This window comes from Butyricicoccus intestinisimiae (genome assembly GCF_018918345.1).
In the GTDB taxonomy this organism is placed as follows: domain Bacteria; phylum Bacillota; class Clostridia; order Oscillospirales; family Butyricicoccaceae; genus Butyricicoccus_A; species Butyricicoccus_A intestinisimiae.
In genome coordinates, this window is the sequence record NZ_JAHLQI010000009.1 from 1 (window position 1) to 57,671 (window position 57,671).

Genomic DNA, 57,671 nt, shown 5'->3' on the forward strand with positions numbered 1-57,671 from the left:
AGTATAAACTTCAAAAGAATTTCAGGTTTGTAATTCGTTCAAGTTACGTTGTTTAATTTACAAGGTACAATGTTTTGCTCATTTATGTGAGCTTTTTTATTATACATCAGACATTCAAGTTTGTCAAGAACTTTTTTCATTTCTTATCAAAACTTTTCGTTTGATGTCGTCGCCGTTTTGAAGCAGTGACTTTATTAGTATAACACAAGCATTTCATTTTGTCAAGAAGTTTTTTCAATCTCTTTTCAAACATCCTTGTGTTTTGCGCTGATTCCTCAGCGGTAACTCAATTAGAATACCATAAACGCGTCATCCTGTCAAGCACTTTTTTCTTCCGATCAGTACTTTTTTCATTCCTCTGACTGTTTTGTGATGCCCTCTCGTTGAGTGCCTGAATAGAATACACCTTTTTCGACACAAAGTCAACACATATTTCCCGTATTTTTCGCGTTTTGTCGATTTGAATAGTGAATTGACGGTATTATCGCCGTAATATGTGTAACATTGTGATATATCGGATTTTTACGCGTATTTTTTCAAATTTCTAGTGGAATCCGGTGTCTTTTTCCATCTTATACCAACACAAAAAGAAAAGAGCCTTGCGGCTCTTTTCTCTCTCACTCATAATTTGTCCTGCTGATACTTTGCGCGCACGCCGCCAATAAACTTCAGCCGCGTTCTCGCGCTCAGAATATTGGCATCGCCGATGGTCTTTTGCTCGATGCGCACCGGCACAGCAACTTCTCGCAGATGCATACCGATCAGTGTGCCGCCAATATCCAATCCCGCATGAGCACGAATGTGCTCGACAGCAACCGGTTCATCAAAATTCTCCCAACAGGTCGTGGCAAACGAGCCGCCTGCTTTCGGCTGCGGCAATACATTGACCATTTCATAGCCATATGCTTCTGCCGCCTGCCGCTCCATAATAATCGCGCGGTTCAGGTGCTCACAGCACTGGGCAGCCAAATAAATGCCATGCGGTTCCAGTGCAGCATATGCACCACGATAAATCGCACCGGCAATATCCATGGACGAGGCAGAGCCGATCTTCTGACCGCCTACTTCACTCGTCGAACATCCAATAACAAACAGGTCACCCATCTTGAGTTTCGCCTGTGCCAATACTTCATTGACAGCTTTTTGTGTCTCCTGTTCAATTTGTTTCAGTTCCATGATGAATGTCCTCCTTTTGACGACTTTGGCTTATTCCCGTATCATCTGGCAATATGTCAGCGGTTCAAAGCCCATTCTTTTATACAACGCAGCTGCGCGGCTGTTTTCCGGTGTGACCTCCAGTCGAAACCGTGCTGCATCCGGATATGCCGAAAACAGCCAATCAAAAAAGGCGTGTCCCAGCCCCTGACCGCGCAGTTCCGGTTCAATGAACAATTCTTCAATCATGACGCAGGAGCCTGCCTCTGTCGCATACATATGGGTCAGATACGCATATCCGGCGTGTTTGTCACCCTGATACAGCATACAGCCCTCTATCAGCGGATTGTTGGATACTGCCTGCTCAAAACTGCGCTGCAAAATTTTTTCCGGCACAGCATGCGTCACGGCATCCGATTGATAAAAGCTTTTGACGCGCGGCATGACATAGGCGCGGTCGGCTTGTTTCATACGTTTTACGGTTAACATGTCTATTCATTCCTATCTAAATCATTGTAAAGATTGCTGCGCAATGCTGCGGCGGCACTGCGCCAAATGCAGCAGCATCGCGTCATACGCCGCCATCTCGTCGTGTGCACCGATTGCTGTGAGAATTTCTCTATTGGTGCGCGCCAGCTCCTCCAGCGCCTTCTGTGACGGCGTACCGGCCAGCATGGACGGTGGTCCGCACAAAATAACCGCCAAATTCGGTACCACAACATTGCCCGATGTGCGGGCAATGGCGGCATGATAAGCAGTATTTTCTTTGGAGAAATCATCTCCCGCCAGCATTTTCTTTTCGCAAGCATCGCACAGATGCATCAAATCGTCCAATTCTTCCGGTGTGCATCTGCTTGCTGCCAGAGATGCCAGTCGCGGCTCCACCAAAAAGCGCAGCTCGAGCAAATCGGTTGCCACCTGTACTTTGTCCGTCAAAAATTCCAGACCGAGCGGATCTTCGCTGACACCGCTGCGTGCAGATACAAAGGTACCAGAGCCACGGCGGATTTCTACCACACTGCGGCTGACCAATGTTTTGATTGCTTCACGCAGGGTACTGCGTCCAACGCCGAGCGTTTTTGCCAATTCAAATTCATTCGGCAGCTTATCGCCCGGCTTGAGCTTCTGTCCGATAATGCTACGGACGATCTCATCCGCCACGCGATCTGTCAGCAGTTTTCCGGTTTCCATGATTCTGATTCCTTTCCGTGTTTCTTTATCTGTTTATCCCGCCGCTGTGTTGCAAACGGCGTTGTCACTCGCCTGAATGGCTTTTGCTTGGATGCCGCAGTACTTCATATACGGCAGCAGCTGCCGGAATACGGTATCTGTTGCCACGCTGCCATCAAAGCGTACAGCGACCGTTCCTGTCGTGTCAATTGCTTTCGAAACCGCTTGATAGCTGGCATCCGCCGCCTGACTCGACTCATTTGCGCTGGTGTTCCAATCCCAGACGCGATAGCCTGCGTTGAGAAGCGCATGGAGCGCGTCACGATTGAGCTTTCCGGAGCTTCCGCCGGAAATGCGCACCAAACGGGTCGGCATGCCGGTAATCACGGACAACTGCTCATTCGCCCGATCCAGCAGAGCGACTGCATTTCCGCTGTTTGCCTGTTCCGGTGTCAGCAGCAAACCAACGCTGTTGCCGTCTCCCATCAAATGGCGGAGGGTATCATCCGCGCCATACAGATTATCTATCGACACAAAGAATGTCGCCTGCATTGCGTTTGCGGACAGCGTATCCGCAATCGAGCTTGTCACGTCATCCAGCTTGCTGTCTATGGTAAGATAGACGGCGTCCGGAACATTCTTCGGCATCGTGTATGCGAACTCTGATATCGTCACCGTGCTGCCCGGCATATACAAAAACGTGCTGCCGGTATTTTGTCTCGGCACAAACAGATAAGTGCTGCCGGTGCCGGTTATCGGTCTTTTCGTTCCAGTAATATTGTTATTCGGCTTATTGTTGGTTGGTTTGTTGTTATCCGGCTGTTTCTTGCTTCCCGTAACGGTTACCTGACACGCCGCCTTTACACCCAGCGCTTCCGCGGTAATCTCAGCGGAGCCCGCTTTGTTCGCGCGCACCTTACCGGCTGCGTCGACGGATGCAACCGCGGGGTTGGACGAACGCCATGTGATTTTCTGACCTTTCAAGTCTCCTGTAGCGTTTGCTGTCAGTTGCTTGCTATTTCCCGTTTCCAAAGAAACCCGATTAGGAGTAATCGTTATGCCGCCATCTATGACAACGCGCACATCGCACGTCGCAGATACCGAACCAACCGATGCCGTAATTTTTGCAGTTCCCGCACCGGCTGCATAAATTGTACCGTCCTTGTAATATGCGACGCTTTCATCCGAACTGTTCCAAGTCAAACCTTCTAAATCTGCATCTGCCGGAACCGGATCCGCTTCAATGCCGGCACTTTCTCCCACGTGCAGCTCCATTTTCTGAGGCTTCAATAAGATGCCTGTCAGTCCCGGCTGTACCGAAATCGTCAGCTTGCCCTGCATAGAGTCCGCCGTTGCCGTGATCGTCGCAGAGCCGGACTGATGCGCCGTCACCTTGCCTGTTTCATCAACAGACAAAATCTCCGGCCTATCCGATTTCCATGTAACTTTCGCACCATCCTGCGCTTCTGTCGGCGTGATAGACAGCTTTAGATTCTGCGTCTCTCCGATGCGCATTTCCTGTGTGCCCTCAATGGTTATCTGCTTGACTGCATAGCCGGAAACCGTAATCGTACAGGAGACTTTTCTGCCGTCACCCAGAATTTTTCCGACCGTCGCCGTGCCCGTTTTCTCAGCTGTAACCACGCCGGACTCTTTCTCAACGGTTACGGCATCACTGTCACCATCCCAGATGCCCCAGTTGGTGTCTTTGTCGGCACTTTCACCGGAGCCTGCCGCCTGATTTTCCGATTTTTTTCCGATATTGGCAGAGCCAACAGACAGCTTGATTTGCTCACCAATCTTCAATGTTACTGTTTTCGGATTCTCCGGTTCCAGCACAATCTGCGTTCGCACCGGAGCGGCAATCGCCGCATTATCATCCTTCGGCACGGCCGCCGCGACTGCGCCGCAGACCAGCACGCCGCACAGCAGAGCGCAAAGCAGTTTCGTCATTTTTTTCACGTCGTTATCATCTCCCTGCGTTCCCCGCATCAGATATTTATTCAGCTTTATTATACCGCACAACCCTGTATTTGTCACAGAATTTTTGCCGGAATCCCGAATAAATTTACAATCTGTTCCCACCTACGGCTCAATCGACAAATCCTCATCTTGTGTTCTATATCCCGCTTTCTGTTGCGCACTGCATCGAGCAATGTTATAATAAATATATCTTTCATTGTATCATAACAGGGAGGGCAACCATGAACATCGAACAGCAGATTCGGGAGTTTTTAACCGGACAGAGCGCCAAGGCATATCAGGTTTTCGGCTCACACCCTGTCCACAAATACGGTCAGGACGGCATCGAGTTCCGTGTCTATGCGCCGAACGCCGTCAACATGCAGCTGGTCGGCGATTTTAACGACTGGAACGGTTGGAACATGGAGCACCAGACCCATGGAATCTGGACCATTTTCTGCAAAGACATTCCGCAGGGAGCACTGTATAAATACCGCACAACCACGCAGGAAGGCCGCGTGATTGACCGCGCCGACCCATTCGCTTTTCATTCCGAACTGCGGCCTGGCAATGCATCCGCTGTTTTTGACGTCGACCACTATCACTGGAACGACGAGAATTGGATGGCACAGCGCAACAAGAACTATACGCGTCCCATGAGCATTTATGAGCTGCACGCCGGTTCTTGGCGGCGGGATACCGAGCACATCCCCGCGAATGCTACGCCGGAGGAACAGGAAAACGGCAGAATGCTCACCTATCGGGAGCTTGCCGACCAGCTCATCCCCTATGTCAAGGAGCAGGGCTTCTCTCACATTGAGCTGATGCCGCTGACCGAATACCCTTTTGACGGCTCTTGGGGCTATCAGGCAACCGGTTATTTTTCCGCAACTTCGCGCTACGGCGATCCCTACGGTCTGATGGAGCTGATTGACCGCTGCCATCAGGCGCACATTGGCGTCATTCTCGATGTCGTGCCGCTGCATTTTGTGACGGATTTCTTTGGTCTGCATCAGTTTGACGGCGGATTCGTCTATGAATCACAGTATGAAAATCTGCGCTATACCGAGTGGGGCACCGTTCTGTTTGACTACACCAAACCGCACGTCCTGTCCTTCATGAAGTCCTCTCTGGATTTTTGGATTAACTATTATCACATTGACGGTCTGCGCTTTGACGCCGTCTCTCAGCTCATTTTCAAAAACGGAGACCCCAATGCACCGCTCAACGACCCTGGTATCTGGTTCCTCAAAAATACGAACTTTTATTTGCAGCAAACCTATCCAAACGTCATGCTCATGGCGGAGGATTCCTCCAATTACATCAAGGTCACGGCGCCGCCGCAATACGGCGGTCTCGGCTTTGACTACAAATGGGATCTCGGCTGGATGAACGACACCCTACAGTATCTGTCCATGCATCCCAACGACCGCAATTATTCGCGCCACACCCTCATGTTCTCTATGGCGTATTTTTACAACGATATTTTTATTTTGCCGCTGTCTCACGATGAAGTGGTTCACGGCAAACACACCATCATCGACAAGATGTGGGGCAATTACGAGCAAAAGTTCAGCCAGGCCCGCCTGTTATACCTGTATATGTGTGCGCATCCGGGAAAAGTGCTCAATTTCATGGGAAATGAAATCGCAGAGTTCCGCGAGTGGGATGAAAACAAACAACTGGGCTGGAATTTGATGGAGTACCCTATGCACGATTCCTTCAATCGGTACTGCCGGCATCTGCACAAAATCGGCTTGGAATACCGCGCGCTGTACGATACGGAATATGATCCGCGCGCCTTCCGCTGGCTGGATACGCCGAGCGCACCGGCTACCGTATTCGCCTTTGTCCGCCGCTCGGCAGACGAGCAGCAGGCGATTGCATGCGTGATGAACTTTGGTCTGCAGCCTGTCACGGTCTCTATTCCGGGTCTGTCCGGCGAGTGGCGGGAGCTTGTCAATACGGATAACACCTCGTATTCCGGCTCCGGCGTCATCAATTCGGACAACATCCACGGACAGGTACGCCTTGCCCCGCTGTCCGGCTGCCTGCTGTGCAGAGGCTGACTGTGCAAATATCTGTGTAAAACCAAATAGACAAAAAGAATCTGTGCGCCTATTATACAAGATAGGCAGTTCACAGATTCTTTTTTTATTTTGAAAGGAGGGATTGTATGCCAGATGCAACGATTGCAGCTTGCCATATCGCATCTCTCGAGCATCCCATCACTGCGCTTGCGGATCGGCCGCCGCTTTCCGCGGAAGATCTCAAAGCGTATTTCGATGCCAATCCGATTCAGCTCATGCACGCACACAATGCGCTGGTACAGACGCTTTCCGGTACGAGCGGCGCAGAAAATATCGGTTTTGCCAACACCGCCGGTGTCTCCGCTTCCAATGTCCAAAGTGCCATCGAACAGGTACAGCAGCAGCTGTCCGCGCTCGCCTTGGGTTCGATTCCGGACGGCTCCATCACGGCTGTCAAGCTCGCTGCTTCGCTCCAACAGCAGCTGGACACCATTGCACAGCTGCAAACAACCGTAGAGCAAATGCAGACCGCCGAGCACGCTTCCGGAACCCAGTTCCCGTTTATGATTCTCGCGCTGTCCGCAGACACCGCTGAGACATTGAAAGATGAGCTGGCATCCGCTGCGCTCGGTCTGCACTACACGGACGGTGTGCACGGCCTCGGCAGACAGTTCGGCTGGCTGTGCAGCAGAAGAAGCGCCAAGACGCCATCTGAAGCCTTTCTTGCCAAGCAAACGTATGCAGATATTTTATCCGATGCAGCGACGCGGCAGGAAATTGCCGATCTCGCTCCGGTTCTCGCGCTGATTAAACTGTCCGCCGAGGGTTTGCAGGCGTACCGCACAGCGCTGCAAGGAAAGCTGTAAATCTGCGCCAATATTCGCGCTGCGCACCAGCTTCTCGGCTCTCCCTTTGGGAGAGCTGGCATTTGCGCCAGCAAATGACTGAGAGGGCTAATTCTAACAGGTTCGTATCAGGCAAATCTGATACGTGTCTTGCCGCAAAGCGGCAATCCAGCTCCCTCAACGAGGGAGCCAGCCCTCTCTGTCGCTGCGCGACATCTCTCCCAAAGGGAGAGACAAGTGGGATTGCGCGTAAAACAAAAGCACCAGTTTCGGAATTTTCTGTTTATTCCGGTTCTGGTGCTTTTCTCTTGTTTTTTTATCGAATTTCATCCAAGGTTTTAGAAACTTCATGCTTGATCGGCTTCCACTCTACCTTGCGGAACAGCGCCGCAACGGCAATGGGCAGATACGTCAGCTGAAACAGTGGGAAGGTAAATGTATACAGCACCCGTTTCCATGTCGGACAGTTGCGAATTTTCTTTCGCTCCGTGATCATGGTCACGAGACCCATCAGGAACAGGGAGCCATAGTATCCGAGCAGCCAAAAGCCCAGCGAGCTGAGCATGGTCTGAATCATGTGCGGCATGTACAGCGAACCGAAAACACCCATCAGCAGCATGGCAATGTCCAGTGCGAGAATGCCCATGGTAATCAGCATACCCGGCATAACCGTCATCGTCAGGTCATAGCTGGCGAGTTTTTTGATGTGGTGCTTGGTGACAATGCCGCGGCTCAGCTTGCCGCCGTAATTGGCAACAATCTGATAAAAGCCCTTTGCCCAGCGCATACGCTGGGTCCAAGACTGGCTAAATGTCGTCGGCTGCTCATCATACAGCATCGCATCGCCGCAATAGCCGATCATTTCGCCGTGAATGACGGTATCTACGGTAAATTCAATGTCCTCCGTCAGCAGGTGATACGGCCAGCCGCCGCGCTCGCGAATGACCGCACTTGCCACGACAAAGCCGGTACCCGACACCGCACAGCTGGTACCCAGCATCATGCGGGCATTGTTCAAAAATTTTGCCTCTCGCATGAACCACAGCGAATATCCCGCAGAGATCCAGTTGGTTGCAAAGTTCTTGGAATTTCGGTAGGTTGTCATGATGCGGTAACCCTGACAGAATGTCTTGTTGACCGCCTCAAAAAAGTGTTCATCCAGCAGATTATCCGCATCAATGATGACATATGCATCATAGTAGTCATCACCGACGCCCTTTTTCAGCTTATCAAACAGATAATCCAGCGCATAGCCCTTGCCGACCAGCTCTTTGTTAAAGCGTTCATAGACAATGGCGCCATGGTCGCGCGCCACCTGCGCGGTATCGTCCGTGCAGTTATCCGCAATAACAATCGCATCCAAAAATTCCGCCGGATACGTCTGCGCCCGAATGGTATCCAGCAGCTGACCAATCACACCGGACTCATTTCGCGCGGAAATAATCGCCGCATACCGATTGGTTTTGACAAGCGGCTCCGCGTGGTTCTTTTTGCGGCGCTTGTGGATGTACTCTCCGATAAACACCACGCCGATATATCCCATCTGATATATATACAGAATGGAAATGATCGTGATGACCAATGTGTTCATATGGATAATGAGATTCACAGCAATCCCCTTTCTCATTTATCACGGGTTCTTTTTCAAAAAGATAACACTTTCTTGTGACGATTGCAAGGAATCCCCGTGTTTTTCACAAAATCTTTGCAAATTTCTACACTGTACACAAAAAGGAGCACCCCGAACGGGTGCTCCCTCAAGCATTTTCGGTTATGCCATGCTATGATTAGCCGGCGGAACCAACAGCGGAGCCGGCAGAACCGGAGCCGTTGGATACGAATGCATCGGCATTGAACGGGAGATAGGTATTGACGTTGTACGCAGTAATCTTATCGTACTCGTCAGTGGTCTCTACCTTCATATCCTCGATGATGCCGTCCAGCTTGTCCTGAACCATCTGCTGACCAATTGCAGACTTGATGGTGCTCTCATCGCCATTGCCGGAGTTTTTCAGATACGCAGAGGTATCGGTCAGTGCGGAATCCTCCAGCTTCAGCTTTTCAATGATGAACCAGCCATAGCCCTTGTAATATACCAGCTGATCGTTGATGGCGCCTTCTTCCATCTTAGCAACTGCCTGATAGTACTCGTCTACCATGTCGCCCTCGGTGAAGTAGTAGCCGTTCTTGGACTGTGCCGTGTCCGCATTGTTTTCCTTCCACAGATCGTCAAACTTGCTCGGATCTGCCTTGACCTGATCCAGAATAGACTGTGCCTTGTTCTGGGCTGCGGTCAGTGCATCGCCGGTCAGCTCGTTGCCGTTGTCATCTACATCCTTAATCAGAATGGATTTTGCGTGCAGATAGGTGTTCTGGAACTGCTTGGTGATATCGCCCTGATCGTAATACTTATCAATGATGTCATACATCAGCTGCATGGTCTCGTTGTTGCTCTCGTACAGCTTTTCGGTGTAGCCATAGCTGTTGAGATAGGTCACAAACGGATCTTCATCGCCCTTGACCTTGTACTTGAGCCAACGGGTAAACGTACCGGTCTGCGAGCCGAGCTGCTGTCTGTTGTTGTCCAGATTTTCCTTGAGCTCTTTCTTGGAATCCTTGCTCAGGCTCACACCCTCGTTTTCTGCCAGCTTTTTGATGGCACGATACTGCTTTGCCTGATTCAGGCAGCCTTCCTTGATGCTGCCAAAGATTTCATCGCTTGCCATGGACTGAACATCCATGCCAAAGGAGTTTTCATAGTACATCAGATTATAGACAATGTACGCTGCCAGCTCGCTGGAATGTACATCCTCTCCGTCAATGGTTGCCACAACCGGTGTATTATCCTTCGTGCCGCAGCCGGTCATTGTCGCCAGCATACCGACACAGAGGATACCAGCCATGAGCATGGAAAGTAATCGCTTCATGTTTGATTCTCCTGTTCTTCATTTTTCATCCCGCCGCCACAGGAAAGCAGCGGCTTCCCCCACTTGGCGCGATAGTTTCACTTAACCATTATACCACCGATACCAAGGACAAACAATTGCAAAACAGTAAATTTTGTGTGTACATCGTGTGATGAATCAAAAAATGCCGTTTGTCCGCCGATATTCGCGCGGCGAACAGCCGACCTTTTTAATAAATAAGTTGCTCAGGCTGCCGCCGCTTTCATATCCGACTTCATACGCAATATCTATCACGGACATGGTTGTTTGCAGCAGCAGCATTTTTGCCTTTTCCAGTCGCGTATTGATGACGTATTCCATCGGAGAAAAGCCGGTCTGCCGCTTGAATTCATGCGAATAATGGCAGGCACTTAAATGAGCCATATCCGCCAGCTCACGCAGTGTGATGGCGTCACCCACATGCTCGCGGATATATTCCACCGTCTGGTTGATGGGATTGTCACGCCGCGACAGCTTTCGCGGCGGAAGGGCAAGCCATGTGAGCAGCTGATAAATGCGCATGGAGTCCTCCGCCTCGCTGCCAAGACCCACTTTTTGATAGTCCTGCACCATATCATATAGTCTCTGTCCAATCAGCATATTTTCTTCCCGCTGCACAACCGGACTTTCCGCCGCAATGGCGCGCACCAAATCATGGGCATTGCTGCCGTCAAAATGCAGATATAAAAATTCTGCGCCGCTCTCTGTGCGATAGGTGTGCGGCCGGTCGCAGTCGAGCAGCAAAATATCTCCCTTCTCTGCATGATAGGTTTCCCCGTCATATTCCAGCGCCATGCTGCCGCTGCGCACAAACAGCAGCAGCGGATTCTCATAACATGGTCTGCTGACCTGATACTGGCTGTCGCAGTAATAATGTCCGCACAGCACAGGATAAAAATACAGTGCCTGCGCACGTGCCGTTGCCGTCAGCGGCACACAGATCGAGTTGGGCAGAATGCCCGCTCCCAGTTCATACATACGCGTTCCTCTTTTCCGCAAAATTGATGATGTTTTCCATTATATCCAATATTTACGTTTTGTCAATCCTGCCGTATAATACAGACAACGAAAACGAAAACAACAAAAAACAAATAAAATTTTCGTCTTTCGTAATCACAAAGACAAATGGTATGGAATAAGAAATTCACAAGTCGAATGATGTTTTGAAAACACGAGAAAGGAAGTATTGGTTATGTATTTAGGTGAAAAGCTGATTAAGAGAGAGCCGTTCCGTTGGGGTATCGTAGGCGGAGGCAAGACCTCTCAGGTAGGTTACAAGCATCGTCTGGGCGCAATGCGCGACAACACCTCGTTCCTGCTCACTGCTGCTGCATTTGATGTAGACGCAGAGCGCTGCAGAGAATTTGGCGTAAGCCTCGGCATGGATGCAGATCGCTGCTATCCGGATTACAAGACGATGTTCGAGGAAGAAGCAAAGCGTGAGGACGGCATCGAAGTCGTTGACGTTGCAACCCCGAATTTCCTGCATTACGAAGTAACCAAGGCAGCACTGGAAGCTGGCCTGCACGTTATCTGCGAGAAGCCGCTGTTCTTTGAGGCTGAGCAGGGCGAAGAAATCAAGAAGCTGGCTGAGGAGAAGGGCAAGATCGTCGCTGTAACCTACGGCTTCTCCGGTTTCGATATGCTCAAGCAGATGCGCGCGATGGTAACCTCCGGCAAGCTGGGCAAGATCAACATGATCGAGCTGCGCTATGCACACGGCTTCGGCTGCGATCCGGAAGGCGACGTAAAGTCTGAGGGTCAGAAGTGGCGCGTAAATCCAGCCAAGGTAGGCAAGGCATTCGTTCTGGGCGATCTGTCCACCCATACGTACTATATGTCTCAGCTCATCTGCCCGGATCAGAAGCTGAAGGAAGTTCTGTGCGACCGTCAGGCATTTGTCGGCTCCCGCTATCCGCTGGAGGACAACGCATATGTTCTGATGCATTATGAAGACGGTGCTGTTGGCCGCATGTGGTGCTCCTGCGTCAACGCCGGCGACATGTCCTCTCAGCACATCCGCATCGTAGGTTCCAAGGCATCTCTGGAGTGGAACGATGCTCGTCCGGATGTTGTAAAGTATCAGATTCAGGGTCAGCCGGAGCAGCTGCTGTACCGCGGTCTGGATTATCTGGATGCTTCGGCACAGGAAGATGAGCGCATCGGTGCGCTGCACTACACCGGCCTGATCGACTCTTGGTCCAACCTGTACAAGCGTTTCGCAGTCGTCATGGACGCAAAGGATCGCGGCGATGAAGAGACTGTAAAGAATGTCATCTATCCGGATCTGGATCACGGCATTGACGGCATCAAGTGGATCAACGCCTGCGCAGAGTCCGCAGACAAGGGTGCTGTTTGGGTTCAGGTCTAATCTCGAATACCACCAATTTATTTTCCTTCTCCAGTCCCCGCCTTCTCGGCGGGGATTGGTGGTTGTATGCAAAACCCCGTAGTTTCGAAACTACGGGGTTTATGTTTTCTTTTTAGAGCATGGCTTTGTTTTACGCACAGTCCAAACTTGTCTCTCCCTCTGGGAGAGATGTCGCGCAGCGACAGAGAGGGCTGGCTCCTTCTTACGCACAGTCCAAACTCGTCTCTCCCTCTGGGAGAGATGTCGCGCAGCGACAGAGAGGGCTAGCTCCTTCTTACGCACAGTCCAAACTCGTCTCTCCCTCTGGGAGAGATGTCGCGCAGCGACAGAGAGGGCTAGCTCCTTCTTACGCACAGTCCAAACTTGTCTCTCCCTCTGGGAGAGATGTCGCGCAGTGACAGAGAGGGCTAATACCAGCTAGCATGTTCTTGAAGGTTTACCCTGACACGAATTTGTCAGCGTCTTGCCCTCTCAGTCATTTGCTTCGCAAATGCCAGCTCTCCCGAAGGGAGAGCCAAGAAGCTGGTGCGAACCGCAATCCTGATAAATCAAGCTATCTCTTGCGCAGACCTGCCCGCGTGCTGCTCCTTCCGTCACGGCTTGCGCCGCGCCACCTTCCTCAAAGAGGAAGGCATAAATTCTCATCCATTGTTATTCGCCGGATTCGGGCGATTCTCTCCGCTCGGGCGTCTGCGTCTGCGGCGCGGACGGCGCGAAGTATTTTCCTTTTCTTCCGTCGATTTTTCCACGGTATTTTGCTCTGCACTGGTATCTGCGGCCTTTTTCTGATTGTTCAGGCTGCGTCTGCCGCGATTGCCGCGGCGCGAACGGGATCTTCCTGTCCCGCGGCCCTCGTGCGGCTTTTCCTGCATCGGATACGGGTTGTCCTCACGCACCGGAACCTCTCGGTCAATGGTCTTTTCAATCCGACGCAGATACGGAACCTCATCCGCCTGACAGAACGTGATGGCAATGCCGCCATGACCCGCTCTGCCGGTTCTGCCGATACGGTGCACATAATTTTCCGGTTCCGTCGGCACGTCATAGTTGATGACATGCGACAGATCGCTAATATCCAGTCCGCGCGCCGCAATATCCGTTGCAACGAGCACGCGAATCTTGCCTTCCTTGAAGCGGTTGAGTGCATTTTGCCTGTCAATCTGCGATTTATCGCCGTGAATGGCGCCTGCGCCGACATGCGCGCGGTTCAAATCATGCGCCACTCTATCGCAGCCCGACTTGGTGCGCACAAATACCAACGCGCGGTGCAGCTCCGGATCACGCAGCGTGTACAGCAGCAGCTTTTTCTTATTTTCCCGATCTACAAAATACACCGACTGATCAATTTTTTCCACGGTTGTGGAGACCGGATTGACTTCTACGCGCGTGAAGTCATCTTTGAGCAGGCGCTTGACCAGCGACTGCACGGATTTCGGCATGGTTGCGGAAAACAGCAGCGTCTGCATGTCATCGTGCTCACCCATACGGCGGATAATGCGTTCCACATCATCGACAAATCCCATGTCCAACATGCGATCCGCCTCATCGAGCACAAACAGTTCAATGTCCTCCAGATCAATGTATCCCTGACCGCACAAATCGTTGAGTCTGCCCGGCGTTGCCACGAGGACATCGACACCGGCGCTCAGTGCTTCGGTCTGGTTGTACTGTGAAACGCCGCCATATACCAGCGCACAGCGAATATCTGTATATTTCGCATAAGAAACAAGGCTGTCATAGATCTGAATCGCCAGCTCACGGGTCGGCGTGAGAATCAGCGAACGGATCGGCGGGAATCCCGGCAGCCGTTCTTCATTTTTTAACTTTTGTAAAATCGGAATCGCAAACGCACAGGTCTTGCCTGTACCGGTCTGCGCCAGTCCGAGTACATCCTTGCCCGCAACAGCCGCCGGAATCGCCTGCTCCTGTATCGGGGTCGGTACGGTATAACCGGCATCGCTGAGCGCGTGCAGAAGCTCTTCATCAATGCCCAAATCGCGGAATTCCATTTCCAACAATACTCCTTTTTCTTTCGTCAATCATGTTTGTGTTATTTCCAGTATAACACACCCGGATATGTCTACCAAGTGGCAAACTGCCGATTTTTTGCAAAAAACCGAAAATCTGTGCAGATATTCCACAGATTTTCGGTTTGCTTTGTTATGTATGCTTTGGCAGTGTCAGATAAAACGCAACGCCCTGTTCCACATTGCGCACACCGCATCCGCCGTTGTGCGCGTGCATAATCGCACGAACAATGGAAAGCCCAATGCCGGAGCCGCCGCCGCTGACGCGCGTGCGCGATTTATCCAGCTTATAGAACTTATCCCAAATTTTATCCATCTCTTCCTGTGCCAGCTGACTGCCTTCATTTTCCACCGTCAGCACAATATGCTTGGCATCTTCGGCGGTCTGAATCCGGATATGTCCGCCTGTCGGCGTATGGTCGATGGCATTTGTCATGTAATTCATCACAGCGCGTTCCAGCATATCATAATCCGCATACAGCATTTCATTGCCAACGCCGGAAACGTCTACATGCAGCTGCTTTTCCTGCCACATGACCTGTGTTTTTTCCACCACTGCTTCCGCCAGCTCATAGGCATCAAACTCGGTTTTATTCGGCACGGTATTGCCCAATTCAATTTTGGACAAATCCAGCAGCTGCCGCACAAGATGGTTCATGCGCTTGGCTTCATCAATGATAATATCACAGTACTCATTTTTTGCTTCTTCTGAATCGCTGATGCCGACGCGCAGGCCCTCGGCATATCCCTGAATCAAGGCGATCGGTGTCTTGAGATCATGCGAAATATTGATGATAAACTCTTTTCTCATGTCATCAATGCGCTGTTTTTCCTCAATTTCCCGCTGCAGCTGTTCATTCATCTGCTGCAGCTCATGAATTGACGATTCCAGATCCTTGGACATCTTATTCAGGCTGTCTCCCAGCTCGCCCAACTCATCATGGTATGTGCCGGTGTATTTTTTAGAAAAATCCAGACGTGTAATGGCACGTGCGAGCTGCGTCATTTCGGTAATCGGCCGCGTAAATTTTCCGCCGATAAAAAATCCCGCAACCAGACACGCAAACAGCGCCGCAAATCCGGAGATAATCAGAAATGCCAAATTGACCGACCGTTCTTCTTTGAGCGCGGTTGTCGGTATGCGCAGCAGCACCGTATCCTCATTTTGCAGCTTGCCCAGCAGCGCGATATACGCCACCTGCCCGTCCGAGTCCTGTAAACTGGAAAAGGTGTAGCCTTTCTTTTCCAATTCCTCGCTGTTATAGACATAAATCGTCTGTCTGAGCGGGTCTTCCATCACAAAATTGCGTCCGTTGCGGTCATGCTGATAAATGGTGTCATAAAGCGTCTGATCATACTGATTCAGGATACTGATTCGGATATTATTGTTTTTCTCCAAATGCTTCAGCTCATCCTCCAGCACCGTCACATCTCCGGTATAGCAGGCATTGATGTGCTGATAAACCTTGGTCAAATTTTGCTTTTTCTCCACCAGATAATACCGCTGAAAAAACAGCAGGTTGAGCAGAATAATCACAACAATATAAATCGCCGCCGTCAATGCCACACAGCTGAAAAATCGAAATTTTAACGTGTGTATACCGCGGTATCGCTTTCCGTTTTCCTCCTGCTGCGGACGGAACGCATGTGTTTTCACTGCTGTTCTCCCTCAAACCGGTAGCCAAAGCCGCGCACGGTCTCGATCATCTTGCCGCAGTCGCCCAGCTTGGCGCGCAGCTTTTTGACATGGGTATCTACCGTGCGCAAATCGCCAAAATAATCATATCCCCACACAGCATTCAGGATATTTTCACGGGAAACCGCAATGTTTTGATTGTTTTTGAAGTAAATGAGCAATTCATATTCCTTCGGCGTCAAATCGACCGTCTGTCCGGCGACACACACCTCACGGCGAATTTCATTGACAGACAGCTCGCCCGCCTGATACACGCCCTCGCTGCGCTGATGGCAGCGCTTTTCAATGGCGCGCACCCGCGCAGACAGCACAATCGGAGAAAACGGCTTGGTGATATAATCATCTGCGCCGAGGTCAAAGCCGAACACCTCGTCATTTTCCTCCGTGCGTGCCGTCAGCATCATAACCGGTACCTCCGTGTTTTTGCTGCGGATATGGCGCAGAACACTCCAGCCATCGTACACCGGCATCATCACGTCCAAAATAATCAGGTCAATGGAACCCAGCTTCTGGTCAATCAGTTCCATAGCCTGTCCGCCGTCCGCCGCCTGCAGGACGGTATACCCATCGCGGCGCAAAAAATCAGAAACCAAACGGCGGATTCGTTCTTCATCATCTGCTATCAAAATTGTGAACATATGGCATGCTCCTCTCTGAATACCCAAGTTATATTTTTATATTACGTTATTTGTGTGAACACAGTGTGACGATACTTGAAATTCCGCCGCTTTTTACAAAAAGTTCATAAAAAAATGCTTCTCTTTGTCGTGCGCAAAGAGAAGCATGCTGCTCATCGTTTTTTCTTGGTATCCGGAAGCTCAGGAAAGCATTCCTGTGTGATGGCGGAAGCAAGCGAGGTCAACGTATTGTTCAAATCCGCAATGGTCAGCAGCACAGACATCGCGGCCGCCGGTGTGCCGAGTTTCATATCATTGTCATGCACAATGGCATCAATGGAATCCATCAGCTGTGCATTGATGTTGGCTCTCCGCTCCAGCTGGGTGTGAAAGCAATTTTCCAAGCCCTTTTCTCCCGCGCCGCTCTGCTCTACGCCGTTCAAAATACGCTTAATCTGCGAAATGCTCAGCAGATTCTTAAGCGAATACACCGCCAGCATCTGTAAGATCTGTTCCCGCGAATATTTTTTGCCTTTAATGGGAGAAATCACGCCCGCCTTGCTGTAATTGTGAATCATGGTACGCGTCAGCGGTTCTTTTTCTCCATCTTCGCCCAAATGTTCGCTCATCAGCGCAATCACCTGATCCATATACAAATCCAGGGACGGAATGTCTTCCGGATGCAGCTGCTTCTGCTTTACGCTTTCCTGAATCAGTTTTCTAAAATCCTTACTCATGTCTGCACCCCTTATCATTCGCAATCTTTGGTAGTATCATAAACTATTTCGCAATAGAAATCAAGTTATTTCGTATTTTTCGCACGTGTTTCTTTGTTTCAAACACTATATCTTGTTCGAAACAAGAATGAAAAGTTTTTGTAAAAAGGGTTGCAAAGCAACGACCATCGTAGTATGCTTTTAAAAAATTAGCAACTTTTTAACGAGGTGATGTATATGCAGAACAAAAACTATCCAAAGGAAATTTTGTCCATCATCCGCAGCAACTCCGCACCGGCAGAGCTGAGGGAAAAGCTGTTAAACTATCACGAAAATGATCTGGCAGATGCACTGACCGCCCTGACGCCGGAAGAGCGTCAAAAGCTGTATCCCATACTGGGCATAGAGTATGTCGCAGAGATTTTTTCCTATTTTGACGATGCGGAACCGTATTTGAAGGAGTTGCCCAGCAAAGAAGCTGCAAAGGTCATCTCCAACATGGATTCCGACGATGCCGTAGACGCCTTGGACGATTTGGAGGAAGAAGACAAACGCAAAATCGTCAGCCATCTGGATGAAGATTCCGCCGAGGATGTCAGAATGCTGCTCTCGTACGATGAAGATGAAATCGGCAGCAGCATGACGACCAATTACATCTGTATTCGAAAGGGCATGACGATTCGGCAGGCCATGAAGGAACTCGTCAGGCAGGCAGGAGAAAACGACAATATTTCCATCTTATATGTTGTAGATGAGAGCGGCCGGTTTTACGGCGCCATCGACTTGAAGGATTTGATTATCGCTCGTTCTGAAGATTCACTGGAAAAACTCATCGTTCGTTCCTATCCGTATGTGACCGATCATGAGAAAATTTCAGCTTGTATTGACCAGATCGTGGATTACGCCGAACGTTCTCTCCCTGTGCTGAACAGCGACAAAGAACTGATTGGTATTATCACTGCATCGGATGTTGTAGAATTGGTTGACAACGAACTCGGCGATGACTACGCAAAATTGGGCGGCTTGACCGGAGAAGAAGATCTCAACGAAGGCGTTTGGGACAGCGTTCGAAAGCGGTTTCCCTGGCTCATTGCGCTGCTGTTTCTCGGCATGCTGGTGTCATCCGTTGTCGGCATGTTTGAGTCGGTTGTCGCTGTGCTGCCAATTGTCATTTGCTTCCAGTCGTTGGTTCTGGACATGGCAGGCAATGTCGGCACCCAGTCTCTGGCGGTCACCATTCGCGTGCTGATGGACGAAAATCTGACCGGCACCAAAAAGCTCCGTCTGCTGTTCAAGGAAATGCGTGTAGGTCTCATCAACGGCGCCCTGCTGGCTGTACTGACGCTGGTATCACTCGGCATCTATATCCACTTCTTTAAAGGATACGATTGGGGACAGGCCTTTCTGCTGTCCGGCTGTGTCGGCATTTCGCTCATTGTAGCGATGATTATTTCCAGCCTTGTGGGCACGGTAATTCCCATATTTTTCCATAAAATTCACATTGATCCGGCTGTGGCTTCCGGCCCGCTCATCACAACTGTCAACGATCTCGTTGCCGTGGTGACGTACTATGGACTCGCCATGATTTTCTTGATTGATGTCTTTCATCTGGCTTAGCGCTGCGGGCGCAACAAAAAAGAAACGGCACACGCGCCGTTTCTTTTTTTAATATGTCTGTAGTCTTTCCAGCTGTCGGCGTGCTGTTTCTCTCAGCTCGTCATCGCTGTCCTGTGTCGACAGGCGATAATATCTGCATGCCAGACCAATGTTTTGCGGCACGCCAATCCCATAGGCGTAGCAGTCCGCCATGTAGTGCTGTGCCGTCGTGCAGCCGCCCTGTGCTGCCAAATGCAGAAATCCAATCCCCTTTTCCAAACTCGCCGGAAGGCCGCTGTTTCCATAGATGTACGCCAAGCTCATGTATTCCATCGCATCGACGTCCTGTTCCTGCTGTATTTTCTCCCAGATCGTTTTCAGACGTTTGTTTCCTGATTTTTCGACATCATCCTCTACCGCATCCATCGGTATGCGGAATTGTTCGCCCGGATTTATATGCTTCATATGTTCGATCCCCCGCAACACATTTCTGATTTATCTTTTTCCGTGCTTTTTTCTGTGCTTTTTTGCACTTTTCATATGATAGAACGCCTTTTCCTTTTTGTCAAGTTATTCTCAATCTTTTTCTTGTTATAAATCGAAATATTCCTCATTTTCTCCATATTTATCGCATATATCTCTTGTTTTTTATTTCATTTTATCTAATATATACAATCCGCTTTCTCACATTGTTTATTTTTTATCATACATATTGACATATATTCCAAAGAATACAGCAAAAAAGCAGCCCTGTTTTCACAGGACTGCATTTTTAACAATATACGACATTATTTTCCCTGCATCCATGTGCAGATTTTCCGATTACTCCGACACAACGGATACCGGTGTGACTGTCAATTCGCCATTCTGGTAATCAACAACCAGCTTTGTGCCCTCAGACAGATCACCCGCAATAATCGTTCTGCCAAGCAGTGTCTCCACATTGCGCTGCAAGAATCTCTTGAGCGGACGAGCGCCGTAAACCGGATCGTAGCCGTTATCAATGACATACTGCTTTGCGGCATCGGTCAGTTCTACCGACAGCTGCTTGTCTTCCAGACGCTTGCTCAGAGCCTGAATCAGCAGGTCAATGATACCCGTAATATTCTCCTTGGTCAGCGGCTTGTAGAATACAATCTCATCCAGACGGTTGAGGAATTCCGGACGGAACGAGCGGCGCAGCAGTTCATGTACCTGCTGTTTTGCATCCTCACGGATTTCACCATCTGCGCCGATGCCATCGAGCAGAACAGACGAACCCAGATTAGAAGTCAGAATGATAATGGTGTTCTTGAAGTCCACGGTACGACCCTGCGAGTCGGTGATACGACCGTCATCCAGTACCTGCAGCAGGACGTTGAATACATCCGGATGTGCCTTTTCGACTTCATCGAACAGAACAACCGAGTACGGCTTTCTGCGAACCGCTTCGGTCAGCTGGCCGCCTTCTTCGTATCCGACATATCCCGGAGGTGCGCCAATCAGACGAGAGACGGAGTATTTTTCCATATACTCAGACATATCAATGCGAACCAGATTCTTTTCATCGTCAAACAGCGTAGCTGCCAGCGTCTTTGCCAGCTCGGTCTTGCCGACACCGGTTGGGCCGAGGAACAGGAACGAACCAATCGGACGATTCGGGTCCTGAATGCCTGCGCGGGAACGCAGAATCGCTTCGGATACACGCTTCACCGCTTCATCCTGACCAATGACACGCTTGTGCAGGGTGTCTTCCAAATGCAGCAGCTTCTCGCGCTCACCCTCCATCAGACGGGCAACCGGAATGCCGGTCCAACGCTCGATAATGCGGGCAATTTCTTCATCGGTGACCTTATCACGCAGCAGGGTGTGCTTGCCCTCTGCCTGCTCGGCCTTTGCTTCTTCCTCTTCCAGCTGCTTTTTCAGTTCCGGCAGCCGGCCGTATTTGAGTTCCGCAGCCTTGTTGAGGTCATATCGTTCTTCTGCGCGTTCGATATCTGCATTTAACTGCTCAATATCTGCACGCAGCTTCTGTACCTTGCCAATGGCATTCTTTTCGTTGTCCCAGCGCGCCTTCATCGAATTGAACTGCTCGCGCATCTCTGCCAATTCCTTCTGAATTTCTGCCAGATGCTCCTTGGACAGCTTGTCATCCTCTTTCTTGAGGGCTGCTTCTTCGATTTCGTGCTGAATGATTTTGCGCTGAATAACATCCAACTCGGTCGGCATGGAGTCAATTTCCGTGCGAATCATTGCACACGCTTCATCGACCAGATCAATCGCCTTATCCGGCAGGAATCTGTCGGTAATGTACCGATTGGACAGTGTAGCGGCTGCAATCAGCGCAGAATCTTGAATCTTTACGCCGTGATAGACTTCATAGCGTTCCTTCAGACCACGCAGAATCGCAATGGTATCTTCCACTGTCGGCTCACCGACCATGACGGTCTGGAAACGACGTTCCAGTGCCGGATCCTTTTCGATATACTGGCGATACTCGTTCAGTGTCGTTGCACCGATACAGTGCAGCTCGCCGCGTGCCAGCATCGGCTTTAACAGGTTGCCGGCGTCCATGGCGCCGTCTGTTTTGCCTGCGCCGACAATGGTATGCAGCTCATCAATGAACAGAATGATATGGCCTTCGCTCTTTTTGACTTCATTCAGAACCGCCTTCAGACGTTCCTCAAATTCGCCGCGGTACTTCGCACCGGCGACCAACGAGCCCATATCCAGCGAGAAAATGGTCTTGTCTTTCAGCGTACCCGGCACGTCACCGCGCACAATACGCTGTGCCAGACCCTCTGCAATGGCGGTCTTGCCGACGCCCGGTTCACCGATCAGAACCGGATTGTTCTTGGTTTTACGAGACAAAATCCGAATGACATTACGAATCTCATCATCTCGGCCGATGACCGGATCCATCTTTTTCTGGCGAGCCTGCTCGACCAAATCCGTGCCGTATTTCTTCAGCGCATCATAGGTGTCCTCCGGAGAATCCGTTGTCACGCGCTGATTGCCGCGCACAGAGGACAAAGCCTGCAAGAAATTATTTTTCTGGATGCCAAACGTGCGGAACAGATCACGAACAGAACCGGAAGCCGTGTCGATCAGCGCAAGGAACAAATGCTCCACCGAAACAAAATCGTCCTTCATCTGCTCTGCGGCATGTTCTGCCTCATTCAAGGTTTTTTGCAAATCCGAGGTGACGTACATGCGGCTGGCATCGCGTCCGCCGGATACACGCGGCAGCTTTTCCACTGCCTGACGCGTCTGTCTTTCGAGATTATTCGGGTCAATGCCCATTTTTGTCATAAGCTGGGCAATCAATCCGCCGTCCTGATGCAGCAGGGCGAGCAGCAAATGCTCCTGTCCCATCTCTGCATTGCCATACTCATTGTACAGCGCATTTGCATCTTGGATTGCTTCCAGAGATTTTTGCGTAAATTTTTGTGCATTCATGGTGTTACCTCCCTTGGCCGGACTGTGTATCATATGTGACACATCGTCTTTAGATTTCCTAACACCTGCATTATAGTTCCGTCTAAAAGGAAATGCAATAGCATAGTTGTTACAAGTTTGTTAATTTTAGCACTCAGCATACGAGAGTGCTAATTCCTGACAAAGCAGCTCTGATTCGTCAGGCGCGCAGTTCGCACCGGCTTCTTGGCTCTCCCTTTGGGAGAGACTAGTTAAATTGCGCGATACAAAAGCCTTCCTCTCTGAGGAAGGTGGCACGGCGCAAGCCGTGACGGAAGGAGCAACACGCGGACAGGTCTGCATCAGGGCAATTCTGATTCGTCAGGCGCGCAGTTCGCACCGGCTTCTCGGCTCTCCCTTTGGGAGAGACTAGTTAAATTGCGCGATACAAAAGCCTTCCTCTCTGAGGAAGGTGGCACGGCGCGAGCCGTGACGGAAGGAGCAACACGCGGACAGGTCTGCATCAGGGCAATTCTGATTTATTCAGCGTGCGCAGTTCGCACCTGCTTCTCGACTCTCCCAGAGGGAGAGACGAGTTAAATTGTGCGAAAAACAACCGTGCCAGCTTCGTTTATCACGAAGTCGACACGGTTTGTATACTAATAGTATAATATTTGTTGCTTTATATTATTTGTTTTCTTGCATTTTTTCTCCGAGCTGCGTATACAGCATGACAAGCTCCTGCGCCATCTCAAGCGGGCGTTCCTTTGGATTCAGGCGCAGCGACAGATATGGTTCTTCGCCTGCGTTGAGCAGCAAACGGCCTTTGTACTTCTGCATGCCGCACAGTGCCGCCATGCGGCGCAGATCCGTGCCGTCTTTCGCCCAAGTCAGATAGATTCTGCCGTCCTTCTGACGAATGTCCATGATGTCCTGCACGGCAGCGCGGGCGCGCAGCAGCGCAATATCACACAGCGCAACTGCCGATGCCGGCGGCTCGCCAAAGCGGTCAATCATCTCATCCAGCAGGTCTGCTCGTTCTTCCTCTGTATGAATCGCAGCAATGCGGCGATATAAGTCCACGCGCTGACCGGAATCCTCGACATATTTCTCCGGCAAATTGGCATTGACCAGCAGCTCCACCGTGCAATCGGTGCTGGAACGCGGCTTTTCGCCCTTTTCCTCCAAAACCGCTTCTTCGAGCAGCTTCAAATACAAATCATAGCCGACATTCATCAAATGTCCCGACTGCTCTGCGCCGAGCACATTGCCCGCACCGCGAATCTCCAAATCTCGCATGGCAATCTTGAAACCGGAGCCAAATTCTGCAAATTCCCGCACCGCATTCAAGCGCTTTTGCGAAATATCCGACAGTGTTTTTCCGCGCTGGAACGTAAAATATGCAAACGCATGCCGCGCCGAGCGACCGACACGGCCGCGCAGCTGATGCAGCTGAGACAAGCCCATATGATCGGCGTCCTCGATAATCAGCGTATTGGCATTCGCAATGTCAATACCTGTCTCAATAATTGTCGTGCACACAAGCACATCAATGTCGCCGTCACTCATGCGCGTCATGATGCGCGACAGCTCCCGCTGGCTCATCTTGCCGTGCGCCACCGCAATTTCTGCATCCGGCAGCATTTTTTTGAGTTTTGCCGCACACGTGTCAATGGAACTGACCTCATTGTGCAGATAATAGGTCTGTCCGCCGCGGTAAAATTCCCGCCGCATGGCTTCCGCAATGACACCGGCATCGTACTCCATCACATAGGTCTGTACCGGATGCCGATCCTGCGGCGGCTCCTCGAGTACAGACATATCACGAATGCCGGACAGCGCCATGTTCAGCGTGCGCGGAATCGGCGTTGCGGACAGCGTGAGCACATCCACCTGCCGCGCCATTTCTTTGAGTTTTTCTTTGTGTGATACGCCAAACCGCTGTTCTTCGTCAATAATCAGCAAGCCCAAATCCTTAAATTTCATGCTCTTGTTAAACAGCTTATGCGTGCCAATGAGCAGGTCTATCTGTCCGGTTTTGACTTTTTCCAGAATGATTTTCTGCTCTTTGGCTGTTTTAAAGCGGCTGAGCATTTCAATCTTGACCGGCCATCCGGAAAAACGAGCCATGCAGGTCAGATAATGCTGGCGTGCCAAAACCGTCGTCGGCACAAGAATTGCCGCCTGCTTGCCGCCGAGCACACACTTCATGACCGCACGCAGCGCGACTTCGGTTTTGCCAAAGCCGACATCGCCGCACAACAAGCGATCCATGGGGCGTTCGGATTCCATATCCTGCTTGATTTCCTGTACACAGCGCAGCTGATCCTCGGTTTCCTCATGTTCGAACGCCGATTCAAATTCATGCTGCCAGCTGTCATCCTTTTGAAAGGCATAGCCGCGTTTGCGCTCGCGCTCTGCATACAGCGCAATCAGATTGACTGCCAGCTCTTTGACTGCAGCCTTTGCCTTGCTGCGTGTTTTCTGCCATTCAGCACCGCCCAGTTTGTTGAGCCGCACGCGGCCGCTTTCCGCCGCGTCCGAACCCGCACCGATGTATTTGGAAATCAAATCCAAACTGGTCGCCGGAACATACAGAAAATCCGTACCGGCGAACGCAATCTTGACAAAGTCCTGATACGTGCCCTCTACCCGCATGCGCTCCATGCCGACAAACCGGCCGATGCCGTGGTGTTCATGTACGACCAAATCGCCCGGCGTCAGGTCTGTATAACTGCGCACATGATCTCGATTGGATTTTTTGCGGCGTTCTTTTTTCTTTTTTCGCGCAGCAAGCATCTGTCCTTCCGTCAAAACCGCCGTTTTGAGCGAAGGATATTCGATGCCGGCAGACAAACTGCCGTCTAAAATGCTGACACCGCCCTGCCGCGGCAGTCTGTCCGTCACCCGCGCGTCAATGCCATGCTCCTGCAAAATTTCTTTCATGGTCGTGCGGCGCATATCGCCGGAACATAGGACAATGACACGATAATTCATATCCTGATAGGCACGAATATCCGACGCGGCTGCTTCCGTGTTTCCGGAATACGGAGATAGCTGCTTTGCCTTGATTTCCGTCACCAATTTTGGCGGACATTCCGGCACAGAGCTCAAAAACGTCTCCAAATACAGCATACTGTGCGATGCAAGCTGCTGCATGACTTCTTCCAGACTGCGCTGATATACCGCATTTTTTCCAAAAATCTGTCCGCGCTCCAGCAGTGCTTCCACATCTTCCTTCATGCGCAGCGTGAATACACGGGCCGCCTCACGCACCGCACGGAAGTCATCAAAACAGACCAGTGCTTCCTCCGGAATATACGCAGCGGCACAGGTCAGCTGCGGATAAATCAGCGGCAAATATTTATCTGCTGCCGGAAAAATGCCATCGTTATTGAGCCGCTCAATATCGCGGCGCAGATTTTTATCCAGCTCCGGATGTTTATTGGTTCGGGAAAGCATAATACCGGTCAGCTTATTGACCAGTCCCTTCATGCCGTCCGGCGCCAGCGTCGGCAGAACTTCCATGTTCGGCACGCACAGCAGCTTTTCCAGTGAACGCGTGCGGCGCTGAGAGCCGATGTCAAAATAGGACATCGTATCCACTTCCGTGTCAAAAAACTCTATGCGAACCGGATAGTCTTCTCCCGGCACAAAAATATCCAGAATGCCGCCGCGTACCGAAAACTGTCCTTCACCTTCTACCTGCATACAGCGCCGATAGCCCGCCAGAAGCAGTTTTTGAATCAGATCTTCTATCTCATATTCTCCGTTAAAATCAATCGAGAACATGGCCTCCTGCATTTTTTCCGGCGGCATGGTCGCCATGAGCAGCGCTGGAACCGTTGTAACAATGGTCTTTTTGCCGAGCCGCAAATTGCGCAGCGCGGAAATACGCTTATGCTCGTATTCGCGGGAGGACGATTCGATGTTATGAAAAACAAATTCCCTTGCCGGAAGAATTTCCACCGGACGCTCCGAAAATGCTTCCAGATCGCGCGCCATGCGGCTGCACGCCAAATCATCCGCACAGATGACAACCGCCTGTTTGTGTAGCTGTCCCGCCAGCGCTGCCGTCAGATTTGCCTTGTGAATCGGTGCGAGACCTGTCACCTCAACCGGTGATTTGCCCGCCTTCAGTCCCTCCGCAATGCTGTCATATTCCGTTAAGTCAGCAATCAGCTGTGTGATACGTTCCATGGGAAAAACTCCTTATACACGCCGAAAAGGCCGCATACGTCTGTATGCGGCTTATTTCGATGAAATTTTTGGATGATTCTCTTACTTTTTCGGGATATAGTCATCCGGATTCAGACCCTTGCGGGTGTAGTAATCGGTCAGAGCTGCCTGAATTGCTTCTTCAGCCAGAACAGAGCAGTGCATCTTTACCGGCGGCAGACCGTCCAGCGCCTCTGCCACTGCCTTGTTGGTCAGCTTAAGTGCTTCTTCAATGGTCTTGCCCTTCACCATCTCGGTTGCCATCGAGCTGGTCGCAACAGCTGCACCGCAGCCGAAGGTCTTGAACTTGATATCCTCAATGACGCCCTCGTCGTTGATCTTCATATACATCTTCATGATGTCGCCGCACTTGGCATTGCCTACTTCGCCGACAGCATTGGCATCTTCAATCACGCCGACATTGCGCGGATTGGCAAAATGATCCATTACCTTTTCGCTGTAATCCATAGTGATAAACTCCTTTTATTGCAATACAATTCCTAAAATATTCTTACTTGTTGTCAAACATCTTCAGCATCGGCTGGCCGCTGATCATCTCATCCCATACCGGAGACATATCGCGCAGCGTCTTGACAACATATGTGATCTTTTCAATCAAGTAATCTACATCTTCCTCGGTGTTCTGCTCACTCAGCGTGACGCGCAGAGAACCGTGTGCGATTTCGTGCGGCAGGCCAATTGCCATCAGAACATGAGACGGATCGAGAGAACCGGTCGAGCATGCGGAGCCGGTCGAGCAAGCAATGCCTGCCAGATCCAGACGCAGCACCAGAGACTCGCCCTCGATGCACTCGATAACAAAGCTTGCGGTGCCCGGCAGACGGTTTACCGGATCACCGGTCAGATGGGTATACGGAATCTTGAGCACGCCTTCAATCAGACGGTCACGCAGACCCTTGACATATGCCATGTTCTTTTCCATATTTTCGTCTGCATAACGAATGGCTTCGCCCAAGCCGACAATACCGGCAACATTTTCCGTGCCGCTGCGCAGACCGCGCTCCTGTCCGCCGCCGTGAATCAGCGGCTCCAGCTTGATGCCCTTGCGGCAATACAGGGCGCCGGTACCCTTCGGTGCATGCAGCTTATGACCGGACAGAGACAGCATGTCAATGCCCATTTCCTTCACATCAATGCGCATGTGGCCAACTGCCTGTACTGCATCGGTGTGGAACAGCACGCCGTGCTTGTGGCAAATATCCGAAATCGCCTTCAAATCCTGAATGGTGCCGATTTCGTTGTTTGCTGCCATGATGGATACCAGCGCGGTGTCCTCTGTGATGGCATTTTCCAGCTCATCCAGCTTGACATGACCCTGCTCGTCTACGCCGACGAACGTGACATCATAGCCGATTTTCTGCATGAATTCGCAGGTATACAGAACAGCATGGTGCTCAATGGTGCTGGTGATAATATGACGCTTGTTCTTCGGCAGCTTGCCGGAGAAGAACAGGCCCTTGATTGCCAGATTGTCCGCCTCAGAACCGCCGGAAGTAAAGTAAATTTCGTTCGGGTCACAGTTGAAGAACTTTGCCAGATGGCCGCGTGCTTCATCCATCGCCTTTTTCTCATCACGACCCAGCTTGTACAGGCTGGACGGGTTGCCATAACCGGTCGTCAGGTACGGCAGCATCGCGTTATATACGTTCTTGGAAATTGGTGTGGTAGCCGCGTTATCCGAATAAACAACACGTTCCATATTTCATATCCTCCTAAAGATATAGGTTTTTTTATTATCACGCAGGCAATACCTGTCTGCGATACTAATATACACGAAATTGGTGTTCATTTCAATAGCCCAGTAAAATAATCGGAAATTTTCCCATAATTTTTTGCTTGCTTTGCAGAAGAACAGTTTTATTTTACTATTTCCGGATTTAGAATACAATATAAATTCGAAAGAAAACTGCGGGCGTGTTTGACAGAAGTCTCCGTAACATGATACACTGAAAAAAAAGAAAAAGGACTGAGCTTTCATGAATCATTCTCAGTATCATGAACAGCGGCTTCGCGTCGCAATCAACCGCCGAACCAATGCAGAGCAAGGCTCTGTGAACAATCGCATCCCGCCGGAATTCGTCTCTTGCAGTGAGGATGGCATGAAATGTACCGTGCGCTACCGTCTCAAGCCGGAAATGCGCAATCCGATGGGCTGGCTGCACGGCGGCGTCACCAGTGCCATGATGGACATGGGCATGGGCTTGCTCGTATATTACAATGCAGATTTTCATTTGTGTCCGACCGCTACCATGACGGTCAACTATATCCGCCCCGGCCGCATCGGCGGAAATCTCATCGTCGAGTCGGAAATTACCTTCCGCGGACGCAAGCTGTTCCACGCCAGTGCACGCGGCTGGATGGAGGACACGCCGGACAAGCTGGTGTGCACGGCGACCGCAACGTATGCGGTCACACCAAAAGCAGATGCCGCCCACGCGGAAAACAAGCGCCTGCGCGAACAAGCCGCCAAAGAAGGGCGTGTCCCTGCAACATCCGAGAAAAAATTTTCGTCCTAACGGTTTTTTCTCATTTTATTCACACAATGTACACATAGCTACGGTATACTGAACATGTAGTCAGGAATGGCTATATAAAAGATTTTTCTTTTATCTCTCTTTTTTACCCCCCTTTAAGTTTTGTACAAGACAAGCCGGATGTCCCCAACATCCGGCTTGTCTATTTTTTGTTTTTATCAAAATTACTTAAAGTATATTTATAATAATTTTATACAAATAAAAATCACCAGTGAAAAGACTGGTGATTTTACTGCTCTTATCTTACGCACAAACCAAACTTGTCTCTCCCTTTGGGAGAGATGTCGCGCAGCGACAGAGAGGGCTTGTATCGGCTACTTTCCTTCTCAGGCTTGCCTGATACGAATTCGTTAGAGATTCGCCCTCTCAGCCATTTGCTGCGCAAATGCCAGCTCTCCCAGAGGGAGAGCCAAGAATTTATTCTTCTTGTCGCGCCAGCATGGTCTGATACAGCTGATTTTTGCGCGCACCGGTCTGCTTCGCCGCCTGTTTGACGGCATCGCGCAGGGTCAGACCGGCAGCTGTCAATTCTTCGGTCAGTGCAATGGCCTGTTCCATCTGATCTGCCGCTCGCTGTTCCGGATGATCGGACGCACCTTCAATGACAAGTACAAACTCGCCGCGCGGTTCTGTCTCCTGATAATATGCCGCCGCCTCCGGCAGGGTCATGCGCAGGCATTCTTCGTGCAGCTTGGTAATCTCTCGTGAAATACTCACGCGGCGTTCTCCCAGCTGCTGTGCCAGCTCCTGCATCGTTGCACGCAGCCGATGCGGTGCCTCATAGACAATGCAAGTCCGTGTTTCTTGCTTGAGCACAGCGAGCCGTTCTTTTCTCTGCTTACTGTTTGTCGGCAGAAAGCCCTCAAAGCACCATTTTCCGGACGGCAGTCCACTCTGTGCCAAGGCACTGACAGCAGCACAAGCTCCCGGCACCGGAATCACGGAAATGCCCGCCTCATGGCACAAATTTGCCAAATCTTCGCCCGGATCGCTGATTGCCGGCATGCCGGCATCCGTCACCAGTGCGCAGTTCTCGCCCGCCAATATGCGCTCGACCAGCTCCGGCCCGCGCTGTTTTTTATTGTGTTCATGATAACTGACCAGCGGCTTACTGATTTCCAAGTAATGCAGCAGTTTGCCGCTGACACGGGTATCCTCTGCCGCAACAAAGTCCACTTCGCCGAGCGTCCGAACCGCACGATACGTGAGATCCTCCAGGTTTCCAATCGGTGTTGCCACCAAATAAAGCGTTCCTGCCATCAAAATTCCTCCCTGTGATAGATCGTTCGGTATTCTTCCGTGTGTTTTCCGTTTTCCCCGCAGACAAGCAGCGGCGGCAAAACCTGTACGCCGGGCGCACTGCCGCGACGCGCTTCAATCAGAACCGCAGACGGCACAGCGGTTGCCCGCTGATGCACAAACCGCATGCGTTTGGGTTCTAACTGTCTGGCTCTCATTTCCGTAATCAATTCACAGATTCGTTCCGGCCGATAAACAAACGCGGCGCGTCCGCCAAATTTGACGAGATATGCAGCAGCTCGCACGGCATCTGCCGCCGTTCCGCTGCTGTCCTGCCGTGCCGTGCTTTTATTGACGCCTTTTGCGGAAAATCCGCTGTTTTGCGCAAAATACGGTGGATTGCACACAACATAATCAAATGAACCTGTCGAAAACAGTGATTGACTCTGCTTCATATCGCCGCAAATCACCCGCATGCGCTGCTCCAAGCCATTGTGCGTGATATTCTCCTTTGCCAGAGCGGCAACTTCCGGCTGGATTTCCAATCCTGTGACAGTAATATGGGCATGCCGTGCGCACAGCAATACACTGAGCGCGCCGTTGCCGCAGCCCAAATCCATGATGCTTCCGCGCGCCGGCGGACAAGCAAAATCGGACAGAAGCATGGTGTCCTGTCCTAGTTTGAAAAAGCGGTCATCCTGTATCAACGAAAATCCGCCCCATAATTTATCTGTCCGGCGCATAGGCAACTACCTCTACATTTAGTATACTATAATGCAAATTATCCCATATGTATCATATTGAGTGCTTCATGCTCCCAACCACGGTCGGATTCCGGATCCGGTTCATCTTCCAGCAGATTGAACGCCGCCATGCCGTATGCATCGCGCATCGCGAGCAGCTCCTCATAATATGCGCGGCCGTCCGGCTCGTCAATATACGGAATCTGCTCCCACGGCAAATCGGCATTGACCGCCGCAATGATTTCATTTTTCTCGGAAACAAACAGTGCCATGTTGAAACTCCTTGTTTGACTGAATTTTTATGTTCTTTGAAGAAAGACTTTTTTAGGCTCCCTCTTTGAGGGAGCTGGATTGCCGCCTTGCGGCAAGACTGAGGGAGCAGCTGGCCAGCATGTTTTTTCCGATTTACTCTGATACGAATTGGGCAGAACCTTGCCCTCTCAGTCATTTGCTTCGCAAATGCCAGCTCTCCCAATGGGAGAGCCAAGAAGCCATTGCGAACCGCGCGCCAAACGAATCAGAGTAGCTCTAATGCAAACTTTCTCGCGTGCTGCTCCTTCCGTCATGGCTTGCGCCGTGCCACCTTCCTCAAAGAGGAAGGCTTTTTGTTCGTTGTTTGACGATCTGATCGATTTGTGTACAAACTTCCGAAAAATTCTTATCAATCTGTTGATTTGAGAACCGTATCACAAACAGATGGTATGATTCTAAAACGGCAGTTCTCTCCCGGTCATATGCCATTCCCTGTGCTTCATTGTGTTGTGCACCATCCAGCTCAATGACAAGCCTTGCTGCATGGCAATAAAAGTCAACAATAAATCCTCGAATTGTTTTCTGTCGCTGAAATCTAACTGGATACGTACTCAAATAGTCATACCAAAGATGTTTTTCTTGTTTTGTTGCATCTTTTCGGAGCTGTTTTGCTCGTGATATCAAGTCTTGACGATACGGTAACGAAATAGCACTCGCCCCTTTTGATAATTATCTGTATAATTTTATTTAAATTATATTATAAGTTATCTTTTATTTTTTTCCACTCCGCCACAGCAAGCTCATCACAGCGATTGTTATTCTCGTTTTGCGCGTGACCCTTGACCCAATGGAACGTCACATCGTGAACTTCCAGCAAGTCGAGCAGCCGTTCCCACAAATCCGGATTTTTAGCCGGTTCTTTGGGTGTGCGCATCCAATTTTTTGCGCGCCATTTGACCGCCCAGCCCTTTTGAATGGCATCAATGACATATTTGCTGTCCGAATACAAATCGACTGTACACGGCGTTTTGAGTGCTTCCAGCGCTGTGATGACACCGAGAAGCTCCATGCGATTGTTGGTTGTGTTCGGAAATCCCTTGCTGATTTCTTTTCGGTGCTCTCCGTATTGCAGGATAATACCGAAGCCGCCTGGCCCCGGATTGCCGGAGCAGGCGCCATCGGTATAAATCACGACATGTTTATTCTGTGCCATCGGTTTCCTCAGCGGTCACGTCCTGTGTTTCGGCAGATTCCGGCACCTCATCCTCTGCCAGTTCTTCCTCCGGTTCCTTGTCTACGCGGGTAATCGCATTGACATGGACATTGTCACCCGTGCGCATGACGATAACACCCTTGGAATTTCTGCCGCACAGACGAATATCTCCGACATCCGTACGAATCATGACGCCGTCATCCGTGATAATCAGCACATCATTGTCATCATCGACAACGGCACAGCCTGCAATATGACCAGTCGCATCGCTCAGCGCATGTGCCAAGATGCCCTTGCCGCCGCGGTGATGAATGGAATAATCCTCAACCGGTGTCCGCTTACCGAAACCGTTTTCTGTAATCGTGAGCACTTCGCCCTCCGGACGTGCACGCACGCCGCCGATCACGCGGTCATCCTCATCCAGCTCAATGCCCTTGACACCGACAGCAGAACGACCCATTGCGCGAACTTCACTCTCATGGAAGCGAATGCCGCGTCCCTTTGCCGTAATCAGCAGCATATCCTGCGTGTCATCGGTCAGACGGACATCAATCAGGCGATCGCCCTCATTGAGCGACAGGGCACGCAGACCAGTCTTGCGGATGTGTGTCATATCAGCGAGGCAAACGCGCTTGACAATGCCGCGCTCTGTCGTAAAGAACAGATAATGCTTTTCATCGTACTGTTCTTCCGGCACACTGAACATCGCGGAAATGGTCTCTCCATTTTCCAGCGTCAGCAGGTTGACCAGATTGGTTCCCTTTGCCGTGCGGCTGGTCTCCGGAATCTGATAGCCCTTGAGCAGATATACCTTGCCAAAGCTGCTGAAGAACAGAATATTGTCATGCGAGGACGCTGCAAACAGCACCTCTGCGTAATCCTCTTCCCGCGTTGCCATGGCATTGACGCCGCGGCCGCCGCGGCGCTGGGCGCGATACGATGAGGTCGGCAGACGCTTGATATAGCCTCTGTGCGTCAGCGTATATGTGCAGTCCTCCTGCGGAATCAAATCTTCAATGTCAATATCGTCATCTACGATTTCAATGCCGGTGCGGCGTTCATCGCCGAACTTGTCGCGAATGGCAAGCAGCTCGGTGCGAACAACTTCCAGCTGCTTTTGACGGCTGCCCAGCACATCCATCAGCTCATGAATGCGTCCTTCAATTTCGTTGTATTCATCGACGAGCTTTTGACGCTCCAGACCGGACAAACGACCCAGACGCATGCTGACGATCGCCTGTGCCTGTTCTTCATCCAGATGGAACGGATATTCTTCCTTGCCGTCTACGATGCCGAGCAGAGCAATCTGATTGATGATAAACGTCTCTGCAATCAGGTTCTGCTTGGCTTCTGTCTCATTTGCCGATGCGCGGATAATAGCAATGATACGGTCAATATTTTCCGTTGCAACCTTCAAGCCCTCTAAGATATGTGCGCGCTTCTCTGCACGCTTCAGCTCATAGCGGCTGCGACGCTCAATAATTTCTCTCTGGAACTCAATGTATTGGTCAATGAGCTCGCGCAGATTGAGTGTGCGCGGCTGATTGTTGACCAGTGCCAAATTATTCACCGAAAATGTATCCTGCAGCTGAGTGTAATGGAACAGCTGATTGAGTACAACCTGTGCATTGGCATCGCGCTTGAGTTCGATGACAACGCGGATACCCTCGCGGTCGGATTCATCACGCAGGTCGGAAATGCCTTCTACGCGCTTATCCTTGACCAAATCAGCAATGCTCTCCACCAGACGCGCCTTATTGACGCCATATGGAATTTCGGTTGCGACAATGCGGGTTCGGTTGTTCGGCATTTCTTCAAAGTGCGTGCGCGCACGAACCTTGAGCTTGCCGCGGCCGGTTGCATACGCTGCGCGAATGCCGCTGCGGCCCATAATCACACCGCCGGTCGGGAAATCCGGTCCCTTGATATACTGACAGATCTCATCAAGACCTGCTTCCGGATTGTCGATGACATGGCAAATGCCGTTGATTACCTCTGTCAGATTGTGCGGCGGCATATTGGTCGCCATGCCGACAGCAATACCTGTCGAGCCGTTGACAAGCATGCTCGGGAAACGCGACGGCAAAACAATCGGTTCCTTGCGGTTGTCATCGAAGTTCGGCATAAAGTCAACGGTATCTTTGTCAATATCCGTCATCATATGCGCTGCCAGCTTGCTCATACGCGCTTCCGTGTAACGGTAAGCTGCCGGAGGGTCGCCGTCAATCGAGCCGAAGTTGCCGTGACCGTCAATCATCGGGTAGCGCAGCGAGAACCACTGTGCCATACGAACCATCGCGTCGTATACCGAGGCATCACCGTGCGGATGGTACCGGCCAAGTACATTACCAACGGTGGTAGCCGCCTTGCGGTATGCACGGTCTGCGGTCAGGTGATCTTCGTACATTGCGTACAGAATACGGCGATGTACCGGCTTGAGACCGTCGCGTGCATCCGGCAGCGCACGGCCTACAATAACCGACATCGCGTAGTCGATGTACGATTTTTTCATCTCTCGTTCCAGATCGACCGGAATGATCTTCTGGTTTTCAAAATGGATTTTATTCTTTTCAGTATCCTTTGCCAACTTGCTTATGCCTCCTCATCCAACAATTCAGAGAGACAAGAAATGGCCTCTTCCAGCGAATCCAGCGCATCCCCTAGGATGGCATCTTCTTCGGAGGTCTTTTTCGTCTTCTTGGCCGGCAGCAAATCTACCAGCGCATCATGTCCGTCCATGAGCTGCTGTGCCGCAGCTCTGATCCGTGCTTGTTTTAATTCGTCCATGCGTACCTCCGGCTTATTAAATATCCAGATTGCTGACGTACTTCGCGTTTTTCTGAATGAATTCGCGGCGCGGCTCTACCTTTTCGCCCATAAGCAGCGTAAAGATTTCGTCTGCCATCGAAGCATCTTCCAGCGTTACCTGCAGCAGCGTTCTGTTTTCCGGATTCATGGTTGTCTCCCACAGCTGTTCCGGATCCATCTCGCCGAGGCCCTTATAGCGCTGAATATCCACGCCGTCACCCATCTCAGCCAGCACACTGACCTGTTCCTGCTCAGTATACGTATAGCGCACGCTCTTGCCCTTGGTGTTCTTAAACAGCGGCGGCTGTGCGATATACACATGTCCCTGCTCGATGAGCGGACGCATATAGCGGAAGAAGAAGGTGAGCAGCAGGGTTCGGATATGGCTGCCATCGACGTCGGCATCCGCCATCAGAATAATCTTGCCGTAGCGCAGCTTTGCCGGATCAAAATCCTCACCGAAACCCGCGCCAAACGCGGTAATCATCGGCGTCAGCTTATCATTGCCATAGACCTTGTCCAACCGCGCTTTCTCTACGTTGAGCATCTTGCCCCACAGCGGCAAAATGGCCTGATACCGGCGGTCACGGCCTTCCTTGGCAGAACCGCCTGCGGAATCGCCCTCGACAATGTAAATCTCTGTCAGCTTCGGATCTCGCTCCTGACAGTCTGCCAGCTTGCCCGGCAGAGAACCGGATTCCAGTGCGCTCTTGCGGCGTGTCATTTCACGCGCCTTGCGCGCTGCCTCTCTTGCGCGGGATGCGGTCTGTGCCTTGTCAATAATCGCCTTGCCGACAGACGGATTTTCTTCAAAGAAAATGGTCAGTTTTTCGCTGAGCATGGAATCCACCAGATTGCGCATATCCGAATTGCCCAGCTTGGTCTTGGTCTGGCCTTCAAACTGCGCCTCCGGCAGCTTGACGGAAATCACGGCGGTCAAACCCTCACGGACATCTTCGCCGGAGAAATTCTTATCGCTGTCCTTCAGGAAGCCAAACTTGCGGGCATAGTCGTTAATTACCTTGGTCAGCGCCGACTTGAAGCCGGTCTCATGCGTACCGCCCTCTGTTGTATTGATGTTGTTGGCAAAGGACAGCAGATTTTCGCTGTATCCGTCGGTATACTGCAGTGCAACCTCCGCCATGGAATTGTCGCGGCTGCCCTCCACATAGATGACTTCCGGATGCAGCGCCGTCTTGTTGCGGTTTAAATACGCGACAAACTGTTTGATGCCGCCTTCATAGTGCATCACGTCCTCGCGCGGCTCGTCATCCGGATCGCGTTCGTCGCGCAGCGTAATTTTTACGCCGCCGTTGAGGAACGCCTGCTCCTGCAGCCGATTGGCGAGAATCTCATAGTCATACTGCAAAGTTTCAAAAATCTGTCCGTCCGCCTTAAACCGAATGGTCGTGCCGGTCTCATGCGCACACGGCACCGAACGCAGGGTAGATACCGTCTTGCCGCGGGCAAATTTCATCGTGTATTTGTTTTCGCCGTCATACACGGTTGCTTCCAGCCATTCGGACAGGGCATTGACAACGGAGGAACCTACGCCGTGCAGACCGCCGGATACCTTGTAGCCGTCACCGCCGAACTTACCGCCGGCGTGCAGCACAGTCAGCACCACTTCCAGCGTTGGAATACCCATCTGCGGGTGAATGCCGACCGGAATGCCTCGGCCGTTATCGCGCACGGTGACGACGCTGTCCGGCTCCAACGTCACCTCAATATGGGTGCAGTAGCCCGCCAATGCTTCATCGATGGAGTTATCCACGATTTCATACACCAAATGGTGCAGGCCGCGCGCAGAAGTCGAGCCAATGTACATGCCCGGGCGCTTGCGGACTGCTTCCAGTCCTTCCAGCACCTGAATCTGGTTCTCATCATAGGTTTCCTTGACGGTCAAATCCAGGATCTCTTCGCTCATACTCATATCATACGTTCCATTTCTCCGGCGAACCTTCCTAAGAGAGGGAAAAAACAGCGCCGGCCGCCGGCTGCGGCTGCTGTCTCCAATTACAAAAAATCAGCATGGAATAAAACAATCCCGCATTGCACGGGATGTCTTATTCACAACAAAATCCAATCGAGCGGATTATTCCGCCGCGCCCTGCTCGCTTCTGCGCAGCAAAGTCGCTGTCGAAAGCTGGGAAATGTACAGGGTGCGCACACCGCCTTCTTCACACAAAATACAGGACTTTGGCAGATCCTCAAAAATAGACTGTACGCGTCCTGCTTTTTCCATAGAGGCGATAAGTGCACGGGTATGCTTCGACCATGTTGCAGTGTCCATATCGTAAACACCGAGAATGGAACTGGCCGGAACGACCACATCCTGTCCCAGATGCAGATACATGCAGACACCTCCTGCTCCGAGTGAAATTTCCGTCCTTTGGGGAATCCGAAAGGAGCCCCAACTCTGATATTTATTATACCACTTTTTGTGAAGTTTTGCACGTGTTTTCTCAAAAAATATTTGATTTTCCTCAATTTTTCTTTACTTTTCCGGCGAACACGAGCGAGCTTTTCCACACGTTTTTCCACAGGTTGCATTCTGGGTATTTTTTCGCAAATTTTTAGGGCAAAAAGGCAGATGATTCCCGCAGGAACCATCTGCCTTTTCCGTTATACCTGCTGCACCGTACCTTGTGAAACCAAGAACATGCGTCCTCCCTGCACCTGTGCGAGCTTTTCCGGCTCACAGCAGGTAATGAGAACCTGTCCGTTTTCGATGCGGTTGAGCACGAAATCCTGCCGTTTGGCATCCAGCTCACTCAGCACGTCATCAAGCAGCAGAATCGGATATTCTTTTGTGCTGTCATAAAACATATCACGCTCTGCAAGCTTGAGCGACAACGCGCACGTGCGCACTTGTCCTTGAGAACCAAAGCTTTTCGCCGAGCGGCCTCCGATGAGCAGTTCCAGATCATCCTTGTGCGGTCCTGACAGACACGAACGCGATGCGATTTCTGCCGCGCGATGTGCACACATATGCTCCCAAATCTGCATGCCAATCTCTTTTGCGGAGGCAAACGGATCCGGCACAGCGGACACGGTGTGATAGCAGTACGACAGCTGCTCATTTTTACCGGACAGCGAGGCGTGAATGCCCTGTGCTTTCTCCATCAGTGCCCGCAGATAGTACGCGCGGTACCGCACGATATGTCCGCCTATCGCGGACATTCTGAAGGAGAAATCATCCAGTGCGTCAAGCAATGATGGTTTTTCCTCTGCGTCCTTCAAAATGCGCAGCTTGTTCTCGTGCAGTTTTCCATATTCGGACAGATACCGCGCATAGTTCGGCCGCAGCTGGCACAGCGCAATATCCATAAACCGCCGCCGTGCAGCGGCGCCCTCCCGAATCAGCAGCAAATCTTCCGGACAAAACAAGACGGTTCGCAGCACACCCGTGACGTCAGACAGGCGTTTTTGCTTGACCTCATTGACAAAAAATTGTGCGCGCCCCGCCTGTGGGATCACGGCCCGCACGGTTCTGTCACGTTTTTCAGCGAAAAAGGCCGCGCGGACTTCCGCCTGCTGTGCGCCAAAGCGCACAGCATCCCGCTTTTGTCCCGACCGGAACAGCCGCGTAGTTGACAGAAGACCGACAGCCTCTAAAATATTGGTTTTTCCCTGCGCATTTTCTCCGCAAAATACATTGACTCCCGGCGAAAGTGCCAGCTGTGCAGTCTCATAGTTTCGAAAATCGCGCAGATACAGCGTTTGGATGTTCATACAATGCGGAACTGCTGGCCGTCAGCCAACGCAATGACATCGCCCTTGTGCAGCTTTTTGCCGCGCTGCGTGCAGGTCTCACCGTTTACGGACACCTGTCCCTCTTCGATCATCCACTTTGCTTGTCCGCCAGTCGAACACACGCCGGCAAACTTCAAAAACGCATCCGCTTTGATAAATTCTGTGGTAATTTCAATTGTTTCCATCGTATTTTCTCCGTCCTTTACTCTGCCTTCAGACGTACCGGCAGAACCAAATACGTGAATGCATTGCCTTCTTCTGGGGTGAACACAATCGGATTCAGGCTGCCTTGCAGCGAAATGCGTACCTTTTCCGACGGGCAGGCGCGCAGGGCATCGAGCAGATAGCGGTTATTAAATCCGATTTCCAAATGCGGCACATCGCCGTCGTATTCAAATTCATCGTACGATTTGCCGATGGTAGTGATGCAGCTCAGCTTGAGCAAAGAGCCGTCAAATTCCATGCGAACCGGTGTCTTGAGCTTTTCGGACACGATGAGCGAAACGCGCTCAATCGAGGAGATCAGCTGTCTGACATCGACTGTGATAACTGCTTTTGCGTCCGCCGGAATGGCAGCTTGATAATTGAGGAATTCACCTTCCAGCAGGCGTGTGATGAGAACCGTGTCGCCGATACGGAACAAAATATGGCGAGAATCCGGATAAATTTCCACGACATCGGAAGATTCGCTGAGAATTCGTTCTACTTCGCGCAGTGCAAATGCAGGAACGACGAAACGGGCGTTGGTTGGCACTGGTGCTTCCAGCGTCTCGCGGCGCACGCTCAGACGGTATCCGTCGACGGCGGCTACGCGGAGCTGGTCATCGGACAGTTCGAACAGGCAGCCTGTCAGGATTGGTTTGGTTTCGTTGTCAGAAACGGCGAAAATTGTCTGTGAAATCATGGATTTCAGCATGGATTGCGGCAATATAATCGGATTTTCGCTGTTTTCCACTTCCGGCAGCTGCGGGAATTCTGTTGCATCAGACGCAACGAGATTGAACATGGCGCGGCCGCAATGAATGGTGGTCAGCATTTCCTGATCGGTTTCCACGTAAATGGTGTTATCCGGCAGTTTGCGGATCATGTCGCCGAACAAACGTGCGTTGAGAACGGCGGTGCCCGGTTCTGTCACAGTAGCTTGGATGGTGACGCGAACGCCCATTGACATATTGTAGCCGCATAACGTCAGACCTCCGGCTGCATCGGCGGTGATGAGCAGACCTTCCAGCAGTGCGATGGAGCTTTTATTGCTCACAGCGCGGGATGCTGTGGTGATGGCTTCTTGAAGAATGGATTTTTCGCATGAGAACTGCATGGTACTCCTCCTTATGGATAGTGATGAATATACGGATGTGTTGTATACCTGTCCGGCTCGATGTCTGATGTCTGATACATAGAGCGAATACGGTATATTCTCTTATAAGAATGAATAGTATATTTTAGTAATAGTAGTAGAGGCCTGCATTCTGTGGAAAACGTGTGATGCGTCCGAAATTTGGGGATTTTTTCGTTCTCTTGTACCTGTGGATAATTTTGGTGGAAAAGTGGATAAGTTTTTTACCGATTGCTTATCCACAGAAATGTTTCCACAGTACACAGGAATATGTGGATAAATTTGCAAGAGATCCCCATCGTTCTGGTGTATAATTATACAGCATGCATGTATATTCGATTACCCGCGAATATTTGTCTTGAGTGTTTTGATGATGTTGTCCATTTCGCTGGTTTCTTTGAGATAGTTTTCGATTTTGTTGATGGAATGCAGGACAGTCGTGTGGTCACGGGAGAAAATTTTGCCGATTTCCGGTAGAGAATAATCTGTGAGGTCACGAACAAGATACATGGCAACTTGGCGCGGTAGGACGAGATCTTTGGATCTGCCGCTGCCCTTGAGCTTTTCGACCGGTGTGCAGTAATAGCGGGAAACTTCGCGGAGAATCATTTCCGGTGTTGGGTTGAGACCGGGATTTTCCTTAAAAATATCCGCTACGGCTTCTTTTGCCAGTTCAATATCAATGGCGCGTTCCATTAAGTCGTGCAGCGCTTTGATTTTCTTGACGGTTCCTTCCAGCTGGCGCACATTGGATGTGATGGTTTTTGCGATGTAGTCGACGACGTCCTCCGGAAGCTGGACGCGCAGAGAATCCGCTTTGACGTGAATGATCGCCATACGGGTTTCGTAGTCCGGCGGCTGAATGTCTGCGAGCAGACCCCATTCGAATCGGGTTTTCAGTCGGTCTTCCAGTGTGTGAATTTCTTTTGGTGGTCGGTCGGAGGTTAATACGATTTGCTTGTTTGCTTCGTATAATGCATTGAATGTGTGGAAAAATTCTTCCTGTGTGCGATCCTTGCCTGCGACAAACTGAATGTCATCGACGAGCAGCAGGTCTGCCAGCCGGTATTTGTCGCGAAATTCCTGTACCTGTCCGGCACCGATGGAGTTGACCAATTCGTTGGTGAAATCTTCGCCCTTGATATAGATGATGCGGAATGACGGATGATCGCGGCGCACGACGTTTGCAATGGCATAGAGCAAATGCGTTTTTCCCAAGCCGGATTGTCCATAGATAAACAGCGGATTGTAGTTTTTGGCCGGATTGTTTGCGACAGCGGTTGCCGCGGCGTGTGCAAATTTGTTGGAAGAGCCGACGATAAACTGTTCAAAGGTGTACTCGTCTTCCGGATAGTTGTTGTGTGCGATCGGCGTCGGTGCGTCTCCGGTTGTCACGATAACGTTGATGTCCGCGGAGAATAAATCGCGCAGTGCGTCTTTGATGGTCTGTAAATAGCGCTCATCAATGATTTCCTTTTTAAATTTATCCGGTGTGTGCAAAAGCAGGGTGTCATCTTTGAACTCGACAGCAGTCAGGTCGTCAAACCATGCGTCCAGCGTCACGGCTTGGAGACGGCCTTGGAGTAAGCCGAGCACCAGTTTCCAGATGTCAGCGGGTGTGTTCATATGATATCATTCCTCTCCCTTGGGATGGTCGTTCATGAAATTGGACGGGCTCCGGCTTGTGCGGATACCAGTACAGAGTATATAATACCATCAATTTTGCACCGTGTCCACAGGGTTTTCCACAGCTTCCACAGGAAAACTCTTGAAAAAATGATTTTTTTCCGCGAAAAACGAGCAGAATATGCAAATAAGCATTGACAAAATGAGAAATTCATGCTTATAATGTATCTTGTACACGCACGCAATGAATTTGAGTGTGAATGGAGGTGCAGCTAAGTATGGTAAGAACTTTCCAGCCGAAGAAGCGTCACCGCAGCAAGGTGCATGGCTTCCGCAAGAGAATGGCTACTGCTAACGGAAGAAAGGTTCTCGCTCGTCGTCGCTCCCGCGGCCGTAAGCGTCTGAGCCTGTAATCCTTGTGCGCATGGGCGCACAGTGAAAAAGAGAACGTGCTCCGCGATGGCGGTCTTTCCACGAAATGTGCGTTTCGGGGGAGAAAGATATGCTCTCTTTTGAAAAGAAGGACAACAAATGAGTGAGAGAAGCGTCGGACTTCGCGTCGGTTTCTCTTCACCGCTGAACAGAAATGGACCGCTTTGCGGTCCATTTCTGTTATCAGCACAAATTATCCTCTGTGTATAGCGGAGGCGGCGCGATTACAATTTGGACAGGCTGTGCGCCGAGATAACAAACCAGACCTGTCAGCTCCGGCATACTACATCGAGCCGGAGAGGAAGATTGTTTGTGGGGCCCGTGCGTGTACTGCAAGCCTCCTGCGATCTTCCGCAATACGGAACAAAGGAAGTCGGGCGATGAAGAATACCTTAAAGGAAAACCGTGATTTCCGCAGACTGTATGGAAGAGGCCGCTCTGCGTCCTCGGATTGTTTGGTTGTCTATGCCATGCACAATAAATTTGGTGCAGGGCGGCTTGGTATTACGGTCAGCGTAAAGCTGGGCTGTGCGGTGCAGAGAAACCGCATCAAACGACTGATTCGCGAAGCATACAGGCTGCATTTGGATGAGCTCCAGCCCAATACGGACCTCGTTGTGGTGGCACGTTTTCGCGCGGTGAATGCACCGTATGAGCGCGTGGAACGTGCGTACTTGCGCTGTCTGAAACAGCTGGGACTGCTGCAGACGAAAGAAGGAAAATAAATCATGATGAAAAAAATCATGATTCTGTGCATTCGATTTTATCGTTCCGCTATCTCGCCGCACATGAGACCCTGTTGCCGGTATACGCCGACCTGCTCCGCCTATGCGCTGGAAGCGATCGAAAAATACGGCGCATGGAAGGGCGGCTGGCTCGCAGTCAAGCGAATTCTGCGCTGCCATCCGTTTTCGCACCACAATCCCTATGATCCGGTGCCCTGACGGAAAACGACAACAAACCCCAATTTGGAGGATCAAATGGGAAACTTTTTCGGAATTATTATTGTAAGACCGCTGGGTCTGATTCTGATGGCGATTTGGTCGCTGGTTCAGAACTATGGCTTGGCTCTCATTCTGTTTACGCTGATTGTAAAGCTCATCCTTCTGCCGTTTATGTACAAGCAGAAAAAGGGCATGAAGAAGATGAATCTGGTGCAGGCGGAATCCGCTGCAATCCAGAAGCGCTATGCGCGCAACAGAGAAAAAATGAACGAGGAAATGCAGAAGCTGTATGAGCGCGAGGGCGTGAACCCGATGGGCTCCTGCCTGCTTTCCTTTATCACGCTGCCGATTATGATGGCTCTGTACTATGCAGTGCGTCAGCCGATGAAGTACATGATGGGTCTGTCCAACGACACGATCGAGGCGATCGCAAAGGTGTTGGGCACAACCTATGACAGTCACTCTGTCTCCGGTCAGATTCAGCTGGCAAAGATGGTTCACGAGAACTGGGACAAGGTCGCAGACTTTGCCACCAAGGGTCTGGTAAACATCGACTTTAATTTCCTCGGCATTGACCTGTCTGCGATTCCGCAGTTTTCGCATCTGGATATCCTGTGGCTGATCCCGATTCTGTCTGGCGGCACAGCGCTGATTTCTTCTCTCGTTATGAGAAAGACCCAGAACATGCAGAACCCGAATGCACAGCAGAACCAGAGTGCACAGATGAACTCCACCATGAACACCATGCTGATTATTATGCCGCTGATGTCCGTGTGGATTGCATTCACCCTGCCGGCATCTATGGGTATCTACTGGACGGTGAACAACCTGTTTACCGTTGCGCAGGAGCTGGTGCTGACTTGGTATATCCTCAAGTTTGACAAGGCTGAGGACGACGAAGAGACCAAGGCACGCAAGCGCCGTGAGGCTGCACACAAGCTCAAGCTGGAAGAACAGGCGAAGGAGAAACAGGAAGCCGGAGAGCAGACCGAGTACCGCGGTGCAAAGGCTGCAAATGTTTCCAAGAAGAAGCTCAAGGCATATCAGGCAGAGATCCAGAAGGAAAAAGACAAGGAAACTGCTGCTCGTGCTGCGCAGATCAAGGCAGAAAAAGAAGCTGCCCGCCAAGCTGGCAAGCAGATTGACGACGAGTAAAAGGACGGAAATACACGTATGACGAAGTATATTGAAAAACAGGCCGCAACCATTGATGAGGCTGTTCAGCTGGCACTCGATGAGTTACAGATGGATCGTGACAGCGTCAGCGTTGAGGTTCTGGAAAAGGGAAAGAGCGGATTCTTCGGCATCGGTGCCGTTCCGGCACGTGTCCGCGTATCGTATGAAGAATCTACCCCGGAGAGCGAGGCAAAGGACTTTGTAGACGGTCTGCTGCAGCGCATGGGCATCCAGGGCGAAGCATTCCCGTCCGTCAAAGAGGATGGACAGATTATTCTGGACATCCGCGGCGAGGATATGGGCGCAGTGATCGGCCGCAGAGGCGATACACTGGATGCCATTCAGTACCTCACTTCCCTGACCATCAACCGCGGAAAAGAAGAGCACATCCGCATTGCGATTGACACCGAGGGATACCGCGCAAAGCGCGAGGAATCTCTCCAGCGTCTGGCGCGCAAAATGGCAGGTAAGGTGCTGAAGTACCGCAAGAACATGACATTGGAACCGATGAATCCGTATGAGCGCCGCATCATTCATGCAACGCTTCAGGATTATAAGGGCGTAACGACTTACTCCACCGGCACGGAGCCGAACCGTCGTGTCGTTGTTGCGATGGAACGCGGCGCAAGACCGCAGCGCAGCGGCGGATACCGTTCGAGAACACCGCGTCCGCGCAGAAATGACGCGGAGTAAGCATCGCGGATAGAAATGAGGTCGATGATGTTATGAGCAAGACCATTGCCGCAGTCGCGACAGGGCCTGCTGCCGGACCGATTGGAATCATCCGCGTCTCCGGACCTCAAACCCTTGCGATTGTTGATACAATTTTTACCCCGCAGGGCGGCGGGGCGCTGTCTGAGCGCCCAAACCGCCTGCTTACCTACGGTGCCCTGCACAGCCGAGACGGCAAGGTCATTGACCACTGTCTGTGCTGTGTGATGCATGCACCGAATTCCTACACGGGAGAGGACATGGCGGAAATCCAGTGCCATGGCTCCCCTGCCGTGCTGTCTGAGACGCTGTCTGCGCTGTTTGCAAAGGGCGCCGTACAGGCAGAACCCGGCGAATTTACCCGACGGGCGTTTCTCGCCGGCAAAATGGACTTGTCCGGCGCCGAAGCGGTGCACGATTTGGTGACAGCCGTGACGACACAGGCGGCGGAAAACGCCGCCGCGCAGCTGGACGGTGTTGTCGGAACCCATATCTTTGAGATTCGGCAGCAGCTGGTCGATTTGGTGGCGGAATTTTTGGCGGTTGTCGATTATCCGGACGAAGAAATTGACTCGCATTTGTTTGACAGTGCGTGCGAAATTCTGCATCGGGCGACCAGTGAGCTGTACGACATGGCGGAGACCTATGAGCGCGGACGTATTTTGCGCGAGGGCATTCCGTGTGCCATTCTTGGCAGACCGAATGCCGGCAAGTCCTCCCTGCTCAATGCACTGGCGGGCGTAGACCGCGCCATCGTCACGAACATTCCGGGTACAACCCGCGATGTCATTGAAGAAACCATCCGAATCGGCGCGGTTGTTCTGCGTCTGTATGATACCGCAGGCCTGCGCGATACGCAGGATCCGGTGGAAAAGATGGGCATTGACCGCGCGATGAAGCAGGCACAGGCGTCGTCGCTGATTCTCGCCGTGTTTGATTCCAGTGACCACATTTCCGATGATGATTTGATGGTTATTGCGCGCACACACGGCAAACGGACGATTGCCGTCCTCAACAAGAGTGATTTGCCGTCCGAGCTGGACGTGCAGAACATTCAGCGGCATTTCGACTACGTTGTGTCCGTCAGCGCCAAAACCGGCGAAGGACTGCAGGAATTATATGATTTGATTCCGAAGGTGGTCGGCATGGACGGCATGAGCTTTGACGGAAGCACAATTACCAATGCGCGGCAGGCTGCTGCCCTAGTACGGGCGGCGGAACGCTGCGAGGAGGCATTTGTCGCAGCCCAGCTCGGCATGACGCCGGATGCAATTGTCATGGACGCAGAGGGCGCCATTGCGGCTCTCGGTGAGATTACCGGACAGACCGTCCGCGATGACATTGTATCTACCATTTTTTCGAAGTTCTGCGTGGGAAAATAATTGGGAATGGCTGCCATTCCGGATGGAAAATTTCTGTCCGGAATGGCGTTTTTTCACGGCATTTTTCGACAGCAAATGCTTGCGCTGTCCGGCGTGCTAATAAGTTTTGCACATTTTACACAGAGTTATCAACAGAAAGCACGACCAGACGACGGAGATGTTTGACGGATTAGGAAAATTTTCGACATTATTTTTGGTGAATTTGCTAGAGTTATACACAGTGTTATCCACAGTTGTGGATAACAAACGATAGCCGACGCAATAGAATGCGGTGTGTGCCTTGACCCGCTTTCCATTCTATGCTATGCTAAAATATCTGGAATTGCGCACTTTTGCCAGTACACAACAACGAACACAATAAGATGCACGGCATCTTTTGATACATATAAATACTATAAGAATAAAACATTATGAACTATACGGAAAGGAATGATATTCGTGCAATTTTTAGCTGGAACTGTAGACGTTGCAGTCATCGGTGCCGGTCATGCGGGCATCGAGGCGGCACTGGCGAGCGCACGACTGGGACTGAAAACCATTGTTTTTTCCATCAATTTGGATGCCGTCGGCAATATGCCATGTAATCCCGCCATTGGCGGCACGGCAAAGGGACATTTGGTGCGTGAAATTGATGCGCTGGGCGGCGAAATGGGACGTGCAGCGGATGCGGCGTGTATTCAGTATCGTCTGCTCAACCGCGGCAAGGGCCCTGCCGTGCACTCGCTGCGTGCACAGGCAGACCGTGCGCAATACAGAGAGTATATGAAGCATGTGCTCGAAAAGCAGGAAAACCTCATGCTCAAGCAAGCGGAGATTGTAGACATTACAACAGAAAACGGTGCTGTCACCGGTGTGACCACGCGAACCGGCGCACATTATGACGCCAAGGCGGTCATCGTCGCCACGGGCACGTATTTGCAGGGCAGAATTATCATCGGTGATATGTTCTATGACGGCGGTCCGGACGGCATGTTTGCCGCCATTGGCCTGACGGATTCTCTGCGCAAAATGGGCTTAAATCTCATGCGCTTTAAGACGGGTACCCCGCCGCGCGTCAATCGCCGCAGCATTGATTTCAGCGAATTGGAAGTGCAGGAGGGCGAAAAAGACTGTATTCCGTTCTCGTTTGAGACCGAGCATGTGCCGGAAAACCGTGCGGTGTGCCACCTGACTTACACCAATGCGACTACGCATGAGGTCATTCGCGACAATCTGAGCCGTTCTCCGCTGTATTCCGGCAAGGTAGAGGGCATTGGCCCGCGCTATTGCCCGTCTATTGAGGATAAAGTGGTGCGGTTTGCGGATAAGCCGCGTCACCAGCTGTTTATTGAGCCGATGGGCTTAAACACGGAAGAAATGTACATTCAGGGCTTCTCCTCCTCCATGCCGGAAGATGTACAGCTGGATATGCTGCATACCATCAAGGGCTTGGAACATGCGGAGGTCATGCGTCCGGCGTATGCCATTGAGTACGACTGCATTGACCCGCTGGAGCTGCTTCCGACGCTGGAAACCAAGAAGATTCACGGTTTGTACGGCGCCGGTCAGTTTAACGGCTCCTCCGGCTATGAAGAAGCGGGTGCACAAGGTCTGGTCGCCGGCATCAATGCCGCGCTCAAGCTCAAGGGAGAACCGCCGATGATTCTGGATCGCGCCGATGGGTATATTGGCACGCTGGTCGATGATCTCGTGACCTGCGGTACCAAGGAGCCGTACCGCATGATGACTTCGCGCAGTGAGTATCGCCTGATTCTGCGGCAGGACAATGCAGATGAGCGGTTGGTTGGCATTGGCACCCGTGTCGGGCTGAATTCGCAGGAACGCTGGGAAAAAGTACAGCGCAAATATGCCGCCGTCCAGCAGGAGATTGACCGTGTGGAACACGTCAATTTGGCGCCATCAGACGTCTTACAGGATTTCTTAAAACAGCATCACAGCACACCACTCAAATCCGGATGTAAGTTGTCTGACCTCGTCCGCAGACCGGAACTGAAATATGATGCCCTCGCTCCGTTTGATCCGGAACGTCCGACGTTATCCAAAGAGATTCGCGAGCAGGTCGAAATTCGCATCAAATATGAAGGCTATATCAAACGACAGCTGCGCGATGTGGAACAGTTCCGCAAGCTGGAAAGCCGCCCGCTGCCTACGGATTTGGATTACACACAAATTTCATCGCTTCGTCTGGAGGCCAGACAAAAGCTGCAGCAGGTACATCCGTTGAATTTTGGACAGGCATCGCGCATTTCCGGTGTGAGTCCGGCGGATATTACCGCCTTGATGATCGTCACAGAGATGATGGAAAAGGAGAAAAAGAATGACTGAATTGCTCAAAAACGGCTTTTCTGCCATGAAACTATCGGTTTCTGACGCACAGATTGCCCAGCTGGAGGATTTTACCGCCCGCATGCTGGAGACCAATAAGGTCATGAATCTCACGCGCATTACCGATCCGAAGGAGATTGCGGAAAAGCATCTGCTCGACTGTGCATCCCTGCTGCAGGCAGCGGATTTTTCAAAAAAATCCGTGGTAGATGTCGGCTGCGGCGCGGGCTTTCCGGGCATGCCGCTGCATATTTTGTGCCCGTCCTGCGAGTTGACGCTGCTCGATTCGCTTGGAAAACGCATTCGTTTTTTGCAGGGATGCATTGATGCGATGAATCTGTCCGATATCGAGGCGGTGCATGCCCGTGCGGAAGAATTCGCGGCAAAGCATCGCGAGCAGTACGATTTTGCGGTTTCCCGCGCCGTTGCACAGCTCAATGTGCTGGCAGAGCTGTCGCTTCCGCTCGTCAAGCAGGGCGGCGCGTTTATCGCAATGAAGAGCAAGGACACCGACGAAGAACTGGAGCGTGCAAAGAAAGCCATTTGTTTGCTCGGCGGAGAAATCGAGAAAATCATCGATTATACGATTCCGCACACCGAAATTACCCACCGCTTGGTGGTTATTCGAAAGAAAAATCACACACCGAAACAATATCCGCGTCCGTTCCGCAAGATTTCTGCATCCCCGCTGTGATTGTTTCACGTGAAACAGAGCGGCCGGATGTTTAACACATGTTTCACGTGAAACATACCAAGAATCACACGCGTTTCACGCAGAAATTACACACATAAAACGCGGTTTCCCTGTTGTTTCACGTGAAACAAAGTGGTATAATGAATACCGAAAAAGAAGTTATTCCGGAAAGGAAAATCACGTATGGGAAAAATCATTGCATTTGCAAATCAAAAAGGCGGCGTCGGAAAGACGACAACCGCCGTGAATCTTGCCGCTTCTTTGGCGGATCAGGGAAAAAAAGTTCTCGTGTGCGATTTTGACCCGCAGGGTAATGCGACTTCCGGTTTTGGTATTGACCCGCGCTCTCTCAAAACCAGTGTGTATGAGCTGGTCGTTTGCGATGCGCCGGTGGAAGAAGGAATTATCAAGACCAAGTGGGTCGATGTGATCGGCGCAAATGTCAATCTTGCCGGCGCAGAGATCGACATGATTGAAATGGATCGCCGCGAGTATCGGTTGAAGATGGTGCTCGATCAGGTGCGCGAGGAGTATGACTATATCTTCATTGACTGCCCGCCGTCTCTGGGACTGCTGACACTCAACTCTCTGTGTGCGGCAGATTCGTTTCTGGTGCCGCTGCAGTGCGAGTATTATGCACTGGAGGGTCTGACCCAGCTGATGACAACGGTGCGCGCCGTACAGCGCGGACTGAATGAGAATATCCGCATGGAGGGCGTGCTGCTCACCATGTTTGACGGACGCACGAATTTGTCCATTCAGGTGGTAGAGGAAGTCAAGCGTCACTTTGGCAAGAAGGTCTTTGCGACGGTGGTACCGCGCAACGTCCGCTTGTCCGAGGCACCGAGCCACGGCGAACCGATTACCGCGTACGATCGCTACTGCCGCGGTGCGGAAGCGTACATGGCACTGGCACAGGAATTTCTCAGAAGAAATGAAGCGTGAGAGAGGAGAAACGTATGGCAAATAAAAGTCTGGGACGCGGTCTCTCCGCATTGTTTGGGGAAGAAAATTTAGATCCGGCCGTGCCGCCGACGAGTGCAGAGCCGATTCGTCCGAAAAACGGATTCCGCAATCTGCCGCTCAGACGCATTGAGCCGAACCGCGCACAGCCACGCCGGTCCTTTGATGAAAAGGCATTGCAGGAGCTGGAAAACAGCATTCGCACGCATGGCGTTCTCGCGCCGATTACGGTTCGGCAGGGCGACAATGGATATTATCAGATTGTAGCTGGCGAGCGCCGCTGGCGTGCGGCACGCCGCGCAGGATTGGATACCATTCCGGCAATGGTCATTGATGCCGATGAGCAGACCATGATGGAATTGGCACTGATTGAAAACCTGCAGCGCGAGGATCTCAATCCGATGGAAGAAGCCGAAGGCTACCGCGCATTGATGGATCAGTTTGGCATGAATCAGGAGACCGTAGCGGCGCGCGTGGGACGTTCGCGTTCTGCGGTTGCCAATTGCCTGCGTCTGCTGACGTTGGATGAAGATGTGCGCAAGCTGGTAGAGGAAGGCAGACTGTCCAGCGGCCATGCGCGTGCTGTGCTGTCCATTCAGGATGAGAGCAAGCGATTAACCGCGGCGATGAGCATGGTACAGTCCGGCATGTCTGTGCGTCAGGCAGAGGCATACGTCAAAAAACTCAATCAGCCGGCGGAAAAGAAAACCGAGATGGAAGTACCGAAGGAGTTCCAGCCGGACTACTATGCAGAGGTGGAGCGCAAGCTGGAAGGCTCGCTGGGCCGCCGCGTACAGATTGATCATAAAAAGAAAAAAGGAAAGATCACACTGGAATATTACGGTGATGAAGATCTGGAACGGCTGGCAAATGCTCTGGCAGCTGTGACCCTTTGATGGAGGCTTGTCATGAGCGAAGAAAAAAAGAACATTCCGCCGGAGAATGATTCGGCACAGAAAAAACCGACGTTGGAAGAGGACATTAAGATTTATGAAGAAGCCGTGTCTATTGACCGCAGCCGGCAAAAGAGCCGTAGAGTCTTTGTATTCTATATCATCGGTCTGTTTTGCGTAGCACTGGTGCTGATTCTGCTCAGCTATGTCATGCAGGCGCATGCCAATCAGGAGCTGGAGGCACTGGGTACGCAGCTGACCGAACAGACCGACGCTGCCAACGGTGCAAGAGCAAAAGTGGATCAGCTGCAGGATTCCATTGATAAACTGCAGGCGGATCTGGCAGAAGCGCAGAAGCAGAATGGAACGCTGACCAAACAGTCAGAAGATGCTGCAAAGAATGCAGAGGCACTGGATCAGCTGTGGCAGCTGGAAAAGGCATATCAGGACGGGGAAAAAGATACCGCGCGCGAGATCATTGATAAGATGGACGCTGCGTATACGCGGGACGCCCTGACGAATGAGACCGCGGCACCGCTGACCGGCTCGGCGGCAAAAGAATATGCAGATATTTGTGATGCGTTGAACGCAGATGAATCATAAATTGAAATAACCATCCATAGCGGGCAAAGCGTCCGCATAGGGGTGTAAGAAAGGAAACATGAATCGTGTTAGATGTAAAGTTTATCCGAGAGAATACTGAGAAGTGCAAGACTCGTCTGGCTATGCGCGGCAAGAGCTATGACGAGGAGATTGATACTGCTCTGGCACTCGACCAGAAGCGCCGTGATATCATCGGCAAGGTTGAGGCTATGAAGGCGGAGCAGAATAAGGTATCCAAGTCCATCCCGCAGCTCAAGAAGGCTGGTGAGGATGTATCTGCTGTTCTGGCACAGATGAAGGAACTGAGTCAGGAAGTCAAGGCGCTGGACGCTGAGCAGGCAGAAGTAGAGCAGCAGCTGCATGATACCCTGCTGACCATCCCGAATGTACCGGCAGACAAGGTGCCGGAGGGTGCAGACGATACCTGCAATCCGGAACTGCGCCGCTGGAGCGAGCCGCGTGCGTTCGATTTCGAGCCGAAGGCACATTGGGACATCGGCAAGGATCTGGGCATTCTGGATCCGGACACCGCGGCAAAGGTAACCGGCAGCCGCTTCCATTTCTATAAGGGCATGGGCGCTCGTCTGGAGCGTGCAGTCATTAACTACTTCCTGAACACGCATACCGACAACGGCTACACGGAGATTCTGCCGCCGTTCATGGCAAATACCGCGTCTATGACCGGCACCGGTCAGCTGCCGAAGTTTGCAGAGGATATGTATCATCTGGAAAACACGGATCAGTATCTGATTCCGACGGCTGAGGTTCCGGTAACCAATATGTACCGCGATGATATCATTCCGGCAGAGCAGCTGCCGATTCGCTATGCAGCATACTCCGCATGCTTCCGCGGTGAGGCAGGCGCAGCAGGCCGTGACGCACGTGGCCTGATTCGTCAGCATCAGTTCAACAAGGTTGAGCTGGTAAACTTCACCGCACCGGAGGATTCTTGGAATCAGCTGGAGAACCTGACCCACGAGGCAGAAGCTGTTCTGCAGGGTCTGGGTCTGCCGTACCGTGTCGTTATCCTGTGCACCGGCGATGTAGGCTTCAGCTCTGCATGCACCTATGACATTGAGGTTTGGATGCCGTCTTATGGCCGCTATGTAGAGATTTCTTCCTGCTCCAACTTCCTGGATTATCAGGCACGCCGTGCAAACATCCGCTGCCGCAATGAGCAGGGCAAGCCGCAGTACGCGCACACCCTGAACGGCTCCGGCGTTGCAGTAGGCCGTACTGTAGCAGCCATTCTGGAGAACTACCAGAACGCAGACGGTTCTGTCACCGTTCCGGAAGCTCTGAGAGGCTTTATGGGCACTGACATTATCAAGTAAGATAAATCTTTGGTGTAATAGAAACCGCGCATCTCCGCAAGCAGAGATGCGCGGCTTTTTCGTGCGGAGAAGAAGGCACGTCTCTCCCTCTGGGAGAGATGTCGCGGAGCGACAGAGAGGGATTAGCCATGATATGCATTTGTCAACGTCTTGCCCTCTCAATCATTGGTTTCTACCTGTTCGGCGGCATTGCCGATGACATAGAACGTATACGGGTTGACGTTGCCGGTAGGCGTCAGACCATAGAGCTGCTGAAAGGTCAACACGTCATTGCGCGTCAGTTCTCCGTAAAATCCCGTTGCGGGCACAGGCTCAATCTGCGGATAGACTTCAGACAACCGATTGAGCCAGTTTTGCAGGCGTGTGACGTCTGCCGAGCGGGAGCCGAGAACCAACGTATTGGTCGGCGGAAAGACATCAGATGACAGCTTTTGCGAAGCGCGAATGGTTTCATAAGCGCGAATCAAATTGTTCCACGTGAAACTTCCGACGATGCCGTCCGGTGTCAAACCGACGCTGCGCTGGAAGGCCTGCACGGCGGTGCGTGTGTCGGTGCCGAAAATCCCGTCTATTTTGACAGGGGGAATATCGTTGTGAAACCGCCCGATGGTAGACAAAAAGAATTGCAGCAGGCGGACAGGGTCTCCGCGCATGCCCTCGCGCAAATCCTCCGGCAGTGTGCGGGAGATGTCCTGCAGCGTGATGCCGATGGCGTTGAGTTCTGCCAGCCGCAGCACGGCGTTGTAGACCGAGGTGATTTGATACCACGTGGCAGGGCCGACAATGCCATCCGGTGTCAAATTAAAAATCTCTTGAAAAGCCTTGACGGCAGATTCCGTGTTGGCATCAAAGACGCCATTCACCGGATAGATTTTGGGAATGGCGGGATAATTGTTTGAGATGCGGTTAAGACGGCTCTGCATGATTTCCACAGAGATGGAGGCATCGCCCAGACGCAGCGGCTGCCCCGGATAGGAGCGGACAGCAGGGCGCGTGGGAGCGGTGCGAATATCCAAATCTTCGCCGTAATAGCGTGTGAGGATTTGATAGGGGGTAAGTCCCTGATTGGCAAGATCGACGGTACCCCATTGGCTCAATCCGTCGCATTGCACGCGCCGACCGTCGCAATAGGCGGCAAACAGCGGCTGGATAAAATCAGGGCGGGCAAGATACTGGTTAAACAGCTCGTTGACGAGCACGGCGACATTTTCGAAAATATCCCGCCCGTTGACAAAGGCCTGATCGTAAGCGGTGGAATTGGTGATGTCAAAATCATAGCCGCGCGAACGATACCATTCGGTGTAGATACGGTTGAGGGCAAAGGAGACCTGCGCATAAATATTGGCACGCAGGGCGTTTTCCGGCCAAGTCGGATATAGCTCGCTGGAAGCAACATTTTGGATATACTCCAAAAAAGGAACCGTGACGTTTTCCGCCGGTTCGTCCGGTTTGCCGAGATGGACGGTAATGGTTTCTGGGATGTATGGGTATTCTGGCATTTATTCCCTCCCTGAACCGGACGGGCCTTTTTCCGTGCTGTCGATGATGATGCTTTTGCGCAGTTCCTCGATGGAGCGCGGCGGAATCATAGCAACGGGCAGAACTGTGGTGAGGTCGGCAAAAATAGCGACATCCAGTACGGTCACCGGACGATAATCCGGATGGTCAATGCTGACGCGGTATGAGGCAAATGGCGGTGCAGTCTCTGCATCGTGCTTGGTCAGTGCGGGAGCTTCAAGTGCAATCGGGGCGGTAGAGCCGTTGCTGTCTGTGCGGACAGAGACACAAGGTGTTTGGTTGTTGTCTGCGCAAAAAACGGTTATCTGGGCGCCTGCGACTGGCACTGCACCGCGTGCCGCGCGTGTCTGTACGATGAGTGTTCCTGTGGGCATGGTATCACCTCTCTGCTGTTGTGAACATACAGAGCAGTGTATGCAGGAGAACAGACGGATATGAGGGAGTAACCAGGTATCCCTGACAAATCAGACTGACTCCCATGCAGACTTGTCAGCGTACTGCTCCTTCTGTCACGGCTTTTTATCAGCAAAATAAAAGCACCGGCTCCGGAAATTTCCGGAACTGGTGCTTGATTTTTGTGCGAAACAAGTTTCAGTGATACTTACTGCTTTTCGTACATATACATGGTGTAGTTGTTGCCGTTGAGCATCAAAAACAGATGACCCTCAAACATGCCCACGGTATATACCTGCTTGCTGTTTCCGTTGTCGATGGTCAGGCAGTACGTCTTTTCATCATAGGTGTACGTGCAGGAATCCATCTGGTCATCCTCGCCCATCTTACAGGTGCCGTCATCCTTGAGCTTCAGCTCATAGGTGCCGCCGGTTGCATCCTTCCAGTTTCCCGTGAAATCGGAAAGCGCAATCGGTGTGGTGCGCTTGTCGCGGAAGAAATAGCACTGGCTTTGGTCGTAAAAGCATACCATGACATCGCCAAGTACGGTGCCGAACAAGGTTTCCTTGCCCTTTTCGTTGGACAGTACGACGTATTCTTCGTTCTTGAACGTGTCTGCCAGCTTAAAGCTGTCGTTCTGAGAATAGTATACGTATTTGCCGGACAGAGAATTCGTAGAAAATTTGGTGGCGATGGTGCTGGTGTATGTGCCGTCCGCATTGAATGTCACGGAGCGATCGGCCTCCGGTGCAGACCAAGTACCGTCAACGGTGATAGATGGATTTTCCAACACATCGTAGGTCTCAGCTGCCGTCGACGTGTCGCCGCCGCGTGTACAGCCGGAAAGTAAGCCAACTGCCATCACTGCAGTCAGGGCAAGGGACAGTATTTTTTTCATCATAGCTAGTCAATTCTCTCCATTTCTGTGATTCAGATACAATCTATTATACTTGTACAGACAACAGAAATCAATAAAAAATCCGGAGAGACAGAAATTAGCCGTTTTTCTCCGCCTTGAGCTGGCGCAGTGCCTTGACGACAATTTCCTGATCATCCAGATGATTTGGCTCGCCGGAAACGCAGACAGAACCAATCATGCCGGTGCCTGCGAGCACAATCGGCATACCGCCGCCGCCCGGTGCGAAGTCATCGGCATGCAGCTTGCGGTCCTCCAGAGATTCCCCGCTCTCGCTCAGCATGCAGCCAAAGCAAAGAGAACCCATCTGCATCAGTTCAACGGCGTTGCGCTTGCGCTCCAGCCACAGTTCACTGTCCGGACGGGCGCCGTCCTGAAAATACCGATATACGACTACGCCATTGATGACGATTTCTGTGGCAACCGGTGCCGGATAGCCCTGAGATGCTTCATTGATGAGCAGTCCCAGACGCAGCGCATCGGCGCGGGAAAATGAGGAGAAGGTTAGTTCCTGTTCCAATGCGGACAGAGAGGCAAACGTTTCAGACATAAAAATAGCCACCTTTCAATACTTATTGTATAAATAAGAATAAAATATACATAAGAGAAAAATAATGCTCTCGTATGTTTCTATCGGTATCGTATCATGTGCGGGAACGCTTGTAAAGAGAAAGTATGAAATTCTTAAGAATCTAAAAATCGCCAAAATTGTTGTTTTTTTTACGCAATGTGAGTATAATAAAAGGCACTGAACAGCAAGTAAACCATTATGGAAACAAATGGAAAAAGGAGATGAACATAGAGATGGCAGATGAATTTGAAACCAAGCCGGAAGAGGAGCAGAATAAGCGGGAGCAAGCCAAGCGAGATCTTGCCGATTTGCAGAAACTGATGGCACAGGTACAGGGCGATTCCTCCGCAAAGAGCGATCGCGATACACAGCCGGAGCCGGCAAAGCAAGAAGCCGTTTCTGTCGATGAACTGATTGACCGCGCGGCATCCGAAGCAGAACAGGATGCTGAGCCGGAAGACGCAGAGCAGGCAGAACAGGCGCCGGAAACACCATCTCAGATAGACGGAACACAATCCGATGACACGGAGACGAAGAAACCGCG

At 51.4% G+C, this 57,671-nt stretch carries 51 protein-coding genes (1 of these 51 running past the window's edge); 18 read left to right on the top strand and 33 right to left on the bottom strand.

Annotated features, from left to right (window positions below):
* Nucleotides 1-621 precede the first annotated feature (621 nt).
* From KQI75_RS12575 to KQI75_RS12590, 4 genes are read right to left on the bottom strand one after another with little or no spacing between them, the layout of a single operon-like run.
* Nucleotides 622-1,176 carry a TIGR01440 family protein gene (locus KQI75_RS12575; RefSeq protein ID WP_216471174.1) on the bottom strand — a complete coding sequence of 185 codons (555 nt, stop codon included), beginning with the start codon at nt 1,174-1,176 and terminating at the stop codon, nt 622-624.
* Between the two features lie 30 nt (nt 1,177-1,206).
* Nucleotides 1,207-1,644: a GNAT family N-acetyltransferase gene (locus KQI75_RS12580; RefSeq protein ID WP_216471175.1), complete on the bottom strand. Its 438-nt coding sequence runs from the start codon at nt 1,642-1,644 to the stop codon at nt 1,207-1,209.
* A 21-nt stretch (nt 1,645-1,665) separates the two neighbouring features.
* Nucleotides 1,666-2,346: a FadR/GntR family transcriptional regulator gene (locus tag KQI75_RS12585; RefSeq protein ID WP_216471176.1), complete on the bottom strand. Its 681-nt coding sequence runs from the start codon at nt 2,344-2,346 to the stop codon at nt 1,666-1,668.
* A 33-nt stretch (nt 2,347-2,379) separates the two neighbouring features.
* Nucleotides 2,380-4,278 (bottom strand): Ig-like domain-containing protein, encoded by a 1,899-nt coding sequence (locus KQI75_RS12590; RefSeq protein ID WP_246566674.1) that lies wholly within the window; start codon nt 4,276-4,278, stop codon nt 2,380-2,382.
* A gap of 251 nt (nt 4,279-4,529) precedes the next feature.
* On the opposite strand from KQI75_RS12590, the gene glgB reads away from it, so the two are divergent.
* Nucleotides 4,530-6,356 carry a 1,4-alpha-glucan branching protein GlgB gene (glgB, locus tag KQI75_RS12595; protein WP_216471179.1) on the top strand — a complete coding sequence of 609 codons (1,827 nt, stop codon included), beginning with the start codon at nt 4,530-4,532 and terminating at the stop codon, nt 6,354-6,356.
* 107 nt (nt 6,357-6,463) lie between these two features.
* Nucleotides 6,464-7,183, top strand: coding sequence for a hypothetical protein (locus KQI75_RS12600; protein WP_216471181.1), 720 nt, complete (start codon nt 6,464-6,466; stop codon nt 7,181-7,183).
* Between the two features lie 295 nt (nt 7,184-7,478).
* Here the strand turns inward: KQI75_RS12600 and KQI75_RS12605 are convergent, their stop codons facing one another.
* The 3 genes from KQI75_RS12605 to KQI75_RS12615 form a co-directional block, all read right to left on the bottom strand.
* Nucleotides 7,479-8,771, bottom strand: a complete 1,293-nt coding sequence (locus tag KQI75_RS12605) for a glycosyltransferase family 2 protein (protein ID WP_330655588.1) — start codon at nt 8,769-8,771, stop codon at nt 7,479-7,481.
* Nucleotides 8,772-8,949: 178 nt separating this feature from the next.
* Complete coding sequence (locus KQI75_RS12610; protein ID WP_216471188.1) at nt 8,950-10,089, bottom strand: peptidylprolyl isomerase; 1,140 nt, start codon at nt 10,087-10,089, stop codon at nt 8,950-8,952.
* A 156-nt stretch (nt 10,090-10,245) separates the two neighbouring features.
* Nucleotides 10,246-11,085 (bottom strand): helix-turn-helix domain-containing protein, encoded by an 840-nt coding sequence (locus tag KQI75_RS12615; protein ID WP_216471189.1) that lies wholly within the window; start codon nt 11,083-11,085, stop codon nt 10,246-10,248.
* Nucleotides 11,086-11,299: 214 nt separating this feature from the next.
* Between KQI75_RS12615 and KQI75_RS12620 the strand changes: the two genes are divergently transcribed.
* Nucleotides 11,300-12,478 carry a Gfo/Idh/MocA family protein gene (locus KQI75_RS12620; protein ID WP_216471190.1) on the top strand — a complete coding sequence of 393 codons (1,179 nt, stop codon included), beginning with the start codon at nt 11,300-11,302 and terminating at the stop codon, nt 12,476-12,478.
* Nucleotides 12,479-13,119: 641 nt separating this feature from the next.
* Here KQI75_RS12620 and KQI75_RS12625 read toward each other — a convergent pair.
* From KQI75_RS12625 to KQI75_RS12640, 4 genes are all read right to left on the bottom strand, one after another.
* Nucleotides 13,120-14,487: a DEAD/DEAH box helicase gene (locus tag KQI75_RS12625; RefSeq protein WP_216471191.1), complete on the bottom strand. Its 1,368-nt coding sequence runs from the start codon at nt 14,485-14,487 to the stop codon at nt 13,120-13,122.
* 151 nt (nt 14,488-14,638) lie between these two features.
* Entirely contained in the window at nt 14,639-16,162 is a 1,524-nt protein-coding gene (locus KQI75_RS13645; RefSeq protein ID WP_216471192.1) for a sensor histidine kinase, read from the bottom strand.
* Complete coding sequence (locus KQI75_RS12635) at nt 16,159-16,839, bottom strand: response regulator transcription factor (RefSeq protein WP_216471193.1); 681 nt, start codon at nt 16,837-16,839, stop codon at nt 16,159-16,161. The genes KQI75_RS13645 and KQI75_RS12635 overlap by 4 nt, the downstream gene beginning before the upstream one ends.
* Before the next feature lie 152 nt (nt 16,840-16,991).
* Nucleotides 16,992-17,555 (bottom strand): DUF1836 domain-containing protein, encoded by a 564-nt coding sequence (locus KQI75_RS12640; RefSeq protein WP_216471194.1) that lies wholly within the window; start codon nt 17,553-17,555, stop codon nt 16,992-16,994.
* Between the two features lie 216 nt (nt 17,556-17,771).
* Between KQI75_RS12640 and mgtE the strand changes: the two genes are divergently transcribed.
* Nucleotides 17,772-19,151 carry a magnesium transporter gene (gene mgtE, locus KQI75_RS12645; protein ID WP_216471195.1) on the top strand — a complete coding sequence of 460 codons (1,380 nt, stop codon included), beginning with the start codon at nt 17,772-17,774 and terminating at the stop codon, nt 19,149-19,151.
* A gap of 48 nt (nt 19,152-19,199) precedes the next feature.
* Here the strand turns inward: mgtE and KQI75_RS12650 are convergent, their stop codons facing one another.
* The 5 genes from KQI75_RS12650 to nifS form a co-directional block, all read right to left on the bottom strand.
* Nucleotides 19,200-19,595: an SEL1-like repeat protein gene (locus tag KQI75_RS12650; RefSeq protein WP_216471196.1), complete on the bottom strand. Its 396-nt coding sequence runs from the start codon at nt 19,593-19,595 to the stop codon at nt 19,200-19,202.
* 357 nt (nt 19,596-19,952) lie between these two features.
* Nucleotides 19,953-22,568, bottom strand: a complete 2,616-nt coding sequence (clpB, locus tag KQI75_RS12655) for an ATP-dependent chaperone ClpB (protein WP_216471197.1) — start codon at nt 22,566-22,568, stop codon at nt 19,953-19,955.
* Between the two features lie 645 nt (nt 22,569-23,213).
* Complete coding sequence (gene mfd, locus KQI75_RS12660) at nt 23,214-26,726, bottom strand: transcription-repair coupling factor (protein ID WP_216471198.1); 3,513 nt, start codon at nt 26,724-26,726, stop codon at nt 23,214-23,216.
* Nucleotides 26,727-26,807: 81 nt separating this feature from the next.
* Nucleotides 26,808-27,212 carry a Fe-S cluster assembly scaffold protein NifU gene (gene nifU, locus KQI75_RS12665; protein WP_216471199.1) on the bottom strand — a complete coding sequence of 135 codons (405 nt, stop codon included), beginning with the start codon at nt 27,210-27,212 and terminating at the stop codon, nt 26,808-26,810.
* A gap of 43 nt (nt 27,213-27,255) precedes the next feature.
* Nucleotides 27,256-28,464 (bottom strand): cysteine desulfurase NifS, encoded by a 1,209-nt coding sequence (gene nifS / locus KQI75_RS12670; RefSeq protein WP_216471200.1) that lies wholly within the window; start codon nt 28,462-28,464, stop codon nt 27,256-27,258.
* A 277-nt stretch (nt 28,465-28,741) separates the two neighbouring features.
* On the opposite strand from nifS, the gene KQI75_RS12675 reads away from it, so the two are divergent.
* A complete protein-coding gene (locus KQI75_RS12675) occupies nt 28,742-29,281 on the top strand; it encodes a PaaI family thioesterase (protein ID WP_216471201.1) in 540 nt (179 codons plus the stop codon).
* 435 nt (nt 29,282-29,716) lie between these two features.
* Here KQI75_RS12675 and rsmI read toward each other — a convergent pair whose 3' ends face one another.
* The 13 genes from rsmI to dnaA all read right to left on the bottom strand — a co-directional run bounded on the left by rsmI (nt 29,717) and on the right by dnaA (nt 42,272).
* On the bottom strand, nt 29,717-30,559 hold the full coding sequence (gene rsmI / locus KQI75_RS12680; RefSeq protein WP_216471202.1) for a 16S rRNA (cytidine(1402)-2'-O)-methyltransferase: 843 nt from the start codon (nt 30,557-30,559) through the stop codon (nt 29,717-29,719).
* On the bottom strand, nt 30,559-31,281 hold the full coding sequence (locus tag KQI75_RS12685; protein WP_216471203.1) for a tRNA1(Val) (adenine(37)-N6)-methyltransferase: 723 nt from the start codon (nt 31,279-31,281) through the stop codon (nt 30,559-30,561). Before KQI75_RS12685 ends, rsmI begins: the two co-directional genes overlap by 1 nt.
* Nucleotides 31,282-31,319: 38 nt before the next feature.
* Complete coding sequence (locus tag KQI75_RS12690; RefSeq protein WP_216471204.1) at nt 31,320-31,553, bottom strand: hypothetical protein; 234 nt, start codon at nt 31,551-31,553, stop codon at nt 31,320-31,322.
* 316 nt (nt 31,554-31,869) lie between these two features.
* On the bottom strand, nt 31,870-32,217 hold the full coding sequence (locus KQI75_RS12695) for an endonuclease domain-containing protein (RefSeq protein WP_246566673.1): 348 nt from the start codon (nt 32,215-32,217) through the stop codon (nt 31,870-31,872).
* A 73-nt stretch (nt 32,218-32,290) separates the two neighbouring features.
* Nucleotides 32,291-32,746 carry a ribonuclease HI gene (gene rnhA / locus KQI75_RS12700; RefSeq protein ID WP_216471205.1) on the bottom strand — a complete coding sequence of 152 codons (456 nt, stop codon included), beginning with the start codon at nt 32,744-32,746 and terminating at the stop codon, nt 32,291-32,293.
* A complete protein-coding gene (gene gyrA / locus KQI75_RS12705; RefSeq protein ID WP_281416239.1) occupies nt 32,733-35,333 on the bottom strand; it encodes a DNA gyrase subunit A in 2,601 nt (866 codons plus the stop codon). The genes rnhA and gyrA overlap by 14 nt, the downstream gene beginning before the upstream one ends.
* A 5-nt stretch (nt 35,334-35,338) precedes the next feature.
* Complete coding sequence (locus KQI75_RS12710; protein ID WP_216471206.1) at nt 35,339-35,533, bottom strand: hypothetical protein; 195 nt, start codon at nt 35,531-35,533, stop codon at nt 35,339-35,341.
* Between the two features lie 16 nt (nt 35,534-35,549).
* A complete protein-coding gene (gene gyrB, locus KQI75_RS12715) occupies nt 35,550-37,487 on the bottom strand; it encodes a DNA topoisomerase (ATP-hydrolyzing) subunit B (RefSeq protein WP_216471207.1) in 1,938 nt (645 codons plus the stop codon).
* 162 nt (nt 37,488-37,649) lie between these two features.
* Nucleotides 37,650-37,910 carry an extracellular matrix regulator RemB gene (gene remB / locus KQI75_RS12720; protein WP_216471208.1) on the bottom strand — a complete coding sequence of 87 codons (261 nt, stop codon included), beginning with the start codon at nt 37,908-37,910 and terminating at the stop codon, nt 37,650-37,652.
* 269 nt (nt 37,911-38,179) lie between these two features.
* Nucleotides 38,180-39,289 carry a DNA replication/repair protein RecF gene (gene recF / locus KQI75_RS12725; protein WP_216471209.1) on the bottom strand — a complete coding sequence of 370 codons (1,110 nt, stop codon included), beginning with the start codon at nt 39,287-39,289 and terminating at the stop codon, nt 38,180-38,182.
* Entirely contained in the window at nt 39,286-39,495 is a 210-nt protein-coding gene (locus tag KQI75_RS12730; protein ID WP_216471210.1) for an RNA-binding S4 domain-containing protein, read from the bottom strand. Before KQI75_RS12730 ends, recF begins: the two co-directional genes overlap by 4 nt.
* A 17-nt stretch (nt 39,496-39,512) precedes the next feature.
* Nucleotides 39,513-40,628, bottom strand: a complete 1,116-nt coding sequence (gene dnaN / locus KQI75_RS12735; protein WP_216471211.1) for a DNA polymerase III subunit beta — start codon at nt 40,626-40,628, stop codon at nt 39,513-39,515.
* 357 nt (nt 40,629-40,985) lie between these two features.
* Nucleotides 40,986-42,272, bottom strand: a complete 1,287-nt coding sequence (gene dnaA / locus KQI75_RS12740; RefSeq protein ID WP_216471212.1) for a chromosomal replication initiator protein DnaA — start codon at nt 42,270-42,272, stop codon at nt 40,986-40,988.
* Nucleotides 42,273-42,550: 278 nt separating this feature from the next.
* Here dnaA and rpmH point away from each other — a divergent pair, with 278 nt between their 5' ends.
* The 12 genes from rpmH (at nt 42,551) to serS (ending at nt 53,729) form a co-directional block, all read left to right on the top strand.
* The gene (rpmH, locus tag KQI75_RS12745; protein ID WP_216471213.1) at nt 42,551-42,685 is read left to right on the top strand and encodes a 50S ribosomal protein L34; all 135 of its coding nucleotides are present in this window, start codon (nt 42,551-42,553) and stop codon (nt 42,683-42,685) included.
* A gap of 399 nt (nt 42,686-43,084) precedes the next feature.
* The gene (gene rnpA / locus KQI75_RS12750) at nt 43,085-43,429 is read left to right on the top strand and encodes a ribonuclease P protein component (RefSeq protein ID WP_216471214.1); all 345 of its coding nucleotides are present in this window, start codon (nt 43,085-43,087) and stop codon (nt 43,427-43,429) included.
* A 6-nt stretch (nt 43,430-43,435) separates the two neighbouring features.
* A complete protein-coding gene (gene yidD, locus KQI75_RS12755) occupies nt 43,436-43,648 on the top strand; it encodes a membrane protein insertion efficiency factor YidD (protein ID WP_216471233.1) in 213 nt (70 codons plus the stop codon).
* Nucleotides 43,649-43,684: 36 nt separating this feature from the next.
* Nucleotides 43,685-44,803, top strand: a complete 1,119-nt coding sequence (gene yidC, locus KQI75_RS12760) for a membrane protein insertase YidC (RefSeq protein WP_216471215.1) — start codon at nt 43,685-43,687, stop codon at nt 44,801-44,803.
* Between the two features lie 18 nt (nt 44,804-44,821).
* Entirely contained in the window at nt 44,822-45,517 is a 696-nt protein-coding gene (jag, locus tag KQI75_RS12765; protein WP_216471216.1) for an RNA-binding cell elongation regulator Jag/EloR, read from the top strand.
* Between the two features lie 32 nt (nt 45,518-45,549).
* Nucleotides 45,550-46,917, top strand: a complete 1,368-nt coding sequence (gene mnmE, locus KQI75_RS12770; protein ID WP_216471217.1) for a tRNA uridine-5-carboxymethylaminomethyl(34) synthesis GTPase MnmE — start codon at nt 45,550-45,552, stop codon at nt 46,915-46,917.
* A 438-nt stretch (nt 46,918-47,355) separates the two neighbouring features.
* Complete coding sequence (gene mnmG / locus KQI75_RS12775; RefSeq protein ID WP_216471218.1) at nt 47,356-49,242, top strand: tRNA uridine-5-carboxymethylaminomethyl(34) synthesis enzyme MnmG; 1,887 nt, start codon at nt 47,356-47,358, stop codon at nt 49,240-49,242.
* Nucleotides 49,235-49,936, top strand: a complete 702-nt coding sequence (rsmG, locus tag KQI75_RS12780; protein WP_216471219.1) for a 16S rRNA (guanine(527)-N(7))-methyltransferase RsmG — start codon at nt 49,235-49,237, stop codon at nt 49,934-49,936. The genes mnmG and rsmG overlap by 8 nt, the downstream gene beginning before the upstream one ends.
* A 183-nt stretch (nt 49,937-50,119) precedes the next feature.
* Nucleotides 50,120-50,881: a ParA family protein gene (locus KQI75_RS12785; RefSeq protein WP_216471220.1), complete on the top strand. Its 762-nt coding sequence runs from the start codon at nt 50,120-50,122 to the stop codon at nt 50,879-50,881.
* Between the two features lie 14 nt (nt 50,882-50,895).
* Nucleotides 50,896-51,795, top strand: a complete 900-nt coding sequence (locus KQI75_RS12790; protein ID WP_216471221.1) for a ParB/RepB/Spo0J family partition protein — start codon at nt 50,896-50,898, stop codon at nt 51,793-51,795.
* Between the two features lie 12 nt (nt 51,796-51,807).
* Nucleotides 51,808-52,395, top strand: coding sequence for a hypothetical protein (locus KQI75_RS12795; RefSeq protein ID WP_216471222.1), 588 nt, complete (start codon nt 51,808-51,810; stop codon nt 52,393-52,395).
* A gap of 65 nt (nt 52,396-52,460) precedes the next feature.
* Complete coding sequence (gene serS / locus KQI75_RS12800; protein ID WP_216471223.1) at nt 52,461-53,729, top strand: serine--tRNA ligase; 1,269 nt, start codon at nt 52,461-52,463, stop codon at nt 53,727-53,729.
* A gap of 158 nt (nt 53,730-53,887) precedes the next feature.
* Here serS and KQI75_RS12805 read toward each other — a convergent pair whose 3' ends face one another.
* The 4 genes from KQI75_RS12805 to KQI75_RS12820 all read right to left on the bottom strand — a co-directional run bounded on the left by KQI75_RS12805 (nt 53,888) and on the right by KQI75_RS12820 (nt 57,106).
* A complete protein-coding gene (locus tag KQI75_RS12805; protein WP_216471224.1) occupies nt 53,888-55,228 on the bottom strand; it encodes a peptidoglycan-binding protein in 1,341 nt (446 codons plus the stop codon).
* On the bottom strand, nt 55,229-55,621 hold the full coding sequence (locus tag KQI75_RS12810) for a carboxypeptidase-like regulatory domain-containing protein (protein ID WP_216471225.1): 393 nt from the start codon (nt 55,619-55,621) through the stop codon (nt 55,229-55,231).
* Between the two features lie 227 nt (nt 55,622-55,848).
* Nucleotides 55,849-56,541: a hypothetical protein gene (locus tag KQI75_RS12815; protein WP_216471226.1), complete on the bottom strand. Its 693-nt coding sequence runs from the start codon at nt 56,539-56,541 to the stop codon at nt 55,849-55,851.
* A 94-nt stretch (nt 56,542-56,635) separates the two neighbouring features.
* Nucleotides 56,636-57,106: a heme-binding protein gene (locus KQI75_RS12820; RefSeq protein ID WP_216471227.1), complete on the bottom strand. Its 471-nt coding sequence runs from the start codon at nt 57,104-57,106 to the stop codon at nt 56,636-56,638.
* 254 nt (nt 57,107-57,360) lie between these two features.
* Here KQI75_RS12820 and KQI75_RS12825 point away from each other — a divergent pair, with 254 nt between their 5' ends.
* Nucleotides 57,361-57,671: the beginning of a polysaccharide deacetylase family protein gene (locus tag KQI75_RS12825; protein WP_216471228.1), read on the top strand. 1,327 nt of this gene lie beyond the right edge of the window; 311 of the gene's 1,638 nt are visible here — the first part of the coding sequence; it begins with the start codon at nt 57,361-57,363; its stop codon lies off the right edge, out of view.

What these genes read in the sequence shown, in the direction of transcription:
- KQI75_RS12575 (WP_216471174.1), bottom strand. Translation starts at nt 1,176, where the DNA reads ATGGAACTGAAACAAATTGAACAGGAGACACAAAAAGCTGTCAATGAA.
- KQI75_RS12580 (WP_216471175.1), bottom strand. Translation starts at nt 1,644, where the DNA reads ATGTTAACCGTAAAACGTATGAAACAAGCCGACCGCGCCTATGTCATG.
- KQI75_RS12585 (WP_216471176.1), bottom strand. Translation starts at nt 2,346, where the DNA reads ATGGAAACCGGAAAACTGCTGACAGATCGCGTGGCGGATGAGATCGTC.
- KQI75_RS12590 (WP_246566674.1), bottom strand. Translation starts at nt 4,278, where the DNA reads ATGACGAAACTGCTTTGCGCTCTGCTGTGCGGCGTGCTGGTCTGCGGC.
- glgB (WP_216471179.1), top strand. Translation starts at nt 4,530, where the DNA reads ATGAACATCGAACAGCAGATTCGGGAGTTTTTAACCGGACAGAGCGCC.
- KQI75_RS12600 (WP_216471181.1), top strand. Translation starts at nt 6,464, where the DNA reads ATGCCAGATGCAACGATTGCAGCTTGCCATATCGCATCTCTCGAGCAT.
- KQI75_RS12610 (WP_216471188.1), bottom strand. Translation starts at nt 10,089, where the DNA reads ATGAAGCGATTACTTTCCATGCTCATGGCTGGTATCCTCTGTGTCGGT.
- KQI75_RS12615 (WP_216471189.1), bottom strand. Translation starts at nt 11,085, where the DNA reads ATGTATGAACTGGGAGCGGGCATTCTGCCCAACTCGATCTGTGTGCCG.
- KQI75_RS12620 (WP_216471190.1), top strand. Translation starts at nt 11,300, where the DNA reads ATGTATTTAGGTGAAAAGCTGATTAAGAGAGAGCCGTTCCGTTGGGGT.
- KQI75_RS12625 (WP_216471191.1), bottom strand. Translation starts at nt 14,487, where the DNA reads ATGGAATTCCGCGATTTGGGCATTGATGAAGAGCTTCTGCACGCGCTC.
- KQI75_RS12635 (WP_216471193.1), bottom strand. Translation starts at nt 16,839, where the DNA reads ATGTTCACAATTTTGATAGCAGATGATGAAGAACGAATCCGCCGTTTG.
- KQI75_RS12640 (WP_216471194.1), bottom strand. Translation starts at nt 17,555, where the DNA reads ATGAGTAAGGATTTTAGAAAACTGATTCAGGAAAGCGTAAAGCAGAAG.
- mgtE (WP_216471195.1), top strand. Translation starts at nt 17,772, where the DNA reads ATGCAGAACAAAAACTATCCAAAGGAAATTTTGTCCATCATCCGCAGC.
- KQI75_RS12650 (WP_216471196.1), bottom strand. Translation starts at nt 19,595, where the DNA reads ATGAAGCATATAAATCCGGGCGAACAATTCCGCATACCGATGGATGCG.
- clpB (WP_216471197.1), bottom strand. Translation starts at nt 22,568, where the DNA reads ATGAATGCACAAAAATTTACGCAAAAATCTCTGGAAGCAATCCAAGAT.
- mfd (WP_216471198.1), bottom strand. Translation starts at nt 26,726, where the DNA reads ATGGAACGTATCACACAGCTGATTGCTGACTTAACGGAATATGACAGC.
- nifU (WP_216471199.1), bottom strand. Translation starts at nt 27,212, where the DNA reads ATGGATTACAGCGAAAAGGTAATGGATCATTTTGCCAATCCGCGCAAT.
- nifS (WP_216471200.1), bottom strand. Translation starts at nt 28,464, where the DNA reads ATGGAACGTGTTGTTTATTCGGATAACGCGGCTACCACACCAATTTCC.
- KQI75_RS12675 (WP_216471201.1), top strand. Translation starts at nt 28,742, where the DNA reads ATGAATCATTCTCAGTATCATGAACAGCGGCTTCGCGTCGCAATCAAC.
- rsmI (WP_216471202.1), bottom strand. Translation starts at nt 30,559, where the DNA reads ATGGCAGGAACGCTTTATTTGGTGGCAACACCGATTGGAAACCTGGAG.
- KQI75_RS12685 (WP_216471203.1), bottom strand. Translation starts at nt 31,281, where the DNA reads ATGCGCCGGACAGATAAATTATGGGGCGGATTTTCGTTGATACAGGAT.
- KQI75_RS12690 (WP_216471204.1), bottom strand. Translation starts at nt 31,553, where the DNA reads ATGGCACTGTTTGTTTCCGAGAAAAATGAAATCATTGCGGCGGTCAAT.
- rnhA (WP_216471205.1), bottom strand. Translation starts at nt 32,746, where the DNA reads ATGGCACAGAATAAACATGTCGTGATTTATACCGATGGCGCCTGCTCC.
- KQI75_RS12710 (WP_216471206.1), bottom strand. Translation starts at nt 35,533, where the DNA reads ATGGACGAATTAAAACAAGCACGGATCAGAGCTGCGGCACAGCAGCTC.
- gyrB (WP_216471207.1), bottom strand. Translation starts at nt 37,487, where the DNA reads ATGAGTATGAGCGAAGAGATCCTGGATTTGACCGTCAAGGAAACCTAT.
- remB (WP_216471208.1), bottom strand. Translation starts at nt 37,910, where the DNA reads ATGTATCTGCATCTGGGACAGGATGTGGTCGTTCCGGCCAGTTCCATT.
- recF (WP_216471209.1), bottom strand. Translation starts at nt 39,289, where the DNA reads ATGAACATCCAAACGCTGTATCTGCGCGATTTTCGAAACTATGAGACT.
- KQI75_RS12730 (WP_216471210.1), bottom strand. Translation starts at nt 39,495, where the DNA reads ATGGAAACAATTGAAATTACCACAGAATTTATCAAAGCGGATGCGTTT.
- dnaN (WP_216471211.1), bottom strand. Translation starts at nt 40,628, where the DNA reads ATGCAGTTCTCATGCGAAAAATCCATTCTTCAAGAAGCCATCACCACA.
- dnaA (WP_216471212.1), bottom strand. Translation starts at nt 42,272, where the DNA reads ATGAACACACCCGCTGACATCTGGAAACTGGTGCTCGGCTTACTCCAA.
- rpmH (WP_216471213.1), top strand. Translation starts at nt 42,551, where the DNA reads ATGGTAAGAACTTTCCAGCCGAAGAAGCGTCACCGCAGCAAGGTGCAT.
- rnpA (WP_216471214.1), top strand. Translation starts at nt 43,085, where the DNA reads ATGAAGAATACCTTAAAGGAAAACCGTGATTTCCGCAGACTGTATGGA.
- yidD (WP_216471233.1), top strand. Translation starts at nt 43,436, where the DNA reads ATGAAAAAAATCATGATTCTGTGCATTCGATTTTATCGTTCCGCTATC.
- yidC (WP_216471215.1), top strand. Translation starts at nt 43,685, where the DNA reads ATGGGAAACTTTTTCGGAATTATTATTGTAAGACCGCTGGGTCTGATT.
- jag (WP_216471216.1), top strand. Translation starts at nt 44,822, where the DNA reads ATGACGAAGTATATTGAAAAACAGGCCGCAACCATTGATGAGGCTGTT.
- mnmE (WP_216471217.1), top strand. Translation starts at nt 45,550, where the DNA reads ATGAGCAAGACCATTGCCGCAGTCGCGACAGGGCCTGCTGCCGGACCG.
- rsmG (WP_216471219.1), top strand. Translation starts at nt 49,235, where the DNA reads ATGACTGAATTGCTCAAAAACGGCTTTTCTGCCATGAAACTATCGGTT.
- KQI75_RS12785 (WP_216471220.1), top strand. Translation starts at nt 50,120, where the DNA reads ATGGGAAAAATCATTGCATTTGCAAATCAAAAAGGCGGCGTCGGAAAG.
- KQI75_RS12790 (WP_216471221.1), top strand. Translation starts at nt 50,896, where the DNA reads ATGGCAAATAAAAGTCTGGGACGCGGTCTCTCCGCATTGTTTGGGGAA.
- KQI75_RS12795 (WP_216471222.1), top strand. Translation starts at nt 51,808, where the DNA reads ATGAGCGAAGAAAAAAAGAACATTCCGCCGGAGAATGATTCGGCACAG.
- KQI75_RS12805 (WP_216471224.1), bottom strand. Translation starts at nt 55,228, where the DNA reads ATGCCAGAATACCCATACATCCCAGAAACCATTACCGTCCATCTCGGC.
- KQI75_RS12810 (WP_216471225.1), bottom strand. Translation starts at nt 55,621, where the DNA reads ATGCCCACAGGAACACTCATCGTACAGACACGCGCGGCACGCGGTGCA.
- KQI75_RS12815 (WP_216471226.1), bottom strand. Translation starts at nt 56,541, where the DNA reads ATGATGAAAAAAATACTGTCCCTTGCCCTGACTGCAGTGATGGCAGTT.
- KQI75_RS12820 (WP_216471227.1), bottom strand. Translation starts at nt 57,106, where the DNA reads ATGTCTGAAACGTTTGCCTCTCTGTCCGCATTGGAACAGGAACTAACC.